Origin of the sequence: Propionibacterium acidifaciens DSM 21887, from assembly GCF_000426605.1 — a bacterium.
Taxonomy (GTDB): Bacteria; Actinomycetota; Actinomycetes; order Propionibacteriales; family Propionibacteriaceae; genus Propionibacterium; species Propionibacterium acidifaciens.
The window spans coordinates 1-56300 of the sequence record NZ_AUFR01000017.1 but is presented as its reverse complement, the minus strand read 5'-3'; the positions used below and the strand labels follow the sequence as shown (position 1 = coordinate 56300).

Below are 56300 nucleotides of genomic sequence, written 5' to 3'. Positions count from 1 at the left end.
GCGACAGACAACAGCGCCCCCTCGTAAACCCCATCAAGCACTGGGCAACAGCGAGCAGAGATCTGCAGAGCCTGGTCATCCACCCTTCCGAGGAATTTCTGTTTTGGAATCAAGTCCACGCCGCGTGAAAACTTCCGTTTCCCAATCTCTGAAGCACCGAAAAAATTACCTTCGATCAATCTGTCCCGACAAAGCGCCCGACAAAATTCGCGCTCAATCGTGGCCCATGCCCCGGCGTCCCACACAAAGGACCCCTCCAACCCAGACAGAACCAATGACTCGGCATCTTGATCCAAAATTCGAGCTAAAGCATCAACAAAATTCCTCGGAGAGCGAACTCCGCCCAGTCGAGCAAACGAACGTCTTGCCAGATCAAAGGCGGAAACGTCAACGAAACAGCAATTCGCCTGGACTCGATATCTAGTAGCAGATGTTCCAAACCTGAACGACACCACTTCAGCTTTTGTTCTTCTGCGCTCAATTGAGATGGAGATGTTCACCTCATCGTCAAGTTTTCTCGAAAGCCCCTTGCGAATATCGTTGGAAAATTTTATAATCTGGTTAGAAATCTTGGCGCATTCACTTTCTTTCGCACTGGGAAGAGGCCACACGACAAGCCCTTTCGGGCTACTGGGTACCGCCCTGTTCACCTCAATTGCATGCGGTTCCAAATCATCCCAAAAATTCAACGACACGAAATCATTGAAATAGTCTGCATGGTTTTTGTAGCATCCCTCGAGGGAATCGATCCTGACGTCGTCCGTCATATAGAGCGTAGTTTTACTAATTTCATTGATGACCGAGATGGTCCGGTATCGGTTCTTGGAACGAGGTGTCTCAAATCGATGACTCATCAGTTCTCTGCCCCCGGTTCAGCCAACTTGAGAGTGCTTCCTGAGAGAGCCGTCATAGGAGCCCCGTAGCCGACACGAACAGCCTGCCCCATCTTGCCGCAGTCTGCTGCGTAAACCGAACTTTCAGAACCAATATGAACAAGCTTTCTCAAGATATTCTCAAGTCTCCCTGTAATCATGATGAACCCATTGAAGCCGATTCGCTCCCCATTCATCATATGAAATCCAGAACCAATGATCTTGAATTCACCCGTTCCGGGTATCACACTTCCTTGAAGTGCATGCTCCAATGAAAACCAATGGCCATCCAGATCGAGAGTATCAGAATCAGAAGGCGAAACCGGAAGGACCTGAGTCACCCTCATCCTGGGAACAGGCTTTTCAAAACAAGTTGAAGCTCTAGCAAAACCATCTGACGAAGAATTCTCGTTCATCGTGTACTCTATTGATATAAGCCGCCGAACATGACCTTGTTCGACCAAGGAGACCGGAGACATCGTACAAGCCAAATCGTCGACTTCAGCAAGACCGATAAGGTGTTCATTGCCACGGACGTCATCAATCACGTTTATGCGCTCATCCATGCCAATCAAATTTTCTCCAGGATAGAGGCCGCGGACATCAGCTTCAAGCATATGGCCAAGCGTTTCATGAAAGAAGAAACCCGCAGACCGAGGAGGAAGCAAAACCCCTCTCAAGTGAGAACATGTGCATCGCGATCCCGTCAGCACAGGCAAGCAAGCGCTTTCTTCCACATACGAGTACAGCCTCTCGAACATTCGATGCAGAGAGTCCCACAAGTTCAAGATGATCGGCGCTTCAGCCAAGTATGAACCCCACAACCGCGAGGTTAAAGAAATTTTTATTGAATTACAGCTCCTCTCATCCTTGCCATTTTCCCAAAAAATCCGTTCCATACGATCTTTCACAACTATACTCAGTTTAAAATCACCAAATCTGGATAGGCGATTCTGAAATTTCATGCACAAGTCAGAGAACGCCTCACGATTCACGCGATCCAATCGCAATAGACAGTCTTTCTCTAATATTTCACCGGCCGGATTAATCTGAACTCTTCCACGGAGATTCCTCCACGAGTACGATCCACTGATCGCATTCCGCCAGCATGAGACATTCCCGCGCACAAACACGATGGAATCTTCGCGGATCTCTCGGGTGATCACCTTGCCCCCTCATGAAAACTTGTCAGAAAGATTGTTGCTGAATCTCCCCCGGAGGACTAGAATGCCGACGCTCCACAGAATCAGAGCAACCGCAGCCGAAACCAGGCAGTAACGACCGAACCACTGGAAGGGGCTCACAAAATATATGATCGGTAGGTTGACCCCCATGGGAAGCAACATGCCCAGTGGGCTGGCCTGGATGTCGGCATCAGAACTCGCATTGAGCAGAAACACCAAGGCCATTGATACTGCGACCGCCAGTATCACGAACAAGAACACCCTGAGAAAGAGTTGAAGCTCAACGGGAATTCTTGAGACGAAAAAGATATAACCGAGGGTTCCTATCGTGGTACAAATCACGGAGACGATCAAAGGTACAACGATTTTAGTCAATGAGTACAGAGCAGGACTTCCTCCGCTCAAGATCGTGTAAGCAAGGACACCGCTTCGCTTGTCCTTCGCGATTGAATCAGAGTACACATCCATGAAGGATATGATTCCGATCAGGCTGAGAAGAACAAGACGTACAAAGTCCGAGCCAAAGATCATAGAGCTCGAGCCAGACTCAGAGATCCGCATGAGCAAGATGAGGACTGCTATCCCAATCAGGTTCCAGAAAACTCTTCTAGGACTGTTGACGATGGTATGAATGTCGCGATACCAGTAAGCCTTAATCATGATGGATCCTGAGAACCTGTACCTTCTGTCATGTGCAGGTAACGTCCTGTGAATTCTTCAAGGGAAACCGGGCCACGAACAAGATCATCATCCACAATGTCACCGTTCTGCAACGTCACCACGCGCGATGCCACTCTTCGAGCGAATTCTAAATCATGTGTGACAAAAAGGCATGTTCTTCCTTCGGCCTGCATTTCATTCAACAGGGAGATCACAGCCTCTCTGGTAGCCGGGTCTATCGAATTGGTCGGTTCATCGAGAAGGATCAGGCGAGGTTCCAGACATAATCCGGCAACCAGCTGTGCCCGCATCTCAAGCCCTGCAGACAAAGCGAAGATTCGTTTGCTCGCATGCTCAACAAAATTCAGACGGTTCATCCAATAATTTTTCCGATCGTCAAAACCGTCAATTTTGAACAACCTCTTCCTGAACTCGAGATTCTCGTGAAGAGATGCTTGCCTGTCTAAGCCAAATTTGTCGGACAGCAAAAAAATCTCTCGATAGGAGGCAATGTCACGAACATTGATCCGGACTCCTCCACGCGAAGGTTTCAACACTCCATAAAGAAGTTTCAACAATGTTGTCTTCCCAGCTCCGTTGTGTCCCAATACCCCGACGCACTCCCCCTTGTTCACCGTCCAAGAAAAATTATTGAACACATTCGCTGCCTTCCTGGAGTAAGAAAAGGTGAGGTCATTGACCGTGATGACTGGCATTTTTGCTCCAAAGGGTGAGCTCTGGCCTTTCAGAGAGCCAGGGGCAATGTGAAACTCGTGCCGAATTGACGAGTCCTTCGGCATAGCATCCTGAGCAGCGATCCTTGAACGTGCACTCCGAGCATTCGACAGAGTTCGGCGGTTCAGTTCCACGGAAAATCCGGTTACCCTCCAGCAGGATTTCCTTCCAGCCCTGCGTCCGCAAGTTCCCGATGAAACGCTGCAACATGGGGCAAGGTTTCACATCAAGATCTGGGTTGATACAAATAATCTTTGTTCCAGCCCCACAAGTAGGACCATCGACACCACCGGAAAACTGCTCCTCCAAGTTTCCGATTCGGAAGTGATCAGTCTGCAGCTCCTTCTTCAGCTCAGCAATGAGGCAGTGCACGGCATTGAAGTCCCACCTACCCTCATTACTGATGGAAAGAGCGCGGCCTTGCATGGACACCGCTCCGAGCCTGAATCGGTGCACTCCGATCTCACGCATGACAATCGCGAGATCCTTTATCTCCTGTTCAGACTGATCCAGCAAAGAAACGGCAACCGCCACGGGGACTTTCTGAGCCACCGAATAAGAAATTGTAGAAACCGCTTTGGAAAATGAATTCCCGTTCCCTCTGATCCGATTGTGGCTCTCCCTCAGCCCATCAACACTCACCTGCAGCGAGCCCTTCGCCCCACCGATCCTTCTTATGCATTTCCGCGTGGCTTCTGTATCAATCATTCCACTCGTAGTGATGGTCACGGCAACACGGTTTTCAACGAAGAACTCGACAAGCTCAAGAACATCAGGGTGAACAAACGGTTCTCCACCGGTCAACTGAACACCTCGTATCCCTACCCGGTCAACCAGATCAGCGGCCAGCACGAACAACTCCTCTGACTTCATGGAAGAACCGTGACCCGCAGAGAGGAAGCAATGTCGGCAACTCAGCGGGCAACGATATGTGAGCTCCAGAATCGCATATTCTGGAGTCATCATTTCACGAGACCCCAAGACCCGAGGCATGGCATACTCCGGCTCAACCAGCAAATCAAGCGCACCGATACTCATCAACCTGTCGATGAAAGACCGAACGAACCCGCCAACCCTGTTCGGATCATCATGGTAGACCTGCAGAAGTTCATCTATTATGTCACGGACCGTTCTTGAGCCATCACAGCGACTAATTATCTCCCACGCCTCATCATTCATCCCTGCATAAACATATCCTCCCTTGTCGGGTACCGCCAACAAGGAGACATCCGGCTGCCGCTTTATCCAAGCGGCAGCCGGAATCCTCGCGTAGCGAGTGTCATCCATCATCGAGTCTCAGCCGAGGCCGACAGCCCACCAGCCACACAGGGCAGGCAGCGCCTCGACACCACCCGCCTCATAGGCGGCCACTGCGATCTCGATTTCGATGGCGCACACGGCCAAATCACTCTTGAACAACTTGGGCTCATTCATCTTCATCATCCTTTCCTGATGTTCAGCACCCCGAATCGACCGTCGAAACGGAGGCCATGCGGCACCCCCACGTCCACAACCGTGTGGCATCCGCCCATGCGACAACCTCTCCATGCTCAATAGATCGCCGCATGTCCAAGGTATCCTGCTCAATCGGCCTGTCAAGGGATCCAGTCGCTTCCTCCCGGGCACCAGACCCTGAGTCCCGCGCTCGGTCCACCCCCAGAACGGGCAGGGCAGACCGTACCTTCTTCGGCTCATCCCTGCGGGAACCTCACGAACGTTCTCAGAAATCGATCCGCGTATCCGGTCAGGGATTGGGATAATTGTCACTGACCCGACCCTGAGAACATCTCCGCGGCCAGGGCGGACCGAGGTGATGAGCCGGGTCGCCGCAGGAACCGAGGATCCCGCCCCTCCACCGCCCGTGGAAAGATGCTGTCATGAGCAGTCAGACGATCCGCAAGCAGGACGATTGCCCCGGCGCGACCCGGCTCGAGGCGCAGGGCCTGGCCTGGCTGGCCGAGGCGATGCCCGACGGCGGCGCCCACGTCGTCCCGGCGACGATCGGCGAGGGCTGGATCGAGGAGCCCCGCCTCGCCCCGACGCGGGTGAGCGCCGCCGCCGCGGAGGCCTTCGGACGCGCCCTCGCCGTCACGCACGCCGCCGGCGCCCCGGCCTTCGGCGTCGCCCCGCCCGGCTGGGACGGCCGCACCCGGATGGGCCGCTCGGACGTGCGGATCCGGCCCTGCGAGCCCGAGCCGGAGGGTGCGTCGCCGCGCCGGTGGGGCGAGTTCTTCGCCGACGACCGCCTCGCCCCCTATCTGCGGCCCTGCCGCGACAGCGGAGCGCTGACCGCCGGCGGCGTCGCCGTCCTCGAGCGGGTCTGCGAGCGACTGCGCGACGGCGACTTCGACGCCGCCCAGCCTGAGCTCGTGACCCGGGCGGCCCGCGAGCGCGGCGACCGGGTAGCGGTCGCCCGCACCCACGGGGACCTGTGGACCGGCAATGTCCTGTGGACGCCCCGCGGGCAGACCCTCGCCTGGGCGCCGGGGCGGGCAGGCCTGGGGCCGGCCGCGGGCGGCGCCGCCGGCCCGGGCCCGCGGCACGGCGACATCGTGGGCGTCCTCATCGACCCGCTCGCCCACGGGGCGCACGCCGAGACCGATCTGGCCGCCCTCGGCGTGTTCGGGCAGCCGTACCTGGAGCGGATCATCGCCGGCTACGACGAGGCCTCGCCGCTGGCCGACGGCTGGCGCGAGCGGGTGGGCCTGCACCGGCTCCACATGCTCGTCATCCATGCCTTCCTCTTCGGCGGGCCCTACGGCGCCGAGACGGTGTCCGTGGCGCGGCACTACGCCTGACGCACGAACGGGGCGCCCCGGTGGACGACGGGGCCGAGCACCCCCCGGTCGGTGGGCCCGCCCGGTGGCCGGGACGACCCGGCGAGGCCCCTCGTCGGGAGCGGCATGGAACGGCCCGCCCCGTGGGCGGGGTCGATCTCGGGCCGGCCGCCCGGGCTCGGCCCCGCTGCCGGGTTCGCGGTACGACTCGTCCTGCGGCGCACGGGCCGCCCCGGGACAGGAGACGACGACCCGACGGCCCGGCCCAACCGCCGGAGCTGAACGCCGCATAGCCATCAGCGCCCAGCAGGCGAGCGGCCGGCTCGGAGCAGCTGATGCCGACATGGAGGCTTGTTCACAGCACGGCAGGACGAAAACCTGACCGGGGGAAACGCTTCTGCGAGCGACTCCTGCGAACACGCCTCGCAACGGGCACCCTCGGACTGGGAACTCGTGGTCGGGGAGACGACGGCCCGGCGGTCCGGCTCAGTCGCCGGAGCTGAACGCCGCGTTGCCATCAGCGCCCAGCAGGTGGGCTGCGGGCTCGGAATAGCTGGTGCCGACGCAGTGGACGCCCTCGAAATGGAAGCTCGTGATCGAGGCGAGCGAGCAGGTGCGGGTGCCGGGCAGGTGCGCCGGCCGTTTGCCCTCGAGCGCGCGACGGGCGATCCAGATCGGCGACTGGTGCGAGACGACGAGCGCCTGTCCGCCGGGGCCCGCCGCCAGGGCGGCGTCGGCGAGGGCCGCCGTCATGCGCCGTGCGATGTCGGCGAAGGGCTCCCCCCAGCTCGGCCGCAGCGGGTTGAGCATCATCGGCCAGTTGCGGGGCCGCCACAGGGCGGCGTGGTGCCTGCCGAAGACCTGCCCGACGAAACGGTTCCCGGCCTCGGTGAGGCGCTCGTCGGTGACGACCTCGAGCCCGGGCCGGGTGGCGGCGAAGGGCTCGATGGTCTCGACCGCCCGCTGGAGGGGGCTCGTGCGCAGATGGGTGAGCGGCACGTCGACGAAGGCCTCGGCGACGGCCCTCGCCATGGCCAGGCCGTTGGCCGACAGCCGGAACCCGGGCAGCCGTTCGTACAGGATGCCGTCGGGGTTGTGCACCTCGCCGTGCCGCATCGCGTGGACGATGGTCCGCTCACCCATGGTGCTCCTCCGATCCGCTCGGCCGCCCCGGGGCGGCGTGGTCCGACGGCCCGTCCTCCCTCAGCGGGCGCTGCGCCGCCGACGGCGCAGCGAGGGCCGTATGACCGGCTTGCCCGCGGCCCGCAGCCCCTCGGCGCGCTCGACGGCGAAGGCCGCCAGGGCGTCGGCGAGCTGCACCTGCCCGGGGTGGGCGGCGACGGCGTCGACGCGAATGCCGTGCTCGCCGCAGGTGTCCGCGGTGGCCGGGCCGATGACGCCGATGACGGACAGGGTGTGCGGCTTCCCGGCGATGCCGACGAGATTGCGCACCGTGGTGCTGGAGGTGAAGGCGACGGCGTCGAAGCGCCCCGTCTTGATCGCCTCGCGCACCGGCGCGGGCGGCGGGGCGGCGCGCACCGTGCGGTAGGCGATGACGTCGTCGACGTCCCAGCCGAGCTCGGTCAGACCGGCCGACAGTGGCTCCGTGGCGATGTCGGCGCGCGGGATGAAGACCTTGTTGATGGGGTCGAGCACGTCGTCGAAGGCCGGGAAGGCCGCGGCGAGCCCGGCGACGGTGGTCACATCGGTCGGGTGCAGGTCGGGGACGATGCCGCGCCGGGTGAGCGCCTCGGCGGTGTCCTGCCCGACAACGGCGATGCGCAGGCCCGACAGGGCGCGCGAGTCGAGGCCGTACTGGGCGATCTTCTCGAAGACGGCGTTGACGGCGTGCCTGCTGGTGAAGATGATCCACTCGTAGCGCCCGTCGACCAGGCCGCGCAGGGCCTTGTCGAGCTGGGCCGGATTGCGGGGCGGCTCGACGGCGATGGTCGGCACCTCCTCGGCGGTGGCGCCGTAGGAGGCCAGGCGCTCGATGAGCTCGGTGCAGTCCTGGCAGGTCCGGGGCACGAGCACCCTCCAGCCGAACAGCGGCTGGGTCTCGAACCAGTCCAGACCGGGAGCCCGGTCGGCGAGCTCGTCGCCGATGAACAGGAAGACCGGCTGCTCGCCGCCCTCATCCGGCTCCTCGAGCCCCGTGAAGTCGCCGACGACCCCGGCGCGGGTCTCCTGGTGGAAGGTGCCGCCGGCCAGGGTCAGGAGCGTCTTCTCGTGCAGGTCCTTGCCGGCGGCGAGCGCGGACCGGGCGACGACGGGCACCTGCCGCAGCTGGCATCGCACGGCGAGCGCGCCGAGCGTGGGCAGCACGACGTCCTCGTCACCTGGGTCGACGAGGACGAGGCGGGCCGGGCGGTTGCCCAGCTGCACGCCGGCGAAGTCGGCCGCCGCGACGAGCGCGGGGACGCCGGGCAGGATCTCGATGGCGTGGCCGCCCCGGGAGCAGGCGCCGGCCTCGGCGGCGATGCCGCCCTCGAACAGCGGGTCGCCCTCGACGAGGCGCACCACGGTGCGGCCCCGGGACGCGTACCTCATCTCGAGCTCGGCGGGGTTCTCGGCGTCGAGGGCCACCCTGCACCCGGGCCGGACGGCGATGGCGGCGCCGAGCAGGGCCTCGTGCAGGAGCGTGCTGGTGATCAGCACGTCGGCGCGCTCGATGGCGCGCAGGCAGGACAGGGTCAGCTGATGGATCGCGTTCGGCAGGGCGCCCGCGAAGATGACGCGCCCGGCCACGCCGGGGCGCTCGACCTCGTCGGCGCCGGTGCTGTCGTGATTCATTGGCTGGCTCATCACGGGCCTCCCCCTGACGCCCCTGCGAACGCACTGCGACGCGGACGATCGAGGAACGTGCCGCGGGCGCTGTCGCGCGAGGACGCAGGAGCGGCCCGGTGCAGTGGGGGTCGGAGAACTTACTTGCCGGCGCGACGACGCTGGATGCGCGTCTTCTTGAGAAGCTTGCGGTGCTTCTTCTTCGCCATGCGCTTGCGACGCTTCTTGATGACCGAACCCACTGTGGACCTTCCGTAGTCTTCGGGTCGAGACCCGATGTCTTCCCACCGGGGGCGGCGACCTGACGACCGAGCCCCCGACGGCAACGGCATGAGTGTACCCGTACCCGAGCCGTCGACGAAAATCCTCGGGCCCTGTGGATGCCACTCGTGGCGGGACTCGACCCGGGACCTGCGATGGCCCCGGGGCCCTGCCCGGAAGCGGGCGCGGACACCGCGCAGCGGGCCCGGCGCGGCGCCGGTGTCCTTCCACCTGCCCGCGCGGCGCGGTGGGCGGGCCTGGTCGGTGGACTGGCGGACTTCCCGGGCCGGGGCTCACAGCTGGCAGACCCAGGCGTCTGCAGAGGTCCTGATCGACGTCACGACCGAGAGCGCCTTCGACAGCGTCCGGCCCGCAGGTCCCAGCGATGCCGAGAGCAGCCCCATTTGCCTCACCATCGCCTGCATCTCGTCCAGGGAGCCGGTGTCGAGCCCCGTCGTGATGCCGATGAGCTCCTGCTTCACCTGGTCGGCCAGATCCTTCTGGCCCGGCTCATGAAAGGATGAGACTGCCTTGGGGAGGTCATCGCTGGTCCGCCTCCAGGCCCGGCCCGGCTCGTCCGCAGCCGCATCGAGTTCCGCGCGGGGCCCTTCGCAGTTGCGGGAAACCAGGACAAGAGCCTTCGCGGTGGGAGTGCTCCCCGATGGGATCCGGTTCATCTGCCGCGCGAGCGCGGTACCGAAATCGTTCATCGCCGCAGTGAGCCGGTTGGCCTGGGCGACCAGATCCGTCAGGTGCTCGTCCTGCAGCCCGTCCACGATCTTGACCAGGCCATCATCGTCGTTGCCCGCTGGGCCACGCGGCTCGGTTCCCGGGGCGTTCTGCTCGAGATCGATGATGCGGTCCGTCAGGGCCTCGGCCACCGCCCTTGCCGCCTTCTTGAACCCGAGCATGTCGACCACCAGGTCCTCAGGGGGTTGTTCGGGCCACTGGCGGCTGTCCATCGACTCATGGATCTCCTGGCACACCGGGTTGTCGACGATGTCAGGGGCCTCCCACCGCGGGTCCTTCACCAGCAGGGTGAGCAGCCCGTCGTACTCGCGGGCCGCGCCTCTCGCGGCGAAGAAGGTGAAGTCCTCCTGGCAGGCCGGCGATCTGACGCAGCCGGGTGTCACCATGGCGAGCAGGAACGTCGTGCGCGCCACCTGCTCCTGCAGGGCCTTCCTCCAGTCGGCGCCCCAGCCCAGCACGTCGCGGTCGATGACGAGTTCGATCGGGCGCCCCGGATTGAACTCAGTCGCCTGCCCGACCTGATGAGCGAACCCGGTGATGACGCCGTCCAGGACTTCATCATCGGCGTGCACGTAGCTGAGGAAGATCGTCTCCGCGGCATCCCGTTCAGCCGTCTGCATTCCAGTCGCCCCGTCGTTGATCATGGCCGTACCTCCCGTGCGCTGAATCAGCGTTCGTGCCATCGGCGGTACGCCCTGGGCCGGATCGTCCGCGGCCACGATGCGGCGTAGCTCGTCCTGCGAACGCAGCGCTGCCAGCGGGAGCGCCCATGCGGTCTCGTCGATCTGGTGACAGCGGCTGCCCGTGCACACGATGAATCCGCGGTGCAGGCCTTCACGCCCGTGATCCGCCATGGCGCGCGGTCCCCTCGGATCGGCGGATGAGACCGACGTGGCCGGCTTCACCTCGACACCGACCCGGCGGCCCCGGCCATCGACCAGGACGATGTCGACCTCTCGCCGGGTCCTGTCGTCGCGCCGGTAGAAGACGTCCACGTGCTGACGCGCCCAGCCGCGTGCCGCGTTGATCTGGGTGAAGACCCAGGTCTCCAACGTCTGGCCGAGCAGTTCCGGGCTGGTTTCAACGCCGTGCCCCGCGCGTTCCAGCGTCTCGCAGACCATGGACGAGTCGGCACCGTGCACCTTCGGCGCGGCGCGGCCGGCCCTGGAGACCCCTGCTCCGATGTTGGGCAGCTCGGTGATCATGAACCTGCGTTCGAGAATGCGCAGGTAGCGGCTGATCGTCTGGCGATCCACGCCGAGTTCCCGCGCCAGCCGGGTGCGGTTGAGCCGACGGGGATGCGCAGCACCGAGTCGAGGACGCGCAGGGCGATGCCGGGGTCGAGACGTTCGCCCGGCAGCACCTGTTCACCGAGGATCGACGGATTGTCAGACGCCACCCTGGCATTGAGGGCGCTGCGCGTGAGTCGCACGGCGGGCAGGCAGTGGGAGGGGATGCCCCCGGTACGGAGCATGATGCACAGGTCGGCGCGTTCGTCCGCGCCAACGCTCGCATCACAGAACTCGGCGTCGAACAGCACGTCGACGATCGACGGCACTGCTCGATCCGGATGAGCGTTGAGCTCCATCGCGGCGAACGGATCCAACCGGATCCGTACCGACCTCCCGGTGAGCGGATCGGAGCCCGCCATCGTGCCGCGCCCGCCGCTGGCAGAACCCGTGAGAAGAAGATGATGCCCCTGCGGCAACTCGTCGACGAGGCCCTTCGCCGCGAGACCCACCCCGGGAACGAGCTGTGCCTCGTCGATCACGGCTGGGAGTTCGAGCGTCCGGATCCACCGATCGGGATCGGCCTCGGCGCTCCTGCGCACATCGGGCTCGGTGAGCGACCGACAGCTCGCATGGATACCCTCACCGGCCAGATGTCTGGCGAGACTCGACTTGCCCACCGCCCGACGCCCCTCGAGGATCGCCACCTGCTGGGAGGCTCGCGTGACGAAGACCTGTTCCACGGCACGGTGACGACAGGAGTACTCCGACATGGAATTCTCTTGCGCCGGGTGCAGGAATTCTCCTGCACCCGGCGCAAGAGAATTCTGGACGGGCTCCTCGGCGCCGACTTCTCCGAGCCGAGGCTCAGCCGAGCTCGCCGGCGCGACGCACGCAGGCGTCGACCGCGTCGGCGACGGCGGCGCGCACGGCCCGCCGGTCGAGGACGCGCAGCCCTGCGGCCGTGGTGCCGCCCGGCGAGGTGACGGCCTCGCGGGCCAGCGAGGGGTGCTGGCCGGTGCGTTCGAGCACGAGGGCCGAGCCCTTGACCGTCTGGACGACGAGCTCGGTGGCCAGCGGCCGCGGAAGGCCCTGGGCGACGGCCGCCTCGACGAGGGACTCGATGCCGTGGAACACCCAGGCGGGTCCGGAGCCGGAGATCGCCGCCAGCGCGTTCTGCTGCGACTCGGGGATGACGACGGCCCTGCCGACGGCGCCCATGAGCGCAGCGGCGACGTCGAGGTCGTCCCCGGTGGCCTCGGCCCCGGCGCTGATGCCCGCCATGCCCTCGCCGACCGCCGACGGCGTGTTCGGCATGACGCGCACGACCCGCGCGCCGGGCACGAGGTGGGCCTCGAGGGCGGCGGTGGACAGGCCGGCGCACAGGCTGATGACGAGTGTCCCGTCGCCGATCTGCTCGCGGACGCCCTCGAGGAGCTCGGCGGCGGCGCGGGGCTTGACGCCGAGGACCACGGCGTCGGCCCATGCCGCGGCCTCGGCGTTGGAGTCGAAGGCCCGCACGCCGAGCCGGGCGGCCAGCTCCTCGCGGGTGCGCGGCGTGGCGCTCGTCACGCCGATCAGCCCGGGCTCATGGCCGGCGGCGACGAGCCCGGCGGCGATGATGCCGCCCATGGTCCCGGCGCCCAGGAAGCCCAGGCGCAGCCCGGCGGCGGGCGCCGACCGGGCCGGATGCGCCTCGGTCATCGTCAGGACCTGTTCGCCACGACGAGCTCGGCGATCTGGATGGCGTTGAGCGCGGCGCCCTTGCGCAGGTTGTCGTTGGCGATGAACAGGACGAGGCCGTGCGGACCCGGGACCGACTGGTCCATGCGGATGCGCCCGACCAGGCTCGGGTCGATGCCGGCGGCGTCGCGCGGGGTCGGGACGTCCACGAGGCGGACGCCGGGGGCCCTCCCGAGCAGCTCGCGGGCGCCCTCGACGCTCACCTCGCCGGAGAACTCGGCGTTCACTGACAGACCGTGGCTGGTGAAGGTGGGAATGCGCACGCAGGTGCCGGACACGGCCAGCCCGGGAATGTGGAGGATCTTGCGGGACTCGTTGCGGAGCTTCTGCTCCTCGTCGGTCTCGAGCGAGCCGTCGTCGACGAGGTTGCCGGCGAAGGGCACCGAGTTGAAGGCGATCGGGGCGACGTAGGGGCCCAGGTCGTCGGGGCGGGCGATGGCGTCGCCGTGGAAGGTGAGCTCGTGGATGTCGCCCTCGCAGGCCGCGCGGGTCTGCTCCTCGAGGGCGCGCACGCCGGCCAGGCCCGAGCCGGAGGTGGCCTGGTAGGTGGACACGACGAGGCGGGCGAGGCCCCAGGCGTCGTGGAGGGGCTTGAGGATCGGCATGGCCGCCATCGTCGTGCAGTTCGGGTTGGCGATGATGCCCTTGGGCGGGTCCACCGCGTCGCCGGGGTTGACCTCGGAGACGACGAGCGGGACGTCGGGGTCCATGCGCCAGCAGGACGAGTTGTCGACGACGGTGGCGCCGGCGGCGGCGACCTTCGGCGCGTACTCCCTCGAGGCGCTCTTGCCGGCCGAGAAGATGGCCACGTCGAGACCGTCGAAGCCGGCCGTCGCCATGTCCTCGACGGTGATCTCCTGCCCCTTCCAGGGCAGCGTGCGCCCCGCGCTGCGCGCCGACGCGAAGTAGCGCATCCGCGTGACGGGGAAGTTCCGCTCGTCGAGCAGCGTGCGCATGACGCCGCCGACCTGACCTGTTGCTCCGAATACACCAACTCGCATGGCCCCAGCCTAACCGCGCGCACCGGCGACCGCGCCGGGGTCTCGTCCTCGTCGGCGCCGCCGGGACCGGCGGGCGGGGATCACAGCCAGCCGACGACGCCGTGCAGGAGGGCGTAGCCGACGAAGCTGAACACGTCGAGCAGGGTGTGCGCGACGATGAGCGGCCACAGGCGCCTCGCCCTGGTCCAGTACAGGCAGCAGGCGGCGCCCATGACGGCGTTGCCCAGGAGGCCGCCGAAGCCCTGGTAGAGGTGGTAGGAGCCGCGGAGCAGGGCACTGACGGCCACCGCCGCGCCCGGGCGCCAGCCGCACTGGCGCCAGCGGGTGAGCAGATAGGCGACCATGACGGTCTCCTCGAGCAGGCCGTTCGCGAAGGCCGCCAGGACGTACACGGGGATGGTCCACACGTGCTCGGCCAGGTTGCCGGCGGCGACGTCCGTGTTGATGCCGAGCCGGCGGGCGAAGAGGTAGAAGGCCAGGCCGGGGATGCCGATGGCCGCCGTCAGGGCCACGCCGGCGCCGACGTCCCGGCCGGGGCGCGTCCGGTCCAGGCCGATCGCCCGCCACGGATCGTGCCCCGGGCGCCGGACGGCGGTGAGCAGGTACAGGACGATGACCACCGGCGCCGCGAGGAAGAGGTAGTCGGCGAGCTTGTAGCACAGGTCGAGCCAGGGGCGGTCCGGCGTCGTCGAGCCGTTGATCGTCGTCGTCTGCTCACCCAGGGCCGGGCCCAGGGTCAGCTTGTCGAGGATCGACAGCACCGCGTAGACGGCCGACCGGCCCAGGCACACGGCCAGCACGCCGAGGGTCTCCAGCCCCAGACGGGCGCGGCGCCGGGCCGCCGCCGCGCCGCTGGCGACGGGCCCTCCGGCGCCCGTCGGAGACTCCCCCGGCCCGGGGTCCGTCCGTCCGCCGCTCATCGGCGCCCCAGCAGGCTGCGCGCGTAGAGCGCCCCGTCGGACGGGTGGTCGGCCACGCGCCGGAGGAAGCGGGCGTACCCGTCGGGGCCGAAGGGGATTCCGGTGCGCATCGTCCGGCCGATGTCGGCCAGACGGCGCTGCTCCCATGGGCGCACCCCGTGGAGCATCTGGAACTCGTGGTCGCCGGGCCCGCGGTGGTTCCGCCGGGCCAGGTCGAGGGCGATCTCGACGAGCCGCGGGTCGTGCGTGGCGACCATCGGGTAGGCGTCGGAGGCCATGAGCACCGTGAGGCAGCGCACGTACGACAGGTCGACGGCGTGGCGGCTCGTGAACGCATCGCGGCCCTCGCCCCGGTCGCCCTTGCACAGCCGCAGCCGGACGCCGTCGACGGCGAGGGCGCGGCAGTCGGACTCGGTACGGCGCAGCCCGGCCAGCAGGGTGACGCCGGTGCGCGGGAAGTCCTCGCGCAGCCGCCCGGCCAGCGCGAGCGTCTCCTCGACGACGTCCTCGCGGCCCTCGCGACCGGCGTCCATGCGGAGGGTGACGTCGGCCCCGGCGCGCTCGGCCGCCGTACAGATGCGCGCGAGCCGGGCGCGCAGGAGCCCCTCGTCCCCGCCCGGGGCGCCGAGGGCGGACGGGGCGACGTCGAGGTCGGCGCCTGCGGCCAGCCCGGCCCCGGCGAGCGCGTCGAGACAGTCGAGGTAGGAACGCTCGTTGGCGGCCGCCGTCGCCTCGTCCGCGGCGTCGGCGAGCAGATGGTCAACACCGGCCGACAGGCCCTTGCGACGCAGATCGGCGAGCACGCCGACGAGCTCGTCGAGGGTCTCGCCGGCGACATACCGGCCGATCAGCTCGCGGGCGGCGGGCGCCTCGGCGAGCAGGCGGTGGAAGCGGTCGAGGCGCGACAGCCGCATGAGCATCCGCCTCATCGTCGCTCCGCTCGTCGTGGGGTGCCGCGGCACCGTCGGGGTCAAGGGGCCCCGCCGGGCGCCGGGGCCGTTTCAAGGGTAGTGGACCCCCGCGGGCCGGATCGACCGGCCGGCGTCTGACCCGCAGAAGGTGCGGGCCGAAGTGGACCCCCGCGGGCCGGATCGACCGGCCGGGGCGCCCCTCCGAGCTCCGAACGGGCGGGGGCCGCCCTTGATGTGGTCGGCAGGCCGGGCCCTCGCCGATCCCCTCCGAGCGGGCGGGGGCCGCCCGGGGCGCCGCTCCGGGCGGCTCGTGCGGCTCGGGGCCGCGGCCGTCTCGTCCCCGGCCCCGCCGCGGGGGGCGGAGGGATCGGTTCCGGAGCGCAATGATGTCCCCGGCCCCGCCGCGGGCGAGGCGGAGCGATGGCGATGCCTGCATCCCGCATGATCCGTCCCCCGGCCCCGCCCGCGGTCGAGGCGGAATGCTCGCGGTCGTCGGTGCTTTCCAGGGGCGCCTCGGCCCCGCCCCGGGGAGGTGGGGGACTGTCTCCACGGTCTGCTGCGGCGTGCCAGCCGCGTGGTCCCGCCCGGGCGGAGAACTGTCGGTGCCGGTCCCTACGGTGGGGGCATGGCCAGGAAGCAGGACGCGTACCGGTGCGGCGAGTGCGGGTGGACGAGCCCCGTGTGGGTCGGGCGCTGCGGGCAGTGCCAGACCTGGGGCAGCGTCGCCGAGCGCGACGCGCCCCGGCCCGGGTCCGTCGCCGCGCACCGGCCGGCCGCGCAGGCGGTGCCCATCGCGCAGGTCTCGGCGCAGGCCGCCGACCGGCGGCTGACCGGCATCGGCGAGCTCGACCGCGTCCTGGGCGGCGGCCTCGTGCCCGGGGTCGTCGTCCTGCTGGCCGGCGAGCCGGGCGTCGGCAAGTCGACACTGCTGCTCGAGGTGGCGGCGCAGTGGGCGCGCGGCGGCAACCGCACGCTCTACATCACCGGCGAGGAGTCGGCCTCGCAGGTGCGGCTGCGCGCCGAGCGCACCGGGGCCCTGGCCGACGAGCTCTACCTGGCCGCCGAGAACGACCTCGGCACCGTGCTCGGCCACATCGAGCAGACGGCGCCGACGCTCATGGTGCTCGACTCCATCCAGACCGTCGGCGCCTCCCAGGCCGACGGCATCATGGGCGGCTCGGCCCAGGTGCGCGAGGTGACAGCGGCCCTCGTGCGGGTCGCGAAGACCCGCGGCATGGCGGTCGTCATCGTCGGCCACGTGACGAAGGACGGCGCGATCGCCGGCCCCCGCACGCTCGAGCACCTCGTCGACGTCGTCCTCAACTTCGAGGGCGACCGCCACTCGGGCTTCCGGATGGTGCGGGCGGTGAAGAACCGGTACGGCCCCTCCGACGAGGTGGGCTGCTTCGAGATGGCCGAGCACGGCATCGTCGAGGTGCCCGACCCCTCGGGACTGTTCACCACCCGCCACGACGAGCCGGTGCCGGGCACCTGCGTCACGGTGACGATGGAGGGGCGCCGCCCGCTGCTCGCCGAGGTGCAGGGCCTCGCCGCGGCGGTGCGCCGTGAGGGCCCGGTGCGCCGGGTCACCAACGGCGTCGAGTTCTCGCGCGTCTCGATGGTGCTCGCCGTGCTCCAGTCCAAGGCGCGGCTGCGCCTGTTCGACCGCGACGTCTACGTCAGCACCGTCGGCGGGGCCCGCATCACCGATCCGAGCGCCGACCTGGCGGTGGCGATCGCCGTCGCCTCGGCCCTCGTCGACCGCAACTTCCCGCACAAGGTGCTGGCCCTGGGCGAGGTCGGCCTGGCCGGCGACCTGCGCCGCGTGCCGGGCCTGGAGCGCCGCCTGGTCGAGGCGGCGCGCCTCGGCTTCGAGCTGGCCGTCGTCCCGGCGGGCAGCCGCGACCGCGGGGCGCGGCTCCCGGGCCGTCTGGAGGTCGTCGAGGTCTCGAGCGTCGCCCAGGCCCTCGGCGTGCTCGATCTGCGCAGGCCGGGCCGGGCCGGGGACGACGAGCGGTGAGACCGCCCGACCGGCGCCGGGGCGCCGACCGCCGTCAGCGGGCGACGCACCAGTGCCGCCCGGCGGGCGCCGGGGGCCCGCTTCAGCGGTGGATCAGCTCAGCGTGAGCTGCGAGGTCGCGGAGGCCCCGCCGGCCACGCCGACGGTGACGGCGTAGGTGCCGGCCGCGACCGCCTCGCCGGTGTCCGCGCAGGCCCCGTCCACATGGGTGCCGGGCCAGGTGACGGTCAGCGGCACCGGGTCGGCGTCCATGATCGCGACCTGCCCGCTCGGGGCCGCGTCGGTGCAGGCCTCGGTGCTCCAGTACTCGTCCGTCCCGGAGTTCACGGTGACGGACAGGGCGTGGTCGTCCAGACTGAGCGAGCACGGGGCGCCGGCGCCGGCGCCGAGCTCCACGGTCAGATCGACCGCCTGACCGGCCGCGACGCCGTCCGGGGCGGTGATGCCGAGGGTCAGCTCGTCGAGGACGCACCGGCCCTCGTCCCCGGAACCGCCCGCGCCGGACGTCCGCACCACTGCGGTCGCCGTGGGGCCGGCAGCGGCGGCGCCCCCGGCGCCGTGGCGGATGCGCCCCGTGACGAGGCTGATCACCGCGATGATCGCGATGACGACGAACATGATCACGGCGCGTCGACGCCAGTACACGGCCTCGCCCTCGGGCCCCTGCGGGTGCAGGAGTGTGTTCATGCCCCTCATGCTACGGGCGGAGAGCATCCGCCCCGGGCGCGGCGCGCCTAGTCGCTGCGCATGAATCAGGGCCGAGCCGCGCTCCGGCGCCGTCCGTGGCCGGGCCCGGCCACGGGGCGCGGACGGGACGGCTCAGCGGTGCTGCCCGGCACCCGGTCGAGTGGGGCAGCCCTGCCCGGGCTGTCTGCCGAGCGGGTCTCTGGGATCAGCCCCGGACGCGGAGGCGGCCGCAAGCTCATTGTGAAATCCTCTCATGGTGAACGGGCCAACCCCGAGCGCGGGGGGCGGCCCCTCCGACCTGGCTGCTGGACCATCCGTGACGCCGGGGCCGGCCCCGGATCGTCGCCGCGGGCCCGGACGCCGCACCGGCCCCAGCGCGCAGGAGGAGCGGAACGTGTTGGAGCGGCGCCCCTCGGCGCACGGCGCGCCGGACGGGGAGCGGCACGCGCGGGCGCGCATAGGCTTGTCGGCATGTCCGCCGCACGTCCCGCGCCCGCCGGGCCCGGCCCGGACGAGCGCGCTCGGGTCGTCGCGGCCGTCAACGACTGGTTCGCCGACGCCGCGCGGCCGCTGCCCTGGCGGGAGCCGTCGACGAGCCCCTGGGGCGTCCTCGTGAGCGAGGTCATGGCCCAGCAGACCCCGGTGGCCCGGGTCGTCGAGCCCTGGCGCGCCTGGTTGCGCCGCTGGCCCGGGCCGGCGGATCTGGCCGCCTCCCCGGCGCGCGAGGCGGTCGCCGCGTGGGGACGGCTCGGCTACCCTCGGCGCGCCCTGCGCCTGCACGGGGCGGCCACCGCCATCGTCGAGCACCACGGCGGGCGGGTGCCGGCGGGACTCGACGAGCTGCGCGCGCTGCCCGGCATCGGCGAGTACACGGCGGCCGCCGTCGCGAGCTTCGCCTTCGGCGCCCGCGCCGTCGTCCTCGACACGAACGTGCGGCGCGTCCTGACCCGGCTCGACCGGGGCCGGCAGTACCCGGCGAACTCGACGACCGCCGCCGAACGGCGCATGGCCGCCCGGTGGCTGCCCGACGACGCCGCGACGGCCTCCCGCTGGGCCGCGTCCTCCATGGAGCTCGGGGCGCTCGTCTGCACGGCGACGGCCCCCGGCTGCGCGGGCTGCCCCGTGGCGGGCCACTGCCGCTGGTCGGCGACCGGCCGCCCCGCCCACGAGGGCCCGCCCCGGCGCCGGCAGGCCTACGCCGGCACCGACCGGCAGGCCCGCGGGCGGCTGCTGGAGCAGTTGCGCAGCCACGAGGCCGGCGTCGAGGTCGAGGCACTGCTCGGCCACTGGGACGCCGACGAGGCCCAGGCCCGCCGGGCCCTGGCCGGGCTGCTCGCCGACGGACTCGCCCACCGCAGCGGGGATCTCATCACCCTGTGAGGCGGGCCAGCGCGCACCCGACGTCGGGCCTGCGACCGGGTCGTTCCGGGCGGGGGCCCGCGCACGCGCGCACCCGGGTCCGCGCGTCCGGACGGGCCGGATCGGGCCCCTCCCGTGCGCGCACGCGCGCCCGTTCGACGCCTGCTGATAAACCCGCAGATCATCCGCCCCTCCCGTGCGCGCACGCGCGCCCGGGTCCTGTGAGCCGGCCGATGCGCTCGGCACGGAGGCGGGCGCGCGACGAACCGCTCGGGCCCTCGGCCGGGACGCGCGCCCGGGGACGCGCCCTATACTCGGGTACCGAACACGGGAGTCCGGTGCACCGGGCTGAGAGGAGGGCGACGAGCCCTCGACCGTCGAACCTGATCCGGGTCATGCCGGCGCAGGGAGGCCTCTTGCGGAGCGCTTCCGCACCGTGCCCGCCGGGACCGCACGAGCGGCCCGCAGAGGAAGGGGCACACATGTCATCCACACCATCCACGTCGTCCTCGTCGTCAGCATCGTCGGCGGGCCAGGCGCGACCGGCCGAGGACCGTCCCGATGTCGACGAGACCCGCCCGGCCGAGACGGGCCGCCACGGCTGGCGCGTCGTCGACATCGTCGTCGCGGCGGTCCTCGCCGTCGCGGTCGGTCTGATCTTCTGGCTCTGGAACACCGCCGGCTACGCCTGGGGCCAGGCGCTCGGCGCCCTCACGCCGGGCCTGTCCGGCCTCGCCAACGGCATCTGGCTGCTCGGCGGCCCGCTGGGCGGCCAGGTCATCCGCAAGCCCGGCGCCGCCGTCTTCGTCGAGCTCGTCGCGGCCCTCGTCTCGACGGCCATCGGCAACCAGTGGGGCATCACGACGCTCACCTCCGGCCTGTTCCAGGGCCTCGGCGCGGGCCTCGTCTTCGCGCTCGCGCGCTACCGCGTCTGGTCGCTGCCCGTCACGATGCTGGCAGGCGCCGGCGCGGGCCTCGGCGCCTGGTTCAACGAGCTGTTCATCGGCACCACCCCGAACATCACGCTCGGTCCGGCCTACAACGCGATCTACCTGGTGACGAACGTTCTCAGCGGGGCCGTCCTGGCCGGCCTCCTCGCCTGGCTCATCACCCGCGCGCTGGCCCGCACCGGCGCGCTGAGCCGTTTCGCCTCGGGCCGTACGGCCTGAGATGGGCCGGGCGGTCGAGGCCGGCGACTGGGGCTGGCGCTGGGCCGGCCGCAGCGCCTGGGCGGCCCGCGGGCTCTCGTTCGCCCTCGACGAGGGCGAACGGGTGCTGCTCCTGGGCCCCTCCGGCGCGGGCAAGTCGACGCTGCTCGCGGCCCTGGCCGGCGTCCTGGGCGGGGCGGACGAGGGCGAGGAGTGCGGCTCCCTGCTCGTGGCCGGCCGCCACCCCACCCGCATGCGCGGCGCCGTCGGCCTTGTCATGCAGGACCCCGACTCCCAGGTCATCTGCCAGCGCATCGGCGATGACGTGGCCTTCGGATGCGAGAACCTCGGCATGACCCGGGCGGACATCTGGCCGGCGGTCCGCGCCGCGCTCGAGGCGGTCGACCTGCGCCTGCCGCTCGACCGGTCCACCGGGGCGCTGTCGGGCGGCCAGAAGCAGCGCCTGGCGATCGCCGGGGCCCTGGCCATGCAGTCGGCCGGCCCCGACGGCCCGCGCCTCCTGTGCCTGGACGAGCCGACCGCCAACCTCGACCCGGCCGGTGTGGCGCAGGTGCGCGGTGCCGTCGAGGCGGCGGTGGCCGACCGGCGCACCGGCCTCGTCGTCGTCGAGCACCGCGTCGAGGTCTGGTCGGGGCTCGTCGACCGCGTCATCGCCCTGGCCCCGGACGGCGGCATCCTGGCCGACGGGACGCCCGACGAGGTCTTCGCAGCCCGCCGCCGGGAGCTGACCGACGCCGGGGCATGGGTCCCGGGCGCGGAGCCGGACGTGCGGCCCCGTCGGACGGCGCCGCCGGACGGGGCCGCCGCTCCGATCCTGGCCGGCCGCGGACTCGCGATCGGCCACCGCGCCGATCGGCCCGTCCTGACCGGGCTGGAGGTGGCCGTCCCGGCCGGCCGCTCGACGGCCGTCGTGGGCCCGAACGGGGCGGGCAAGACGACGCTGGTCCTCACCCTGGCCGGCCTGCTCGCGCCGCTCGGCGGGCGGGTCGAGGCGGCAGAGTCGCTGCGCCCCGGCCACGGCGGCCTGCTGCCCCGCGCCCTGCGCCGCCGCTTCGATCCGGCGGACCCGGCCACCTGGGCCAGCCGCGACCTGCTGACCCGCATCGGGGTCGTCTTCCAGGACCCGGAGCACCAGTTCGTCGCGGCGAGCGTGCGCGCCGAGCTCGGCGTCGGGCTGCGCGCCCTGGGCCGGGGCGCCGCGAGGGTCCGCGACGAGGTCGACGCGCTGCTGGAGCGCCTGCACCTGGACGGGGTCGCCGACGCCAACCCGTTCACGCTCTCGGGCGGCGAGAAGCGCCGCCTGTCGGTGGGCACCGTGCTCGCCACCGGCCCGGCGCTCATCGTCCTGGACGAGCCGACCTTCGGACAGGACCGCAGCACCTGGACCGACCTCGTGCGCCTGGTCCAGTCGATCCTGGACGAGGGCCGCACGATCGTCTCCGTCACCCACGACGAGGCCTATCTGCGGGTGCTCGGCGAGAACCTGCTGCCCCTGGGTCCGGCCGGGGAGGAATCATGAGCGCGACCGCCGCGACGCGCCGGAGCGGCGCCGGCCGAGGAGCGATCGAACGGCTCAACCCGGTCACGCGGCTGCTGCTGGCCGTCCTGGCCTGCCTGCCGGTGCTCGTGAGCCTCGACTGGCTCAGCGCCACCGTCATGCTGGTCGGCCTGCTCGTCGTCCTGCGGGCCGCCGGCGCGCGCCCTGCGGCGATGCTCGTCCGGCTGGCCCCCGTCGCCGTCGCCGCGGCGCTGGCGGCGGTGACGATGGCCCTCTACGGCAAGCCGGGCGGGCGGGTCTACTGGCAGTGGTGGCTCGTCGAGGTGACCCGGCGCTCGGTGACGATGGCCGGGGCGGTGGTCCTGCGGGTCCTCGTCCTGGGGCTGTCGGCCGTCGTGCTGCTCGGCGGCCTCGACCTCACGGCCATGGCCGACGGGCTGGCGCAGGTGCTGCGGCTGCCCGCCCGCTTCGTCCTGGGGGCGCTGGCCGGGATGCGGATGCTGAGCCTGTTCGTCGAGGACTGGCGCACGCTGGGCCGGGCCCGCCGCGCCCGCGGCCTGGGCGACACCGGGCGGCTGCGGCGGTGGACGACGATGGCCTTCGCGCTGCTCGTCCTGGCGATCCGCAGGGGCACGAAGCTCGCCACCGCCATGGAGGCCCGCGGCTTCGACGCCCAGCACGCCCGCCAGCGCACCTGGGCCCGCCCCTCCCGGCTGGGGGCGCCGGACGTCATCGGTCTCACCGCCGCGGCGGCGCTGGACGCCCTGGCCCTCGTCGTCTCGATCCTGGCGGGCACCTTCGCCCCGGTGACCTCCTGACGCGGCCGCCCGCGGGCGCCGGCGCAGCGGGTCCGCGCCGCGCGGGGCCGGCCGGTTCAGGCGGAGGCCCGCCGGGGGCCTGGCACCCGGCGCAGCCGGTCGAGGCGCCCCATGACGTCCACGAGTTCGTCCACGGGCACCTGGCCCGGCGCGGAGGACCTGCCGCCGAGGGAGCCGAAGCCGGCCGCCGAGCCGAAGTCCTGGCCCATCACCCGGCTGACCAGGCCCAGCGGGCCCATCGCCATCGAGATGATCGGCCGGTCGAGTTCGGCGTGGGCGAGCGCCGTGGCCTCGAGGAGACGGGCCGTGTCGGCGGGCGTGCGCGCCGTGACGGCGAGCTTGCAGACGTCGGCGCCGAGCTCGGCCTGGGAGCGCAGCACCGCCACCATCGTGCCGGTGTCGGGGGTGAGGCTCACCTCGTGGTTGGACCCGACGACGAGCCGGCCCGCCGCGTGCACGGCGCCGATGAGTTCGTCCGCGCCGGGACGGGCGCACTCGACGTCCACGAGACCGACCCCCTCGGCCTCGGCCAGCGCGCCCACGAGACGGCCGTACTCGACGAAGCAGCTGTCGAAGCCGCCGCCCTCGACCACCGTGCGCACGGTCGCGAGCAGAGGGCGGTCGGCGTGGGCGGACACCTGGGGGGCGAGCCGCACGGCACGGGCCGGCGCGGGGTCGTCCAGCAGGTCGACGCGCCACTCGACGACGTCGGCCCGGCTCGCGGCGGCCTCGTCGGCCTCGGCGAGCAGCTGCGTGTCATCGACGCCGGTGAGCGGGACGATGATGGCGGCGCGCGGCCCGCCCAGTTCGACGGTTCCCAGTTCGATCGCGGGCATGGCCCTCAGGCTACCGCCGCGCGGCCCGCACGGTGCGGGGCCGAGGACGGCGGCGCGTCGCGCGGCACGGGGACCCGCACGGGAGGGGGCCGGCGCGCATCGCGCGCCGGCCCCTCGTGTCGTCGGATCGCCCCGATCACTCCTGAGCGGGGCCGCCGCCGGCCAGCTGGGCCAGCTCGGCGTCGGCGACGGCCGCCTTGGGCGTGCCGCCGAAGGTGAAGGGCTCGGAGCTCTTCTCGTCGGCGCCCTCGACCACGTCGACCAGGACGATCTCGCCGGGCTTCAGCTCGCCGTAGAGGATCCGCTCGCTGATCGGGTCCTCGATGTCGCGCTGGATGGCCCTGCGCAGCGGACGGGCGCCGAGCACCGGGTCGAAGCCGCGCCGGCCGATGAGCCGCTTGGCGGCGTCGGTGAGCTCGATGCTCATGTCGCGCTCGGCCAGGCGCTGCTCGATCTGGCCGACCATGAGGTCGACGATCCGCAGGATGTCCTCCTGGGTGAGCTGGTGGAAGACGACGATCTCGTCCACGCGGTTGAGGAATTCGGGACGGAAATGCGTCTTGAGCTCCTCGGACACCTTCGCCTTCATCGAGTCGTAGCTGCTCTCGGTGTCACCGACCCGGCTGAAACCGAGGTTGACGCCGCGGCTGATGTCGCGCGAGCCGAGGTTCGTCGTCATGACGATCACGGTGTTCTTGAAATCGACCACCCGACCCTGCGCATCGGTCAGCCGACCCTCGTCGAGGATCTGGAGCAGCGAGTTGAAGATGTCCGGATGGGCCTTCTCGATCTCGTCGAACAGGATGACGCTGAACGGCTTGCGACGCACCTTCTCGGTGAGCTGGCCGCCCTCCTCGTACCCGACGTATCCGGGCGGGGAGCCGAACATCCGGCTCGCCGTGTGCTTCTCGGAGTACTCGGACATGTCGAGGGTGATGAGGGCGTTCTCGTCGCCGAACAGGAATTCGGCCAGCGCCTTGGTCAGCTCCGTCTTGCCGACGCCCGAGGGGCCGGCGAAGATGAACGAGCCGGAGGGGCGGTTCGGGTCCTTCAGCCCGGCGCGCGTGCGGCGGATCGACCGCGAGATCGCCTTCACCGCCTCGTCCTGGCCGACGTAGCGCTTGTGCAGCTCGTCCTCCATGTGGATGAGGCGCTGCGACTCGGCCTCGGTCAGACGCGAGACGGGCACCCCGGTGGAGTCGGAGAGGACCTCGGCGATCTGCTCCTCGCCGATGATGGCGGGCACGTCCGAGGCGCCCTCCTTCCAGGAGGCCTCCTTCTCGGCCCGGGCCGCCAGGATCTTGCGCTCGTCGTCGCGCAGCCTCGCCGCGGTCTCGAAGTCCTGGTGGTCGATGGCCGACTCCTTCTCGGCCCGCACGCCGGCGAGCCGCTCGTCGAACTCGTGCAGGTCCGGCGGAGCGGTCATGCGTGCGATGCGCATCCGGGCGCCGGCCTCGTCGATGAGATCGATGGCCTTGTCGGGCAGGAAGCGGTCCTGAACATAGCGGTCGGCGAGGGTGGCCGCCGCGGTGAGCGCCTCGTCGGTGATGGTCACCCTGTGGTGCTCCTCGTAGCGGTCGCGCAGGCCCTTGAGGATCTCGATGGTCAGCGGGATCGAGGGCTCGTCCACCTGGATGGGCTGGAAACGACGCTCCAGGGCCGCGTCCTTCTCGACGTGCTTGCGGTACTCGTCGAGCGTCGTGGCGCCGATGGTCTGCAGCTCGCCGCGGGCCAGCATGGGCTTGAGGATCGAGGCGGCGTCGATCGCGCCCTCGGCCGCACCGGCCCCGACGAGGGTGTGGATCTCGTCGATGAAGAGCATGATGTCGCCGCGGGTCTTGATCTCCTTGAGCACCTTCTTGAGGCGCTCCTCGAAGTCGCCGCGATAGCGCGAGCCCGCGACCAGCGCGCCGAGGTCGAGCGAGTAGATCTGGTGGTCCCGCAGGGTCTCGGGCACGTCGCCGCGCACGATGGCCTGGGCGAGGCCCTCGACGACGGCGGTCTTGCCGACGCCGGGCTCGCCGATGAGCACCGGGTTGTTCTTCGTCCGGCGGCTCAGCACCGTCATGACCCGCTCGATCTCCTTCTGGCGGCCGATGACCGGATCGAGTCTGCCCTCGCGGGCGGCCTGGGTGAGATTGCGGCCGAACTGGTCGAGCGTGTTGCTCGACGAGCCGGAGCTCGGGGCCTCGGGCGCACCGGCGGTGGCCGGCTGGGCGCCGTTCTCCTCCTGGTAGCCGCTCAGCAGGGCCAGCACGGTGGTGCGGACGCGGTTGAGATCGGCGCCGAGCTTGATGAGAACCTGGGCCGCGATGCCCTCGCCCTCGCGGATCAGACCCAGGAGGATGTGCTCAGTGCCGATGTACGAGTGGTTCATCTGGAGCGCCTCGCGCAGCGAGAGCTCGAGGACCTTCTTCGCACGCGGGGTGAAGGGGATGTGGCCGGTGGGCGGATTCTGACCGTGGCCGATGATCTCCTCGACCTGCTCCCGCACGGCCTCGAGCGAGATGCCCATCTGCTCCAGCGCCTTCGCGGCGACCCCCTCGCCCTCGTGGATCAGACCCAGGAGGATGTGCTCGGTGCCGATGTAGTTGTGGTTCAGCATCTTCGCTTCGTCTTGGGCAAGCACGATGACGCGGCGTGCCCGGTCGGTAAAGCGCTCAAACATTGGTCTCCTTCAGCGGACCCTCCGGGAGTCCTCCACGAGCGCTCGGCCCCGATCCCCGAGTGGCCTGAGTCCGGTGCGCTCAACTCTCATGATACAAACCCGTGCTCAAGGCCCAATCATCCCGCTGTTCGCCCCCGGCGCAAGGCCCGGCCCCGCGAGAAGGGATGACGCCGGGCACCGCTCCGAGGCGATGACGAGCCGGTCCGGGAGGCGGGCGGCGCCGGCGCCTCCACGGAGCAGGCAGCGCGCCTCCTCGGAAGCGGGAACGACGCGTGCGCGCCCGTCCGGGCGGCGGGACGGGCCCGCGCAGTGCCCACGGCGCGGGCCCCGCGATCCCGTGGGGCATCACGGCCCCGTGGGACGAGGAGCCGCACGCGGCCCCGATCCGACGCCGTCACGGCGCGAGGGCGGGCCCTCGGCGCCGAGAGGCAAGAAGGACGGAGGGCCCCTTCCGTGACGACGCGGCGGGGCCGTCGGGGGACGGCAATGGGGCGAGGAGACCGGCTCCTCGCCCCATTCGCCGCATCACGGCCGTCGCGCCGCGGCACGACGGCGGAGGAATCGGAATCAGTGCTTCGCGGCCTCGTAGGCCTGGCGGACCTCATTGGGGATGCGCCCGCGCGGGGGGACCTGGTGACCATTGGCCTGGGCCCACTCGCGGATCTTGGCGGCATCGCTCCCGCCGCTGCGGCGGCGACCGGTGGTGCGACGACCGCTCACCCGGCGAGCATTGCCGACCCAGTAGGCGAGCTGATCGCGCAGCTTCGCGGCATTCTCGTCGGACAGGTCGATTTCGTAGGTGACGCCGTCGAGGGCGAAATTCACCGTCTCGCTGGCCTCGCCGCCGTCGACGTCATCGGTGAGGACCACCTGAACCTTGCGCGCCATTGTTCTCCTCCTCGTGGTGGCACCGCCCTGGTGCGATGCCGGTTGGTGTCTGCATGGACAGGAGCAATATAACCAGAGGAATGCGCCGAGGACAAAGAAATCGGCGAGGGCGGGCCCGAATTCGTGCAATTCGGGCGGCCGCGGCCCTTTGCCGGGTCAGGGGATGATGGGGTCATTCGCCGCGGCGGGGGTGGATCGGCGGATCGGTGCGCACCACACCGGAGGCGTCCATGCCGTCCAGCAGATCGAGAATTCTCCCCTGCGGGAGCACCGCCCGCGGTTCCAGCTCCGCCCAGGGAACGAGGACGAAGGCGCGTTCGTGCGCGCGCGGATGCGGCAGCCGCAGACGCCGCGTGGCGCTCGTGAGGCCCTCGACGACGACGAGGTCGATGTCGAGGGTGCGGGGGCCGTGGGGCACGCGCGGATCGCGCCGACGCCCGTGGGCGGCCTCGACGGCGTTGGCGCGCTCGAGCAGCGCGAGCGGCTCCAGTACGGTGTCGGCCGTGACGACGATGTTGAGGAAGTCGTCCTGACCGACGACACCGACCGGCTCCGTGAGGTACACGGATGAGACGCGGACGTGCGCGATGCCCGGCGTGGCGGCGAGGTCGTCGACGCCGGCACGCAGCGCGGCACGGCGATCCCCCAGGTTCGAGCCCATGCTGAGCACGACGTGCCGGCCCGCACCGGGATCGTCGGACGCCCCATTCGCGCCGGCGCCCGGCCGGGCGGCCCCGTTCATGCGGGCGTCCCGTCGGGCGTCGTGCCCGTCCCGGCGCCGTCGCCTGCGCGTCGGACGACGGTCGCCGAGACGTCCCGGAAGGGCAGGCCGATGGGCGCCTCGGGCTTGTGGACGCGCACGGCCGATGCGCGCACTCCGGGAAGGACCAGGCAGGCGTCGGCGATCCGGGCGGCGAGGGTCTCGACGAGGTCGACGTGGCCGCCGCCGACCGTCCGGACGATGACGCGGGCGACCTCAGCGTAGTCGACGGTGCGTGAGAGCTCGTCGCGCTCGGGTTCGTCGACGACCAGCTCCGCATCGACGATGAAGGGCTGCTCCTCGGCGTGCTCGACGGGCAGGACGCCGTGGCGGGCCATGATCCGCAGCCCGGTCAGCGCGATCCTCGCCCGGCCCGGCACCGCGTCTCCGCCCGGCCCGGCGCCCAGCGGCGACCCGTCCGCAGACATCGGGAACGGCCCGTCGCTCATGAGGCCCCGCGCAGGTGCTCGATGACGGTGATCGTGTCGACCTGGGAGCGCACCTCGTGGGTGCGCACCGCCCAGATCCCGCGCACGCAGCACCATGCCGAGACGGCGGCGGTCGCGGCGTCCCGCTCGGCGGTCGGGCGGCCGTTGAGCAGGCTGCCGAGGAAGCGCTTGCGGCTGGCACCGATGAGCACCCGGTGGCCCAGCCCGGTGAACGCGTCGAGGTGGGCGAGGATCCGCCAGTCGTGCTCGGCGTTCTTGGCGAAGCCCAGGCCCGGGTCGGCGATGACCCGCTCGGGCGCGATGCCGGCGTCCACGGCGGCCCGGCAGCGGGCCTCGAGCTCTGCGCGGACCTCGGCGACGACGTCGTCGTACTCGGCGGCCCTGTTCATCTCCGATCCGAAGCCCCGCCAGTGCTGGCAGATGTAGTCGACGCCGAGCTCGGCGACGGCGCCGAGCATCCCCGTGTCGGCCAGACCGCCCGAGACGTCGTTGACGATCGACGCGCCGGCCCGCACGGCGGCCCGGGCCACCGACGAGCGCATCGTGTCGACACTCAACGCGACACCGGTCGCCGCCGCCGGGATGCGGAGCCCCTCGATGACCGGCATGACGCGCGTCATCTCCTCCTCCTCGCTGACCCGCTCGGCGCCCGGACGCGTCGACTCGCCGCCCACGTCGAGAATCTTGGCGCCCTGGGCTATGAGGTCGAGACCGTGCCCGACGGCCGCCGACGTGCCCAACCACATGCCCCCGTCGCTGAACGAATCAGGAGTGACGTTGATGATGCCCATCACCAAGGTATGACCCATGGGGGTGAGTGTACGGAGTTCCGGGGCCCACGGGCCGGAATCCCACGCCCCGGGCGGAATCCGGCGACGAGTACGCCCTCCCCCGCGCGTCCGGCGACGGTCGGGCCCGGGGTCGGGCGGGCCGCCGTCGCGTAGCGGGGACCCGATCAGAGGGCATCCAGACCAAACCACCGACAGAACCCGGACGACACCGAACAGGACACCAGCCCGAAGGACCACGAGCCGGATCCCACACGACCCTCCCCCGACGCCGACCTCCGGACCGGGGCCCGCACTGGCCTCCGAGAGCCGGACCGGTGTGCCGGGCGGGCGGCCTCGGAGGGCCGACCGGCCCGGACCAGGCCGGGACCGATCGGCGGAACGGCGTCAGGAGTTGATGAGGCTCATGGCCTCGGCCCGCGTGGCGGGATCGCGCAGCTGGCCCCGCACGGCGGAGGTCACGGTGCGGGCACCGGGCTTGCGCACGCCGCGCATCGTCATGCACAGGTGCTCGCAGTCGACGACGACGAGGGCGCCGCGGGCCTGCAGGGTGTGCACGAGGGCGTCGGCGACCTGGCCGGTGAGGCGCTCCTGCACCTGGGGGCGGCGGGCGTACAGCTCGACGAGCCGGGCGATCTTCGACAGGCCGGTGACACGGCCGTTCCGGGGCGGGATGTAGCAGACGTGGGCGACGCCGTGGAAGGGCATGAGGTGGTGCTCGCAGGTGCTGTAGACCTCGATGTCGCGCACGAGCACCATCTCCTCGTGGCTGATGTCGAAGGTGCGGGCCAGCACCTCGTCGGGGTCGCGGCCGATGCCGCTGAAGACCTCGGCGTAGGCGCGGGCGACGCGGGCCGGGGTGTCGCGCAGGCCGTCGCGGTCGGGGTCCTCGCCCATGCCGATGAGCAGCTCGCGGACGGCCGCCTCGATGCGGGCGCCGTCGAAGCCCGGGGCGGGCCGGGCGCCCGGTCCCAGACAGGGCGTGTTGTCGATCTCGCGGGACGGCTTCTCGGTCACTGGATCACCTGGTCGGGGGTCGATTCGGCGGGCATCAGCGGTAGACGTGGGGCGCGAGCGTCGCGAGGTCGCGCAGGTTCCGGTAGCGGCCCGCGTAGTCGAGCCCGTAGCCGACGACGAACTCGTCGGGCAGGTCGAAGCCGACGTAGTCGGCCTCGACCGGGGCGTTGAGGGCCTCCGGCTTGCGGAACATCGTCGCCACCCGCACGCTCGCCGCGCCGCGGGTGGCGATGTTGTGCACCAGGTAGCTGAGCGTGAGGCCGGTGTCGATGATGTCCTCGACGATGAGCACGTCGCGACCGGCGACGTCGACGGTGAGGTCCTTGAGGATGCGCACGACGCCGGAGCTGCGGGTGCCGGAGCCGTAGGAGCTGACGGCCATCCAGTCGACCTCGACATGGCAGTGCATGGCGCGGCACAGATCGGACATGACGATCATCGCGCCGTTGAGCACGCCCACGAGGACCGGCCTGCGACCCGCGTAGTCGGCATCGATGAGGGCGGCGAGCTCCGCGACCCTCGCATCGATCTGGTCGGCGGTGCGGAGCACGTGCTCCAGGTCTGCGCTGATGTCGGCTGCATCCACGCCGACAAGGTTAGTGCAGCAGGATCGGCGCACGGGATCAGTGCCACGCGCGCGGCGGGGCCCACCGGACCGTCGGGCGGGACGCGGCCGCCAGGTCTCAGTGGCCACGCGCGCGGCGGGGCCCGAGCCCGGCCGGCATCGACGCCGTGCGCCACGCGGATCAGCGCCGCGCTTCCGGGAGCCGACCCGCTCGTTCCGACGACCCACGGGTGCTTCGGCGCCGCGAGCGCGCGGCAAGAGCGGATCCGCGGCTCGGGATCCTTCTCCTCGGACCGTGATCAGTGCCGCGGGCGGGCGGCCCGCAGCGTGCCACCGGCGCGGACGACCCGCACGCCGCCGGGCAGGTCGACGCCCCGCTGGCCGTGCCAGTCCTCGACGAGGGCGAGCACCGCCCCCGTGTGGGCGGCGCTCGGCTCGACGACGCCGGCGCCGACCAGCCATGACCGGACGATGCGCCCGCGCAGGGCCGGCGGCTGGGCGGCGAGGGCGCCGGCGTCCAGGCCGCCGTCCCCGACGAGGCCGGGCGCGGCGCGGGCGGCGAGCCCGTCGAGCAGGTCGGCGTCGGCGGCGGCGAGGGAGGCGGTGCGGGCCAGGGCCCGGGCGATGCCGGGGCCGAGGCGGGCCTCGAGCAGCGGCATGATCTCGCGGCGCACCCGCACGCGGGCGTAGGCGGCGTCGTCGTTCTGGGGGTCGTGCCACGGCTCCAGGCCCCAGTCGGCGCAGGCCGCCGCCGTGTCGGCCCGGCGCAGACCCAGCAGCGGCCGCACGAGGACCGGGGCGGTGCCGCTGCGGGCGGGCATCCCGGCGAGCGAGCGGATGCCAGAGCCCCGGGCCAGGCCGAGCAGGACGGTCTCGGCCTGGTCGTCGAGGGTGTGGCCGAGCAGGACGAGGCCGGGCGCGGCCCCTGACGGCCCGGGGCCGCGCAGGGCCGCGTACCGGGCGCGCCGGGCGGCCGCCTCGGGCCCCGGGCCGGCGCCGCGGTCCACGTCGACGGCCGTGACGCGGGCCGCCAGGCCCAGCGCGTCCAGCTGCTCGGCGACGCGCCCGGCGACGCGCCCGGAGCCCGGCTGGAGCCGGTGGTCGACGACGAGGGCCTCCGCCATGAGGGCGGGCTCGCGGCGGGCGTGCCAGGCCAGCGCGGCGGCCAGGGCGAGGGAGTCGGGGCCGCCGGAGCAGGCGGCCCGCACCCGCAGGGCGCCGTCGAGGGCCTCGGCGACGACGGGCGCGAGGGCCCTCGTCACGGCGAGGGCCCTCGGTCCGAGGGCGCGGGTGCTCATGGGCTCAGGCCGCGCATCGGCAGCCGGCCAGGGCGGCGGCGAGCCGGTCGAGGAAGGGGCGGGCCTCGGTGCCGGAGCCGTTGATGACGATGGTGAACACGGCGATCGAACCGTCGGCGGTCGGCGTGTAGCCGGTCAGGGTGCTCGCCACGTCGAGGGTGCCGGTCTTGGCGCGCACCAGGCCGGCCCCGGCGGACGACGAGGAGTCCAGGTAGCGGGTCTCGAGGCTGCCCGTCGCCGCGGCGACGGGCATGCCGGCCAGGCCGGCCCGCATGTCGTCCGAGCCGGCGGCCACGACGACGATCCGGCTGAGTGTGTCGGAGGTGAGGCGGTTGTTCCCGGACAGGCCGGAGCCGTCGTGCAGGGAGTCGGCGTCCGACCAGACGCCGAGTGCGCGCATCCGCTGCTCGAGTGCGGTCACTCCCCCGGCGAAGTCGGCCGGCAGGCCCTGAGCGATCGCCAGGTGGCGCAGCAGGTTCTCGGCGATCGCGTTGTCCGAGTGCCGCAGGCAGAGCTGGACGATCTGGGACAGCGGCAGCGACTCGACCTGGGCGACGGTGCTCGCCGAGCCGTCGGCGGTGCGGGCCGTCGGTTCGCCGTCGACGGTGATGCCGGCCGCGGTGAGCTGCTCGGCGAAGGTGCGGGCCGCCGCGGCGCCCGGGTCGCCGGAGTCGTCGCCCTGGTCGATCGTCAGGGCGGAGACGTCGTTGACGTACTCCATGTCCCCCTCGGACCAGTCCGGATGACGGGTGGGGCCGGTGAACAGCGACTCGTCGTAGCCGAGGGAGATCGAGGTGACGCCCTGCGCCGACAGGGCACGGGCGGTCCGTTCGGCCAGCTCCTGCGAGGTCGCCGGGCGGGGGCCCTCGCCGTGGTAGGCCGACTCGGTGCTCGCCAGCAGGGGGTCGCCGCCGCCGACGAGCGTGTAGCCGCCGTCGGGCTCGGCCACCACGCTGGTGGTCCAGCGGGTGTCGGAGCCGACGGCGTCGAGCAGGCTCGTCGTCGTCATGAGCTTGAGGTTCGAGGCCGGGATGATGGCCTGCCCGCCGTTCTGGTCGAAGACCTCGTCGCCGCTCGTCGGGTCGCGGACCGAGACGGCCCACGAGGGGTCGAGGCCCGCGTCGGACAGGGCCCCCGAGACGGCGCCGGGGGACAGTTCCGGGTACGGCCCGGGTCCGAGCGCCGGGTCGACGACGCCGACGCCCTCGTCCTCTGCCGCGTACAGGCCGGACGGGGCCGTGGAGGCCCCGCCGTCGACGAGCAGACCCGCCGCGCGCGCCCCGAATCGTCCCCCCGCGCCGACGGCGGCGAGCGCGACGACGACGCCGAGCACCGCCCTCCGTCGTCCCGACTGTCTTCTCGTGGAATTCACTCTGCCGCCCCCGAACGGGTAGTGTCTGGCCCAGGTTCCCCAATCATAAGGACGCAACGCTGTGACCGATGATTTTCGAATTGCCACGGGCCTGCCCCAGTACGGCTTGACCTTCGACATGACCGTCGAGATCCCCCGCGGCACGAAGAACAAGTACGAGATGGACCACAACACGGGTCGCATCCGCCTCGACCGGACCCTGTTCACCTCGACGCAGTACCCGTACGACTACGGCTTCATCGAGGGCACGCTCGGCGAGGACGGTGACCCGCTCGATGCGATGGTCATCGTGCCCGAGCCCACCTTCCCCGGATGCCTCATCGAGTGCCGGGCGATCGCCATGTTCCAGATGCAGGACGAGATGGGCGGTGACGACAAGGTCCTGTGCATCGCCACGGCGGACCGTCGGCGCGACTACATGGACGACCTGGACGACGTGCCCCAGATGGTGATGCTGGAGATCGAGCACTTCTTCACCGTCTACAAGGACCTCGAGCCGGGCAAATCGGTCGAGGGCGCGTCGTGGGCGGGCCGTGAGGAGGCCGAGGCGGAGATCCGCGCCTCGTACGCCCGCGCCAAGGGCACCCCGTACGAGCACCACAAGGTGGACCTGCAGTGAGCGGTCCCGCTGGGGCGGCGTAGCGGAGAACGGCGGCACCGGGGCCGGACGGCGATCCGTCCGGCCCCTCGTCATGCCCCGCGCCGTCATGCCCCGCGCCGTACGGCGGTCCGTCCTCCGGCCGGCACGGCCCGGTGCAACGGCCCACGATCCCGGTCCGCGGGCGCCGACGCATGGTCGGGACCGCTGCAGGCGCGGCCGCCGCCCGGGGCCGGAAGAGGACTCCTCCGCGTGCGTCGGCGGAACCTCCGGGGCCGGGGAGCACGACCCCGGGAGGGGATCCGCCACGGCCCCCGCCGGGCCCTGCCCTAACCGGCGACGAGCAGGCCGAGCCAGGCCGCCGCCACGGCGCCGAGGGCGTTGAGGCAGAGGGCCGCCAGCGCCGGCCGCGGCCGGTCGCCCCTCAGCAGGAGCACGATCTCGACGCTGGCGGTGCTGAAGGTGGTGAACCCGCCGCAGAAGCCCGTGCCCGCCACGGGGGCCAGCCGGCCGTCGGCGCCGGAGACGACCAGCCCGGCGACCAGGCCCAGGAGGAACGAGCCGACGAGGTTGATCGTGACCGTGCCCACCGGCACCGCGGTGCGGACGCGGGACTTGAGGAAGGCGTCGACGACGAACCGGGCGACGGCGCCGAGACCCCCGGCCAGGCCCATGAGGAGCACGAGTCCGGGGCTCATCGGCCGCCTCGTTCCCCGCGCGCCGCGCGTCCGCCACGAGCAGGACGCTCCGCGCTGCCCCCGCCGGCACCGCGAGCGGTACGGCCCGGATCAGCAGCACGCGCGGCACGACCTCGACCGGCAGGACCCTGACCGGCGGCACGGCCCCCGATGGCGGCGTCCCCGACAGCGCCCGGGGCCGTGGCGGCGCCGCGCTGCGCGCGGGAGCCTCGACCGGCGAGGAGGACGCCGGCCAGGGCGAGGAGCAGACCGCCCGCCACGGTGACGCACGGGTAGAGGAGCGCGAGCAGGCGGTTCCCGCCATCGGCGAGCATCACGACCTCGACGGCGAAGGTCGAGTAGGTGGTGAGGGCCCCGCAGAAGCCGGTGCCGAGACCGAGCCGCAGCGCACGGCGAAGACCCTCGTCCCGGTGGTGCGAGAGGGCCTCGAGAAGGAGCCCGAGGACGAAGGCGCCCACCAGGTTCACGACGAGGGTCGCGAGCGGCCAGCCGCCGCGCTCGCCGACCAGCCGCCGGAGGCCCCAGCGGCAGAGCGTGCCGAGGAAGCCGCCCGCGCCGACGAGCGCGAGAACGGACGGCCGGGAGTACGGGGGCCGCGGCGCGACGGCGAACCCCGGCCCGTCGCCGGCGCCCCGTGATGCGGCCATGTGCCTCGTCTCCGTGGTGCGTCACGGCCCCGGCCGTGATACGTGAAGGGGCGCCCGACCGCACCCGGACGGCGGGGTCCTCGTCGTGGGAGGATGGGGCGCGTGAGCGATTACGTCATGCTCGTCGCCCCGTCCGCGAACCGAGTCTACGCCGAGGCCGCCCCCGCGCTCGCGGTGGCCGAGCTGGCCGTCACGACCGGCATCGAGGGCGCCCACCGCATCCGGATCGCCGGCGTCGACTACGTGGGCCTCGGCACGGACCGGCTCGACCCGGCGCAGCTGGCGCGCCAGTCCAGCGCGCTCGCCCTGTTCGAGCTCGCCGACGGGCTGCTGCGCCCGGTGGAGCTGCCGCGGGCGCGGATCATGGACGACGACCTCCTCACGATCACCAAGTACGCGGGCAAGACGAACGAGATGTTCACCCGCCTGCTCCTCCATGTCACCTGCGCCCAGGTGCGCACCGGTGGCGAACGGGCGGCCCTGCCGGGCGGGGGCGTCCAGCTGGACGTCCTCGACCCGATGGCCGGACGCGGCACGACGCTCCAGGCCGCATGGGAGACGGGCCACAACGGCTTCGGCGTCGAGCTCGACGAGAGGGCCGTCGAGCAGCTGGCCGCGTTCATGCGGACCTATCTGCGCCGCAAGCGCCTCAAGCACTCCGCCGAGGTCCGCCCGGTGCGCCGCCAGGGCCGCGTCATCGGTCATCGCTTCGACGCGAGCACCGCCCCGGCGGTCGCAACGAGCGGGCACCCCGCCGTCGAGGGCGCCCCCGCGCTGACGATGGGCGTCCTGACCGGAGACACCCGCGACGCGGCGGCCCTGTTCGGCCGGCGCCGCTTCGACGCCATCGTCACCGACGCGCCGTACGGCATCGTCCACGGCGCCCGCCGGAGGGGCCGGGACGCCGCGGCGGGGGACGGCGACGGCAGGGCCGAGCGCTCCCCCGCGGCGCTCCTGGCCGAGGCGGTCCCCGTGTGGGCGGGGCAGCTGCGCGGCGGCGGCGCGCTCGGCATCGCGTGGAACACCCTCGGGCTCGACCGGGACGGGCTCGCCGCGATCTGCGCCGGGGCCGGTCTCGAGGTCTGCACCGGCCCCGGATGGGACGACTTCGCCCATCGGGTCGACTCGTCGATCCGGCGGGACCTCCTCGTCGCCCGCAGGCCCCGCTCCTCCTGAACCCCGCCCGCCCGGGCGGCTCGCCCCCCATGCGGCCGGCGGGCCGGCCGGGCCGGTGCGCCGGTCCCCGCGGCCGCCGTCCGTCCTCGCGAGAACCGCGGGACGGGGAGCCGGGCGGCCATAGACTCGCCCCATGATGCGACGTCTCTACCTCATGCGCCACGCCCAGGCGGAGTCCTTCAGCCCGCACGGCGACAAGGACCGCAGGCTCAGCACCCGCGGGCGCCTCCAGGCGCGCGAGGTCGGCGAGCGGCTGGCCGGGGCGCGCATCGAGCGGGCGCTCGTCTCGGACGCCGAACGCACCCGCGAGACATTCGCCGAGCTGCGCCTGCCCGACGTGGACGGCGTCCCGGTGCATGTCGAGTTCCGGGCCGAGCTCTACGACGCCGGCACCCGCACCATGCTGGCCCGCATCGCCGAGACCCCCGACGAGGTGCGGACCCTCCTCGTCCTCGGCCACGCCCCGACGATCCCCGCGCTGGCCGGGGAGTTCACCCGGGCCTTCGACCGCGCCGGGGCGGCCCCGGCGCACGGCTCCTTCCCCACCGCGGCGATCGGCGCCTTCGACGTCGAGGTGCCGTGGGGCGAGCTGGCGGACTTCGACCCGTACGACTACGCCGACCCGGGCCCCGACGAGGCGCCCGAGCCGCACTGCCCGGTCCGCCCGTCGACCGACTGACCGGCGGGCGCCGGCCCTAGGATGGTCCCGGCTCCGGCACCGGGTGCGTCGCGCCCCGTCGGGCGCGCACGGGGCACGGAACACGAGGCACGTAAGGAGACTCCGATGACCGGCAGACGCTCGTCCTCGGGACGCCTCCGCGGAACGGGCCGGCGCATCACCGCGTCCTCCGGCTACCGCGGGGCGCTCGGCAGCGCCCGGCACGTCTGGCACGCGCCGCTGCCCCTCGTCGTCGTGCCCATGGCGCTCGTCCTCCTCGCCGTCATCGTCTTCGGCGCCAGCCGTTCGGCGAACGGGCGCCCGGCCCCCGTGGAGGTGACCACCAGCGGGACGCCGACGCCCTCGCCGAGCCGCACGCCCCCGCCCCCGCCGGGCCCCGTCGAACCCGTCGCCGACGTGAACCTGGCCGTGCTGCGCTCCCAGGTCGAGGGGATCGAGTCGCGCTACGGCGTGCGGGTCGGCCTGGCCGTCGCCGGCGTCGCGCCCGTCGGGCAGCGCCTCACGGCCACCTGGACGGCCGGCTCGCTCACGAGCGGCCCGACGTGGGGCACGCTCGACGTGCCGATCGCCCTGGCCGTCCTCGACCTCGACCGGATGCCGAGCAATCTGACCTATCTGCTCACCAAGTCGATCAGCGAGTCGTCGCTGTCCTCCGACGAGGCGCTCTACACCTTCCTCGGCGGCGCCGACGATGCGGCGCAGGCCGTCGACAAGGTCTTCCAGGAGTTCGGGGACCCGGTGACGACCGTCGCCACGAGCACCGACCGGCAGGGCGTCCCGCCCTTCACCCAGACGGACTGGACGGTCGCCAGCCAGTCCGAGTTCGCCGGGCAGCTGTGGTGCTCCAGCGGCGACTGGTACGTCACCAGCCGCATGCGGCACGTCGACGACGAGCACTCCTACGGCTTCGGCGGCGTCGTCGGCAGCTACATCAAGACCTCCGAGGGCACGACCGCGGACGACTCGGTCGTCGCACGGCAGATGGCGATCATCCCCACCTCGACCGGGGAGCGGGTCGGCGTGAGCCTCGTCGTCACCGCCCCGCCCGACCGGACGGGCGCCGCCCGCGAGGCCGCGGACGCGGTGGCCGGGCAGGTCTACTTCACCGCCCGCGGTTTCGAGGCCGGGCACTGCTGACCCGGGCCGATCCGTCGACGCCGACCGCCCGGGGCCGGGCACCGTCTGAAACGCGGCCGTAACGGGGCGGCGGAAGTCAACACGGGGTTGCGCGGACGTCACCGGAGCAGCAGGAGCATCCGGGAGAGTTCGGGGCATGACAGCTCTGGAGATCAACACGGGTGACACCGCGCGGGTGCTCATGAGGGCCGCGCTGGTCCTCCTCATGACGCCGGCCCCGGCCTTCTTCCACGGAGGCATGGTCCGGGCCGAGGGCGTCCTCACCATGATGATGTCGATCGTCACGATGGGCATCGTCAGCGTCGCATGGGTGCTGTCCGGCTTCTCGGAGGCCTTCGGCGACTCTCCTGGCACGGCCTGGTCGGCGACCCCGCCCAGCTGGGCCGCCAGGCGGTCGGGGCGCTCGCCGTGATGATCCACTCGTTCGTCGCGAGCCTGCTCATCGCCCTCATCGCCAAGCGGGCGATCGGCCTGCGGGTCTCCGGCCAGGCCGAGGTGCGCATCGAGATCCTCGCCGCCGACCGCGAGGCGGAGCCGATCATCGCGACGATCTGCGAGGCGGCCCGCACCGGCACCGTCGGCGACGGCAAGGTGCGGAGCTGCCCCGTCGAGGATGTCGTGCGGATCCGCACCGGCGAGCGGGGCGTGGGCGCCGTCTGAGCCGCGGCCCCGAGCCGCTGCCGAGGAGCGTCTCAGCGCTCCTCGGCGCCGTTCCGTGTCGGCGCCCCCGCTGCGCCGTCCGGCCGGACGAACCGACCGCGGACCGCCCCGATGAGGGCGAGTCAGCGGGCGGTCCCGTTGAGCCTCAGAACGACCTCCTGAGCGGTCTCGGCGCCCGAGCGGACGGCGCCCTCCATGTAGCCGTTGAACTTGCCGGCGTACTCGGCGCCGGCGAAGTGGATGCGTCCGCACGGCTTGCCGAGCTCGGCGCCGGTGACGCTCCACACCCCCGGTGCGAAGTGCGCGCCGTGGCTGCCCCTGGTGAACTCCTCGGCGCCCCAGTCGATGTCGGTGTACTCGACCGGACGGGCCGCTTGCGGGCCGAAGACGTCGACGAGAGTGTCCTTGAAGATGCGTTGGCGCATCGACCGTGAGAACTTGGTGAGCATCGAGGCCTCGCCGCCCTCGAAGAAGCCCATGAGCACTCCGCGCCCGTCCGGGGAGTCGGTGCAGTCGAAGGTGACGCGCACCGCGCCGTCGTCGGCGCTCATCTGGCCCGACAGACCCTTGTCGCGCCACCACGGATGGTCGTAGACGACGTAGCACTTGATGACATTGCCGGCGCCGATCCTGCGCACCGCGTCCTCGCGCCAGCCGGCCAGCGGCGGGGTGACGCGGATCCGGAGGGCCAGCCACGGCGGCAGCGCCACGATCGCAGTGCGGGCCTCGAGGGCCTCGCCGAGGCTCGGGTGGACGACGACGCGGTCGTCGTCCTGCTCGATGGCGTCGACGACGAAGCGGTACCTGAGCCGGTCCCCCAGCTCGGACGCCATGCGCTCGGGCAGTTGGGCGAGGCCGCCCAGGACGCGGGCCTGGCCGATGTCGCCGTTGGCGGCGATGAGGTTCTCCATGTCGACGCCCTCGCGCACCTTGCCGAGCGCCTTGCGCAGCGAGATCCTGTCGAGCGGGCTCTCGAAGACGGCCTTCATGGCGGCGCGGATGTCACGGCGACCGGTGGGCGTGCGCAGATTGGAGACGATCCAGCGGTCGATGGACTGGTCGAGCCAGGCGGCGTTCGCCTCGACCCACATGTCGTCCTGGCCGGCGCGCTCGGCGAGCCGGCGCAGCCGCATGAGGCCCTGCCCGAGGTCGGCCACGGCGAACGGGGTGCGGGCGTCCTCGTCGCTGTCGGACTGGGCGACGTCGCGGATCTCGCCGTGCTGGACGAGGGTGAGCATCCCGGGGTTGGCCCCGATGAGCTCGAGGCCGGCGTTCTTGACGAGTTCGAGCATGCGGTCGTGGCTGGGGGCGATCCACTGACCGCCCAGGTCGATGACCTCGCCGCCGGAGAGGGTGGTGGAGACGACGCGACCGCCGGCGCGGCCCCTCGCCTCGACGAGCGCGACGTCGTAGCCGCGCCGGATGAGCTCTCTCGCCGCGGACAGGCCGGCGAAACCGGCACCGACGACCACGCAATCAAGCACTTTGCCCCTCCTGGACTCCCCGGTGGACGAAAAGGACATGCTGTGCCCGCGACTTTACTCATGGCCCCCTGCCCGGACGCAGTCGGGGTCGTACGGCCTCGCCGGGGCCGGAACGGTTGAGCCGCGACGGCGGTTCGGCCGTCCGGCGCCCGTCATGCCGGCGGTTCGGCGTCCTCCGCCTCGCGAATCTCCTCGGGGGCGCCCGGTTCGGGCCCTGCGGGGGCGAGCGCCAGGGAGCGCTCGCCCCCGACGATCGTGTCGTCGTGACGGGCGCGCCCCCGCACGAAGAGCCAGGCGATACCCAGGCCGATGAACCAGGCCGGTGTGACGGCCAGGGCCGTCAGGGTGTCGTGCTGGCGGGTGAGCACGTAGAGCGTGAAGGCGAAGAAGGCCAGCACGAGCCAGCTCGTGAAGCGCCCGAGCGGCATCCGGTACACCGACGCGGCGTGGGCCTGCGGGAACCGGTGGCGGTAGACGAGGTAGCTCACGAGGATGAGGCCCCAGATGAAGATGAAGAGCACGGCCGAGACGGTCGTCACGAGCGTGAAGGCCTCCATGATCGACTGCGAGAGGGTCAGCAGCAGCGAGGAGCCGACGAGGACGACGGTGACGAACAGGCCCCAGGCGGGCACGCCGTTGCGGGTGAGGCGACCGAAGCCGTCCGAGGCCATGCCCTTGTGGGCCAGGCCGTAGAGCATGCGGGAGGTCGAATACAGGCCGGAGTTCGCGCCGGAGGCGGCGGCGGTGATGACGACGAAGTTCATCACGGCCGCCGCGGCGCCGAAACCGACCAGCCCGAACATCGTGACGAACGGGGACTGGCCCGGGTCGAGGCTGTTCCACGGGGTGACGCACATGATGGCGGTGAGCGCGGCGACGTAGAAGACGAGCACCCGCACGGGCACCGCGTTGATGGCCTTCGGCAGATTCCTCACCGGGTCGTGCGTCTCGGCGGCGGCGGTGCCGACGAGTTCGATGCCGACGTAGGCGAAGACGGCGATCTGGAAACCGGCGAGGAAGCCGTTCGCGCCGGTCGGGAGGAAGCCGCCGTGCGTCCACAGGTTCGTGAGTCCGGCGCGGGCTCCGCCGGGCTCGGTGAAGCGCACGACGAGCAGCACGGCGCCCAGCACGATGAGCACGATGATGGCGATCACCTTGATGAGCGCGAACCAGAACTCCAGCTCGCCGAAGAGCCGCACGGTGAGCAGGTTCAGCAGGAACAGGACGACGAGGGTGCCGACGGCCAGGACGAGGGACCAGTTCTTCGACGGCACCCAGAACCGCCAGTAGTTCGACACGGCCACGATGTCGGCCATGCCCGTCACCACCCAGCACAGCCAGTACGTCCAGCCGGAGAAGAAGGCCGCCCAGGGGCCGAGCAGATCGGCCGCGAAGTCCTGGAAGGACTTGTACTGCAGGTTGTGGAGCAGCAGCTCCCCCATGGCGCGCATGACGAAGAACAGCATGACGCCGATGAGCGAGTAGACGAGGACGATGCTCGGTCCGGCGACGCTGATCGTCTTGCCCGAGCCCATGAACAGGCCGGTGCCGATGGCTCCGCCGATCGCGATGAGCTGGATGTGACGGTTGGAGAGGCTGCGCTGCAGATGCTCCCCGTCGTTGTCGACCGAGGCGTTCCCCGTGACCATTCGAGTCCCTTTCCCGTGACCGCGGCGCCCTGCGGGACCGGGCGCGCAACGGCCCGCAATCTACTCGCGGCACCGGGGCGCCGGGCCGCGGGTCCCAGCACCCAGACGGGCCGATGCGCGGCGCCAGGTCGGCGCCGAGGGGCACGAGCGACGCCCGCAGGTCGGCGCCGGGGGCGGGAGGAGTGCCGGCAGGCGCAGGGCGGGAACGGACCGAGGGGCGAGGGGCGGGGACCGTCCTTGCGCCCGGGCCCCGCCGCGGGAGGCGGCCGGGTCCCGCGAGGACGGCGCCGGGCCGAGGCGGGCTCAGCGCCCGTCCGCGCCGATCCGCACGCGCCGCTCGCCGGACAGGGCGTGGGCGACTTTGCGCCGGAAGCGCTCCGCCATCGGGGGCAGCGCGGAGGCGGGGAACCAGCCGACCGCGGTGGACTCCTCGTCGCCGACGTGGGCCCGGCCGCCGACCGGATGGGCCAGCAGGCAGGTGTCGAAGAACTGGCACCGGTCGCCGTTGCCGTAGGTCTGGGGCGCGAGGGTCTCGACCCAGGTGACGCGGTCTATCTCGATCCGCACGCCGGTCTCCTCCAGGGCCTCGCGGACGGCCGCGGTGTCGACGTCCTCGCCCGGGTCGGCGATGCCGGTCACGGGGGTCCACTGGCCGTTGTCGGAGCGGCGCACCAGCAGCAGCTCGCGCCCGTCCGGGCCTTCGCGGACGATGACGGCGCTGACGCCGGGCAGGACGAGCAGTTCGTGCCCGACGCTCTCGCGCAGTCGCAGGACGTACTCCGGTGTGGCCATGGGGATCCTCCGCTGGATGGTGTGCCCGCTCTCCTCCCTCATCGTGGCACAAGGTCGTGGCCGTCGGTGCCGGGCGCACCAGGGCGCTCACTGCGCCGGCAGCGGCCTCCCTCGAAGGACCCCATGAAGAACCGCCTCACCATCGCCGCCGGAACCGTCCTCGCCCCGACCGGGTGCTCCTCTGCCGCGCAGCCCTCGAAGAACTCGTCGGCGTCCGCGAGCGCCTCGACCGACGAGCAGGAGTTCGACGCCTTCCTCGACGGCATCACCCGGGTCGGCTGATCCCGCCCGGCTCCGGCGGCACGGGTCCGGCCCGCGTGGGTGACGGTCGCGCATCGACGCCGGGGCGCCGTCCGAAGAGGACCCCCGGCCGACGCCGCCGGAGGGACACGGGCAGGCGGGGCCGGGACGGGCCTCGGACCGGCCGGCCGGCAGCCCCTCGGCCCCGCGCCCGAGGAGGACGAGCAGCGTCATGACACGCCCCCCGGGCAGGGGCGGTCATGACCAGACCGAACCGGCGCGCGAGGCGGCGCTGTTCGCGCGGATGCCCTGCACGACGCAGACGAGCAGGTGCACCACCGTCAGAAGGGCCCAGAAGAGGATGTCGAGCATGACGCCCGAGTTGAGCGCGGCGGCGTCGCCGGGAGACTCCGCCATCGTCGTGAGACCGACCGCATAGAAGAGCACGAGGAGCGCGGCCGAGATGCTCGCAACGGCGATGCCCCAGTACATCGCCTGCGACGCGAACCGCCCCGGCGTCCCGCCCGGACGCCGCTGGTTGGAGCCGACGACGATCATGACGATGCCCGTGATGAGGAGGTTGAAGAACGGGAACCCGATCAGCGCGATGAGCCCGAGGAACCACGACAGCGCGCCGGTCGGCGCCTGGACGATGCACGCCCCGGGTTGGTACGAGGTGTACGGGACGGGCCGGTAGGGAGCCGGCTGGTACGGGTACTGCTGGGGGACGGGCGCGGGGAGCTGCTGGCCGGGCACCGGCTGCGGCGGCGCGTACGGGAACGGGGGCACCGGCTGCTGGTACGGGTACTGCTGGAAAGCGGGCTGCTGAACGGGCTGCTCCGCGGAGGACGCGGCCTGGGCGGGCGACTGCTGCCCGACGAACGGCAGGGGCTGTTCCTGCGGCTCGCGGATCGGGACCCGTGCGGACTGCCCGGTCAGGTACGCCCCCTGCTGCGGAGCGGGCTGCGGCGGCGGGAACGGCGCGGTCTCGGCAGGGGGCTGCTCCGACGGCCCGGCCTCGGGCTGCGACGGTTCCTGCCGAGCGGACATCCCTCCGGGCTCCGACTCGTCCCCCGACAGGAAATCAGGACCGACGATGGGTTGTTCGGCGCCGCCGGCGGACGACTCCTCGCTCATGAATGCCCCCTGCCCCCTCGTGCAGCCCTGTCCCGGGCGCCCCGTCCGGCCCGTTCGTGCGGCGCCGGCTCGCGGATCCTCTCCGGCAAGACTACGGCATCCCGCCCGATCCCGTCCCCCGGAGGAGGCCGACCGCCGGAGCGGCTGCTGCTCCCCGGGCACGCCCGGGCCGCACGGGGCCCGCCCGCACGGAACCGCACGACGCACCCGGCCGACTCCCCGCCGGCCGGCCCGTCGTGCAGGGCTGCGAACGCCGGGGCCCACCAGCGGTCGGAGCCGTCGCCGCGCGGCGCCCGGGGACGATGGTGCCCGCCCCGGCCCGCACCCGCTGTGCGGAGATCGACACCGAACGGACGATCACCGCGCAGTGAACGGCTGCCGGGCGGTGTTACAGTACGGACGTCGACGCGCCGGGGACGACCGCACCCGAGGCGCACCCGCTCGAGGTCAGGAGAGCGCGATGGGCGCGAAGGACGTCATGCGCAAGGGAGCGAGGGGCGCGAGCGCCCTCCTCGCGAGCAAGGCCGTCGAGAGGCTCGTCACCCCGGAGAACACCCAGCGGGTCGTCGACGCCGTCAGGGACGCCCACCTCGGCAGGAGGGCGAAGCAGGCCGCCGCGAGGATGACGCCGCCGAAGCGGCCCAGCCGCTCGGAGCAGCTTCGGCGCACGCTCGACCAGATCGAGCGGATCGTCCGCGAGGACACCACCGGCAGCTTCACCGACGAGCAGACCGGACAGTGGCTGCGCACGGCGGGCTCACTGCGCAACTCGCTCGACATGACGCAGGTGCGCCGGGGCAAGGACCGCCGGACGAGGACCCAGGACCTCGAGGCCCGCGTCAACGCCCTCTACGAGGAGGTCTTCCAGGCGGCGATGCCGCAGGACTGAGCGCCCGGCGGTGACCGGGCGTCCCGCAACGGACGCCTGCAACGACCGCGAGCGGCCCGCGACCGCTCGACGCGACCCCCGCGCGCACTCACTGTGCGGAGCTCGACATCAGACGGATGATCTCCGCACGGTGAACAGTCCCGGACCGCCGGACGCGGCGGGCGGACGGGGACGGCGAGCGCAGGAGGACGAATGCGGAAGGCGCCGTCCGGCCCTTGGGCCGGAACGGCGCCTTCCGCCAGCAGGACCGGGAGTCAGCGGTCAGACGGCCTTCGCGGCCGCGTCGTCCGCCGGCTCCGGCACGTAGGTCGGGCGCAGCCTCGCCCAGGTCAGGAAGACGGCGCCGACGACGAGCAGGGCGATGCCGCCCCACAGGTTGGCGTTGACGCCGCCGGTCTTGTCGAGGGCCTTGTCGGCGAAGCAGCCCATCAGGGTGATGATGATGCCGTAGAGGCCCATGAGGCCCCCGATGACGTTGCGGACGTCGAACAGGCCTGCGCTGTGGCGGTGCGTCTGTGCGGATTCACTCATTGTCCGAACCCTCCTCAGAAGGCGATGTTGAGAACGATGACCAGGACCAGGGCGGTGATCGCCAGCGGCACCGGGCGCTTGAGCAGCGGCAGCGACGCCTCCTCCGGGTCCTTGAAGTGCGACCTCGGCGTCTCGGAGTAGACGAAGCCGACGAGCTCGGAGACCGGCTTCGGCTTCGTGCACAGCGAGACGATGACGCTCACCAGGACGTCCACGACGAAGCCCGTCGAGGCCGCCACGAAGGCCGTCCCCTGGCCGGGCAGCGTGATGACACCGACCTGGCTGAGCGCCCAGACGAAGATCGCCGAGAAGGTGCCCGCCAGCAGACCGCTCCAGCCGGCCGCCGGCGTCATCCGCTTCCAGAACATGCCCACGATGAAGGTCGCGAACAGCGGGGCGTTGAAGAAGCCGAACAGCGTCTGCAGGTAGTCCATGATGTTCGAGAACTGGCCGGCGATGAGGGCGGTGAAGATGGCGATGACGGTCGCGGCGAGGGTCGCGATGCGGCCGACCTTGACGTAGTAGGCGTCGTCGCGGTTCTTGACGGCATAGGCCTGCCACAGGTCGACGGAGACCACGGTGTTGAACGCGGAGATGTTGGCCGCCATGCCGGCCATGAACGCGGCGAGCAGACCGGTGATGGCCAGGCCGAGCAGACCGTTCGGCAGCAGATCGCGCATGAGCAGGATGATCGAGTCGTTGTACTTGACGACGGTGCCGGAGGCGCCGCCGGCGACGTCGACGCCCATCTTCGTCCGCATGATCTCGGGCACGAGGACGGCGGCGAGCATGCCGGGCAGGATCGTGATGAACGGCACGAGCATCTTCGGGAAGGAGCCGACGATCGGCGTCTTGCGGGCGGCCGTCATCGACTCGGAGGCCATGGCGCGCTGGACCTCGACGAAGTTCGTCGTCCAGTAGCCGAAGGAGAGCACGAAGCCGAGGCCGAAGACGATGCCGATGACCGACAGGACGGGGCTGTTGAAGCCGGACAGCGCCTGGCCGGGCCAGGAGTGCAGCTGCTGGGAGGCGGTGGCGACGTCGGCGCCCTGCGCGGCGGCGGTGTCGGCGAACTCGGTGATCCTGGCCTTCAGCCCGCTCCAGCCGCCGACGCGGTGCAGACCGATGAGGGTCAGCGGCAGCAGCGAGGCGACGATGACGAAGAACTGGAGCACCTCGTTGTAGATCGCCGCGGACAGGCCGCCGAAGCTGATGTAGGCGAAGACGATGACGGCCGCGACGACCAGCGCGACCCACAGCGGCCAGCCGAGCAGGGCGTGGACGATGGAGCCGAGCAGGTACAGGTTGATGCCGGCGATGAGCAGCTGGGCCATGGCGAACGACAGGGCGTTCACCAAGTGGGCGCCGACGCCGAAGCGCTTGCGCATGAACTCCGGCACGGAGCGCACCTTGGAGCCGTAGTAGAAGGGCATCATGACGACGCCCAGGAAGAGCATGGCCGGCACCGCGCCGATCCAGAAGTAGTGCACCGTCGGGATGCCGATCTCGGCGCCGTTGGCCGACATGCCCATGATCTCGACGGCCCCCAGGTTGGCCGAGACGAACGCCAGGCCGGTCACCCAGGCCGGCAGCGAGCGCCCCGACAGGAAGAAGCCGATGGTGTCGGACGCCTGTCGGCGGGCCGCCAGTCCGATGCCGAGGACGGCGGCGAAGTAGATCGCGATGATCAGGTAGTCCACGAGGTTCGCGTGGATGATGGTGCTCATCGTCCTTGATGTCCTCTCTCGCGGGTGACACGGGACCGGCCTCCGTGGCGGGCCCCGAATGTTTACGTCACCATTCGTGTTCCATCTCAGTCTGCGCGAAATGACGGATCATTGTCAACCCGAGGAGCCACTTGCGTACAACAGGTGTTTACGTCACCATATTGACGTGCGGGCCAGAGCGGTCCCGCATGAAGGAGACGAACGATGACGTACGAGATCTCTTCCTGGCCCGAGGCCGTCGGGGCCGCCCGGGCCGCGGAGCTGTTCACCACCGCCTTCGGGGCGGAGCCCACCGGCGTGTGGGCCTCGCCGGGGCGCGTCAACCTCATCGGCGAGCACCTCGACTACAACGGGGGCTCGTCCGTGCCGATCGCCCTGCCGCACGCCACCTACGTGGCGCTGAGCCCGCGCGAGGACGGCAGGGTGCGCATCACCTCGGACGGCGCCGAACCGGGGCTGTGGACCGGCGCCCTGGCCGACGTCATGCCCGGCGGCGGGCAACCGACCTGGGTGAGCTACGCCCTCGGCGCCGCCTGGGTGCTGTCCCGGGCCGGGCACGCGCTGACCGGCGTCGACGCGGCGATCGTCTCGTGCGTGCCGACGAGCGCCGGGCTCTCCTCGTCCGCGGCCATCGAGTGCGCGGTCGGGCTGGCCCTCGTCGAGGTCCTCGGCCTGCCGGTCGGGCGCCGTGAGCTCGTGGGCGTCTGCCAGCGGGCCGAGAACGAGGTCGTCGGGGCCCCCACCGGCTCGATGGACCAGTCGGCCTCGCTGCTGGCGGACGCCGGGCGCGCCCTGGTGCTCAACACGCTCGACGGATCCACCGAGCTCGTCCCCTTCGACCTGTCGGACCGGGGTCTCTGCCTGCTCGTCATCGACACCCGCGCCAAGCACGCCCTCGTCGACGGCCAGTACGCGGCCCGCCGCGCCGCCTGCGAGCGGGTCGCCGCCCGCGAGGGCGTGGATCTGCTCGGACGGATCGCCGACCCGCACGCCCTGCTGGAGCGCCTCGACGACCCCGTGGAGCTCAAGCGGGTGCGTCACGTCGTCACCGAGATCGAGCGGGTCGACGCCTTCGTCGCGCTGCTGCGCGCCGGGGACTACGACCGGATCGGCCCCCTCATGGACGCCTCGCACGCGTCGCTGCGCGACGACTACGAGGTCAGCTGCCCCGAGCTCGACGGCGCCGTCGACACCGCCCGCGCCGCCGGGGCGCTCGGCGCGAGGATGACCGGCGGCGGCTTCGGCGGCTCGGCCATCGCGCTCGTGCCCGCCGGGCTCGTCGGCCGGGTGGAGCGGGCCGTCGAGGAGGCCTACGCCGAGCACGGCTGGGGCCCGCCGCGGTTCATCCCGGCGGTCGCCGCCGAGGCCGGACGGAGGGTGCGGTGATGAGCGCCACGGGTCTGGAGCGCGCCACCGCGCGGATGAGGGACGCCGGCATGCCGCAGCTGGCGATCGACGTCTTCGCCGACTACTACCACCAGCTCGAGCAGGGGCGCACGGGGCTCATCCCCGAGGAGTCCATCACGCCGATCACACAGGTCGACGACCTCGCCGACGCACGGTTCGGGGCCGAGGAGCAGGCGCAGGCGCTGCGCCGCACCGTCTTCGTCAAGCTCAACGGCGGCCTGGGCACCTCGATGGGCATGGACCGGGCCAAGTCGCTGCTGCCGGTGCGCGAGGGGCTGTGCTTCCTCGACATCATCGTCCGTCAGCTGCAGGCCGTGCGCGCGGCGACCGGGGTGCAGGCCCCGCTCATCCTCATGAACTCGTTCCGCACCAGGGACGACAGCCTCGCGCTGCTGGCCGGCCATCCGCCGCTGAACCCCGACGGCATCCCGTCCGACTTCTGCCAGCACCGCGAGCCGAAGCTTCTCGTCGAGACGCTGGAGCCGGTCGACTGGCCGTCCGACCCCGGGCTCGAGTGGTGCCCGCCGGGCCACGGCGACATCTACGTGGCCCTCCAGACCACGGGCATCCTCGACGAGCTCATCGCCCGCGGCTACCGCTACATGAACACCTCGAACGCCGACAACCTGGGGGCCGCCCCCGACGGGCGACTGGCGGCCTGGTTCGCCGCCTCGGGCGCGCCGTACTCCCCCGAGGTCTGCCTGCGCACCCCGGCCGACCGCAAGGGCGGCCACCTGGCCGTCCGGCGCAGCGACGGACGGATGATCCTGCGCGACACGGCGCAGACCCCCGACGAGGACATGCGCTGGTTCACCGACGAGCACCGGCACCGCTTCTTCCACACGAACAACCTGTGGTTCGACCTGGTGGCGCTGCGCGACGCGCTGGCCGTCCGCGGCGGCCCGCCGGGGCTGCCGCTCATCCGCAACCGCAAGCACGTCGACCCCTCGGACCCCTCGTCGCCCGAGGTCTTCCAGATCGAGTCGGCCCTCGGGGCGATCGTCGAGCTCTTCGACGGGGCCCGCCCGGTGCTCGTGCCGCGCGAGCGCTTCCTTCCGGTCAAGACCACCGACGACCTCGCGCTGCTGCGCTCGGACGTCTACGAGCTGGACGCCGACAGCCGCCTCCGCCGCACCACCGGGGGCATCCCGCTGGTGCGCCTCGACCCGGAGCACTACAAGCGGATCGCCGACTTCGAGGCCCGCTTCCCGGCCGGGGTGCCGTCCCTGCGGGAGGCCTCGAGCCTCACGGTGCAGGGCGACTGGACCTTCGGCTCGGGCGTCGTCGTCCACGGCGACGCGGTGCTGGGGCCGACCGAGCGGCCGATGCGCGTCGAGGACGGGGCACGGCTGTGAACGGCGGGCGGGGCACGGGCGCCGGGACATCCGGCGACGAGCTGGCCCTGACGCGGGAGGGCCAGAGCATCGTCGTCACGGCGTCCGGAGGGGCGCTGCGCAGCTACCGGGTGGGCGGGCGCGACGTCGTCGTCCCCTTCGCCCCGGGGGCGCCCACGCCGGGCATGCACGGCGCCGTCCTGGCCCCGTGGCCGAACCGGCTGGACGGCGGGCGCTACGTCTTCGACGGCGTGGAGCACCGGGTACCGGTCAACGAGCCGGGGCGCGACAACGCGAACCACGGCTTCACGCACGAGCTGCGCTGGCGACTGGCCTCGGACGGGGCGTCCGTCACCGCGTCGGTGCTGCTCGACGGGCTGCCCGGCTACCCGTTCACGATCCGCCTGGAGGTCCGCTACGCGCTCGGCCCGGACGGCCTGACGATCACGGCGACCGCGACGAACAGGGGCGGAACGGACGCGCCGTTCGGGATCGGCTTCCACCCCTGGCTGTCGCCGGGCGCCGAGCGCGTCGACGACTGCCTGCTGAGCGTCGATGCGGCCGCCTGGGTCGAGACCGACGACAGGCTGCTGCCGGCGGGCGTCCGGCCGGTTCCGCCGGAGCTGGACTACTCCACGCGCCCCCGGCCCGTCGGCGCGGCACGACTGGACGACGGCTTCGCCGAGGCCGTCCGCGGACAGGACGGCCGCTCCTGGGTGCGGCTCGCCTCGCCGGACGGCCTCACCGCCGCCGCCTGGTCCCGGGCCCCGCTGGACTTCTGGCAGATCTGCACCGGCGACTTCCCCGACCTGGGGCCGTTGGAGCGGGCCGGTGTCGCCGCCGAACCCATGTCGTGCCCGGCGAACGCGCTGGCAAGCGGTGATCATCTGATGAGACTCCACCCGGGGCGAAGTCGGACCGTATCCTGGGGACTGTGTCTGAACGAAGTCAGGTGAGTCGGCGCCCCCGGGCGTCCATGCAGGATGTTGCGCGCCTGGCGGGGGTGTCCGCGCAGACGGTCTCGCGCGTCGCGCGCGAGGAGGGCACGGTCAGGCCCGAGACGACCAGGAGGGTCCGCGAGGCGATGCGCCAGCTCGGTTACGCGCCGAACCGGGCGGCCCAGGCGCTGCGCAGCGGCGCCTTCAACACCGTCGGCGTCATCGGGCACAAGCTGGCCAGGACCGGGGAGGCCCACATCATCGACGCCGTGACGACGGCGTTGCGGGACGAGGGCTTCGGCATCCTGCTCGTCGACGCGCCCTCGAACAGCGCGGTCGACTTCACCCGGGCGCTCAACTCCCTGTCGCAGGCGGTCGACGGGGTCGTCGTGCTGCGCCTGGAGACGCCGAGCGCCACGCCGGTGCAGCTGCCCGACGGCATCCCCCTCGTCGTGGGCGACTTCCGCTACACGGACCGGCACACGGCCGTCGGTACCGACCAGACGAACGGCGCCCGCGACGCGGTGCACCATCTGCTCGGCCTCGGCCACGAGACGGTGCACCACATCGCCGGCCCATCGTCCTCGGTGCAGGCCCGCGCCCGCGAGCAGGCGTGGATCGCGACCCTGTGGGAGGAGGGCCGGGCCGTGCCCCCGCTCGTGCGCGGCGACTGGTCGCCGCGGTCCGGCTACGAGGCGGGGCGTCGGCTGCTCGAGGACCCGGACGTGACGGCCGTCTTCTGCGCCAACGACGAGATGGCGCTCGGCTTCATCCGGGCCTGCCACGAGGAGGGGCGGAGCATCCCCGAGGACATCTCGGTGGTCGGCTTCGACGACATCATGGCCGAGTGGATGTGGCCGCCGCTCACGACGGTCGCGCAGGACTTCGCGACGATCGGCACCGAGCTCGTGGCGGCCCTGCTGCCCCAGCTGCGAGGCGAGCCCGACGAGCCCCGCGGCATCCTCGTGCCGGCTCCTCTCGTGGTGCGGGGCAGCACGACGACGCCGCACCGGCGCTGAGGGCGAGCGCCGACGGAGGGGCCCGGCGCGCGCACGGGCCGGGAGGCACGAGTGGGAGGGCCGCTCGGCGGCCCTCCCACTGCGCGCTGGAGTCAACTGCCCACTGCGCGCTGGAGCCAACTGCGGGAATCGAACCCGCGACCTACGCTTTACGAGAGCGTCGCTCTACCGACTGAGCTAAGTTGGCGCGCCGTCCCGTCGGACGGCGGGTTCACTATACCGGGTGGATCGGTCCGGGGGCGAATCCCCGGCCGGACGGGTCCCGCCGGCGCGGCGCCGTGGATGCGACGACCGGGCCCCGGCGGATGGTTCAGTCCGTGCAGACCAGACCGTCCTGGGGCACCGCGCCGTCGGCGAGGAAGCCGGTCACGGCGCCGTCGAGGCAACCGCTGCCCTCCCCGTAGGCCCCGTGGCCCTGCGCCTGCCGGCTCACGAGCACCGTCGTCGGCATCTGCTCGCGCATCCACTGCGCGTACTCGTGCGGGGTCGCCGAATCGCCCGTGTTCGAGACGATGAGGATCGTCGGCGCGTCCGCGGCCGTGATCCTGATCTGCGCCGCCGGCTCGGCCGCCCAGGTCGGGCAACTCAACCCGACCCCCATCGCCCGGCCCAGCACCGGCGCGGCGGCATGGTCGTCGTCCCGCCAGTCCTCGATCGCCGCCTCGACGCCCCGGTCCGTCGCGTCAGCGCAGCCGATCGCCGGGAACGAGTAGGCCAGCTGCTCGTACCCCCCGTCACCGCGCCCGTTCATCGTGTCGGCGGCCCTCAGCAGATTGTCCCCGTCCCCCGAACGGGCCCGCCCGATCGCCTCGGCGAGATCCGGGTAGGAGCTCGTGTCCTGGTAGAGGAACATCAGGATGCCGTTCACCGCCAGGGTCTGGGTCAGCATCCGGCCGCCCACCGCCAGCGGCCGCCCGTCCAGCCCGTCGAGGAGCGACGAGACCGCCCCGAGCACCTCCTCCCGGTCCTCGCCGAGACCGCACGACGAACCGGCGCACCAGTCCGCGAACGCGTCGAGGGCCTGTTCGAAGCCATCGGCCTGACTCACGCTGTCCCGGTCCGTCACGTTGACCGCCGAATCGAGCACCATCCGCCCGACGTGATCCGGGTACAGTTCCGCGTAGACCGCACCCAGCCACGTGCCGTAGCTGACCCCGTACCAGTTGAGCCTGCGCTGGCCGAGCAGGACACGGACAAGATCCATGTCGTAGGCGTTCTCGATGGAGCTGATGTGGTCGAGCAGCGCGCCCGAGTGCTCGCGGCACTGCGCCGCGAAGTCCTTGTTCACCGCGACGAGCGCATCCGTCTCGGCCTGGTCGTCGGGCGACCAGTCCGCGTCCTCCAGGGCGTCCGTCTGCTCCAGGTCGCCGCAGACCACCGGCGTCGAGTCCCCCGAGCCCCGCGGATCGACGCCCACGATGGTGTAGTCCTCGAGCCCGGTCGTGTCGATGGAGCCGACGAAGTCCTGGGCGCTGCCGCCCGGCCCGCCCGGGTTCACGAAGAGGGTCTCGTCCGAGTTCCCGTTCTCGGCCGGGCGCATCCGCATCGCCAGGGTGATCGCCCGCCCGTCCGGGTCGTTCCAGTCGAGCGGGACGATGACTCTCGCGCACCGGTAGCCGAAGCCCTCCCCACCGGAATCGCACCGGCCCCAGTCCACCTGCTGGTTCAGGTACCGCTGCAGCCCCTGACCGGCGGGCGCATCCGTGAACCCCGGCACCTCCGGCCCCGCGACGTCCAGCTTCTGGCGATCGGGCGCATCCCCAAGATCGTCCCACGTCGCCGACGGGACCGGCACGGTGAGCACCTCGTCCGCCGCCGAGGGGCTCCAAGCCGTCGACGTGGAGGGGATCAGTGTGGAGGGGAGGTCGGGTCCGCATCCGGTGAGTGCCACGGCGCAGACCACGGCGAGCAGAAGGGCCAGGCGGCCGGGACGGGGATCATCCATCACTGATTCCTCCTCGAGGTCACGGCGGCGGACCGGGCCCCATGGCGCCGGTGCACCTCGCAGCGGGCCGGGGCGGCGCAGGCGGGCACGCCGGAGCCGTGGGCGGACCCGCCGCGCCGCACGGCGGTGTCCGCCTCGACAACGCCCTCGACGGGACGGAGGCCCCCGTTCCCGGGCACGGGCCTGCCGTCACCGCCGACGGGAGGATGGCGCTGCCCGAACGGCTCGGAACACACGGCCGGGGTCCTCGTCATGACCAGCACGATACAGCGGGCGCCCGGGAGTCGGGCCGGGTGAGCGACACCGGCCCCGAACGCGACGGCCCCGCCCGGCGGTTCGCCGGACGGGACCGTTCGTCGGAGAGGGATGGGATCAGCCCTGGAGCCTGGCCTTCCTCCTGGCCCGCGAGCGGCGCAGCCCGGCGTCGACGGACCAGCCGCCGGCGCCGACGAACAGGAGGCACAGGCCGATGCCGGCCAGCAGGAACTCCAAGTCGCCGGAGAAGCCGGCCCGGCCCGCGACGAACGGGTTGAAGTGGCCCCAGCGGAAGAGCACGAGGGTGGCCACGGCCAGCGCGGCGAGCAGGACGGCGGCGATGCGGGTGCCCAGGCCGAAGAGGATCATCGCGGCGAGGACGAGGGCGAGGATGCCGACGCCCATCGCAACCATGTCGGCCTGCGGGACGCCGATGCTCTGGAGGGCGTCGGTGACCGGGCCGGTCTCGGTGACGATCTGGAAGCCGAGGACTCCGACGACGGCGGCCGCGACGATGCGCAGGAGAACGAGGCCCAATGAGCCGGCGAACCTGTCGGTCGTGCGCTTGGCGGGCGCCGCGGCGGCGGGGGCCTCGGCAGCAGCAGGGGCCTCGGCGGCAGCGACGGTGCCGAGACGGCGGTCGCGCTCGGCCTTCTGACGGGCGCGGGCGGCGGCTTCGGCCTGCTGGGCACGGACCTCGGCCTCGCGAGCGGCGCGCTCGTAGGCGGCCTGGGTCTCGGCGTCCTTGCCGGAGGCGTCCTCACCCGGGGCGATGATCCTCGTCCCGTCGGCCTTCGTCCCGTCGAGGCCGTCGTCGGGCCCGGCTGCGGCGTCCTCGGCGGCGTCATCGTCGACCGCACCGAGAAGAGCGGTCCGCTCGGGGTCGTCCTCCGCAACAGGGGCCCCGGGCCCGCCGCCGACGGCCGAGTCCTCCAGGGGGGACGTCCCGACGACACGGGTGTCCTCGTCGAACTCGGCGAGCGCGGCCGTCTCGTCGTCGAGCTGCTCGTCGGGCTCCTCCACGGCCGCCCGCTCGGCGACGACGGGCTCGCCGCCGAGGGGCTCGGGGTCAACGGATGCGCCCGCCCGGGACGGGACGCCGGAAGTCTGCACGGGCTGGTCGGCGGGCGTGCTCACACTGTCGTACAGGCCCTCGTTCTGGTCGCTCACAGGCTGGTCCTCTCCGCTGCTCGGTGCGCTGCGCCCGTCAGGGCGCTGGACATACACACGTCATTGTCGTGGAGCCGTCGCGGGACGAGCCGCTTCAACACGCCCGGCGGGGGCGGATCGGGTCGCCCGGCCCGGGGCGGCGGGCGCGTCGCCCCGCTCAGCGGGCCGC

General features: G+C 71.5%; 55 protein-coding genes and 1 tRNA gene (1 of these 56 running past the window's edge). 18 read left to right on the top strand and 38 right to left on the bottom strand.

Going from position 1 to position 56300, the window contains the following annotated elements:
- The 6 genes from K336_RS18575 to K336_RS18565 form a co-directional block, all read right to left on the bottom strand.
- Positions 1–767 carry the 5' portion of a hypothetical protein gene (locus K336_RS18575; RefSeq protein WP_155945032.1) on the bottom strand. 331 nt of this gene lie to the left of the window's left edge, so 767 of the gene's 1098 nt are visible here — the first part of the coding sequence; the start codon lies at positions 765–767; its stop codon lies beyond the left edge, outside the window.
- Positions 768–853: 86 nt separating this feature from the next.
- Positions 854–1633, bottom strand: coding sequence for a metallopeptidase TldD-related protein (locus K336_RS18570; protein ID WP_267879356.1), 780 nt, complete (start codon positions 1631–1633; stop codon positions 854–856).
- A 414-nt stretch (positions 1634–2047) separates the two neighbouring features.
- Positions 2048–2716: a hypothetical protein gene (locus tag K336_RS0107510; protein ID WP_028706692.1), complete on the bottom strand. Its 669-nt coding sequence runs from the start codon at positions 2714–2716 to the stop codon at positions 2048–2050.
- Positions 2713–3432, bottom strand: a complete 720-nt coding sequence (locus tag K336_RS17705) for an ABC transporter ATP-binding protein (protein ID WP_162142581.1) — start codon at positions 3430–3432, stop codon at positions 2713–2715. Before K336_RS17705 ends, K336_RS0107510 begins: the two co-directional genes overlap by 4 nt.
- On the bottom strand, positions 3410–4741 hold the full coding sequence (locus tag K336_RS17700; RefSeq protein ID WP_021798068.1) for a radical SAM protein: 1332 nt from the start codon (positions 4739–4741) through the stop codon (positions 3410–3412). The genes K336_RS17705 and K336_RS17700 overlap by 23 nt, the downstream gene beginning before the upstream one ends.
- A 6-nt stretch (positions 4742–4747) precedes the next feature.
- Entirely contained in the window at positions 4748–4885 is a 138-nt protein-coding gene (locus K336_RS18565) for a hypothetical protein (RefSeq protein WP_155945030.1), read from the bottom strand.
- Positions 4886–5328: 443 nt separating this feature from the next.
- On the opposite strand from K336_RS18565, the gene K336_RS0107500 reads away from it, so the two are divergent.
- Positions 5329–6249 carry a fructosamine kinase family protein gene (locus tag K336_RS0107500; protein WP_028706691.1) on the top strand — a complete coding sequence of 307 codons (921 nt, stop codon included), beginning with the start codon at positions 5329–5331 and terminating at the stop codon, positions 6247–6249.
- 465 nt (positions 6250–6714) lie between these two features.
- On the opposite strand, the gene K336_RS0107495 is transcribed toward K336_RS0107500, so the two are convergent.
- From K336_RS0107495 to K336_RS0107455, 9 genes are all read right to left on the bottom strand, one after another.
- Positions 6715–7371 carry a histidine phosphatase family protein gene (locus K336_RS0107495; RefSeq protein WP_028706690.1) on the bottom strand — a complete coding sequence of 219 codons (657 nt, stop codon included), beginning with the start codon at positions 7369–7371 and terminating at the stop codon, positions 6715–6717.
- 60 nt (positions 7372–7431) lie between these two features.
- Positions 7432–9021: a uroporphyrinogen-III synthase gene (locus K336_RS0107490; RefSeq protein ID WP_021798390.1), complete on the bottom strand. Its 1590-nt coding sequence runs from the start codon at positions 9019–9021 to the stop codon at positions 7432–7434.
- Between the two features lie 131 nt (positions 9022–9152).
- Positions 9153–9254 carry a 30S ribosomal protein bS22 gene (locus K336_RS17695; protein WP_002550589.1) on the bottom strand — a complete coding sequence of 34 codons (102 nt, stop codon included), beginning with the start codon at positions 9252–9254 and terminating at the stop codon, positions 9153–9155.
- A 312-nt stretch (positions 9255–9566) separates the two neighbouring features.
- Positions 9567–11279: a DUF4143 domain-containing protein gene (locus K336_RS0107480; RefSeq protein ID WP_162142580.1), complete on the bottom strand. Its 1713-nt coding sequence runs from the start codon at positions 11277–11279 to the stop codon at positions 9567–9569.
- Positions 11225–12025 (bottom strand): AAA family ATPase, encoded by an 801-nt coding sequence (locus K336_RS0107475; RefSeq protein ID WP_028706687.1) that lies wholly within the window; start codon positions 12023–12025, stop codon positions 11225–11227. Before K336_RS0107475 ends, K336_RS0107480 begins: the two co-directional genes overlap by 55 nt.
- A 94-nt stretch (positions 12026–12119) precedes the next feature.
- Positions 12120–12956: a pyrroline-5-carboxylate reductase gene (gene proC, locus K336_RS0107470; RefSeq protein WP_051245514.1), complete on the bottom strand. Its 837-nt coding sequence runs from the start codon at positions 12954–12956 to the stop codon at positions 12120–12122.
- Positions 12957–12958: 2 nt separating this feature from the next.
- Positions 12959–13996, bottom strand: coding sequence for an aspartate-semialdehyde dehydrogenase (locus tag K336_RS0107465; protein ID WP_028706685.1), 1038 nt, complete (start codon positions 13994–13996; stop codon positions 12959–12961).
- 80 nt (positions 13997–14076) lie between these two features.
- Complete coding sequence (locus K336_RS0107460) at positions 14077–14916, bottom strand: CPBP family intramembrane glutamic endopeptidase (RefSeq protein ID WP_021798393.1); 840 nt, start codon at positions 14914–14916, stop codon at positions 14077–14079.
- Positions 14913–15845: a proline dehydrogenase family protein gene (locus K336_RS0107455; protein ID WP_028706683.1), complete on the bottom strand. Its 933-nt coding sequence runs from the start codon at positions 15843–15845 to the stop codon at positions 14913–14915. Before K336_RS0107455 ends, K336_RS0107460 begins: the two co-directional genes overlap by 4 nt.
- Before the next feature lie 607 nt (positions 15846–16452).
- On the opposite strand from K336_RS0107455, the gene radA reads away from it, so the two are divergent.
- Positions 16453–17847, top strand: coding sequence for a DNA repair protein RadA (gene radA, locus K336_RS0107450; RefSeq protein ID WP_028706682.1), 1395 nt, complete (start codon positions 16453–16455; stop codon positions 17845–17847).
- A 93-nt stretch (positions 17848–17940) separates the two neighbouring features.
- Here the strand turns inward: radA and K336_RS0107445 are convergent, their stop codons facing one another.
- The gene (locus K336_RS0107445; RefSeq protein WP_028706681.1) at positions 17941–18534 is read right to left on the bottom strand and encodes a hypothetical protein; all 594 of its coding nucleotides are present in this window, start codon (positions 18532–18534) and stop codon (positions 17941–17943) included.
- A 471-nt stretch (positions 18535–19005) separates the two neighbouring features.
- On the opposite strand from K336_RS0107445, the gene K336_RS15260 reads away from it, so the two are divergent.
- From K336_RS15260 to K336_RS0107425, 4 genes are all read left to right on the top strand, one after another.
- Positions 19006–19914, top strand: a complete 909-nt coding sequence (locus tag K336_RS15260) for an HhH-GPD family protein (RefSeq protein ID WP_043150541.1) — start codon at positions 19006–19008, stop codon at positions 19912–19914.
- A 461-nt stretch (positions 19915–20375) separates the two neighbouring features.
- Positions 20376–21062 (top strand): ECF transporter S component, encoded by a 687-nt coding sequence (locus K336_RS0107435; RefSeq protein ID WP_028706680.1) that lies wholly within the window; start codon positions 20376–20378, stop codon positions 21060–21062.
- Between the two features lies 1 nt (position 21063).
- Positions 21064–22581, top strand: a complete 1518-nt coding sequence (locus tag K336_RS15255) for an ABC transporter ATP-binding protein (RefSeq protein WP_043150539.1) — start codon at positions 21064–21066, stop codon at positions 22579–22581.
- Entirely contained in the window at positions 22578–23378 is an 801-nt protein-coding gene (locus tag K336_RS0107425; RefSeq protein WP_028706679.1) for an energy-coupling factor transporter transmembrane component T family protein, read from the top strand. The genes K336_RS15255 and K336_RS0107425 overlap by 4 nt, the downstream gene beginning before the upstream one ends.
- A gap of 56 nt (positions 23379–23434) precedes the next feature.
- On the opposite strand, the gene aroD is transcribed toward K336_RS0107425, so the two are convergent.
- From aroD to dacB, 10 genes are all read right to left on the bottom strand, one after another.
- Positions 23435–24214 carry a type I 3-dehydroquinate dehydratase gene (gene aroD, locus K336_RS15250; protein ID WP_051245512.1) on the bottom strand — a complete coding sequence of 260 codons (780 nt, stop codon included), beginning with the start codon at positions 24212–24214 and terminating at the stop codon, positions 23435–23437.
- 136 nt (positions 24215–24350) lie between these two features.
- Positions 24351–26882, bottom strand: coding sequence for an ATP-dependent Clp protease ATP-binding subunit (locus K336_RS0107415; protein ID WP_028706678.1), 2532 nt, complete (start codon positions 26880–26882; stop codon positions 24351–24353).
- A gap of 567 nt (positions 26883–27449) precedes the next feature.
- Positions 27450–27770, bottom strand: a complete 321-nt coding sequence (locus K336_RS0107410) for a histone-like nucleoid-structuring protein Lsr2 (protein ID WP_021796748.1) — start codon at positions 27768–27770, stop codon at positions 27450–27452.
- Positions 27771–27942: 172 nt separating this feature from the next.
- Positions 27943–28512 carry a 2-amino-4-hydroxy-6-hydroxymethyldihydropteridine diphosphokinase gene (gene folK / locus K336_RS15245; protein WP_021796750.1) on the bottom strand — a complete coding sequence of 190 codons (570 nt, stop codon included), beginning with the start codon at positions 28510–28512 and terminating at the stop codon, positions 27943–27945.
- On the bottom strand, positions 28509–28979 hold the full coding sequence (gene folB, locus K336_RS15240) for a dihydroneopterin aldolase (protein ID WP_226906017.1): 471 nt from the start codon (positions 28977–28979) through the stop codon (positions 28509–28511). Before folB ends, folK begins: the two co-directional genes overlap by 4 nt.
- Positions 28976–29788: a dihydropteroate synthase gene (gene folP / locus K336_RS0107395; protein WP_028706677.1), complete on the bottom strand. Its 813-nt coding sequence runs from the start codon at positions 29786–29788 to the stop codon at positions 28976–28978. Before folP ends, folB begins: the two co-directional genes overlap by 4 nt.
- Before the next feature lie 366 nt (positions 29789–30154).
- Positions 30155–30760 (bottom strand): GTP cyclohydrolase I FolE, encoded by a 606-nt coding sequence (gene folE / locus K336_RS0107390; protein WP_051245516.1) that lies wholly within the window; start codon positions 30758–30760, stop codon positions 30155–30157.
- 58 nt (positions 30761–30818) lie between these two features.
- The gene (gene hpt / locus K336_RS0107385; RefSeq protein WP_021796752.1) at positions 30819–31370 is read right to left on the bottom strand and encodes a hypoxanthine phosphoribosyltransferase; all 552 of its coding nucleotides are present in this window, start codon (positions 31368–31370) and stop codon (positions 30819–30821) included.
- Positions 31371–31648: 278 nt separating this feature from the next.
- On the bottom strand, positions 31649–32647 hold the full coding sequence (tilS, locus tag K336_RS0107380) for a tRNA lysidine(34) synthetase TilS (RefSeq protein ID WP_028706676.1): 999 nt from the start codon (positions 32645–32647) through the stop codon (positions 31649–31651).
- A 4-nt stretch (positions 32648–32651) separates the two neighbouring features.
- Positions 32652–34019, bottom strand: a complete 1368-nt coding sequence (gene dacB / locus K336_RS15235; protein ID WP_162142579.1) for a D-alanyl-D-alanine carboxypeptidase/D-alanyl-D-alanine endopeptidase — start codon at positions 34017–34019, stop codon at positions 32652–32654.
- A gap of 61 nt (positions 34020–34080) precedes the next feature.
- On the opposite strand from dacB, the gene K336_RS0107370 reads away from it, so the two are divergent.
- Positions 34081–34638 carry an inorganic diphosphatase gene (locus tag K336_RS0107370; protein ID WP_021798865.1) on the top strand — a complete coding sequence of 186 codons (558 nt, stop codon included), beginning with the start codon at positions 34081–34083 and terminating at the stop codon, positions 34636–34638.
- A gap of 308 nt (positions 34639–34946) precedes the next feature.
- Here K336_RS0107370 and K336_RS0107365 read toward each other — a convergent pair whose 3' ends face one another.
- Positions 34947–35315: a fluoride efflux transporter FluC gene (locus K336_RS0107365; RefSeq protein WP_021798868.1), complete on the bottom strand. Its 369-nt coding sequence runs from the start codon at positions 35313–35315 to the stop codon at positions 34947–34949.
- Positions 35312–35962 carry a fluoride efflux transporter FluC gene (locus K336_RS15230; protein WP_155945029.1) on the bottom strand — a complete coding sequence of 217 codons (651 nt, stop codon included), beginning with the start codon at positions 35960–35962 and terminating at the stop codon, positions 35312–35314. The genes K336_RS0107365 and K336_RS15230 overlap by 4 nt, the downstream gene beginning before the upstream one ends.
- Positions 35963–36064: 102 nt before the next feature.
- On the opposite strand from K336_RS15230, the gene K336_RS0107355 reads away from it, so the two are divergent.
- From K336_RS0107355 to K336_RS15220, 5 genes are all read left to right on the top strand, one after another.
- Positions 36065–37138: a TRM11 family methyltransferase gene (locus tag K336_RS0107355; protein ID WP_028706674.1), complete on the top strand. Its 1074-nt coding sequence runs from the start codon at positions 36065–36067 to the stop codon at positions 37136–37138.
- A gap of 133 nt (positions 37139–37271) precedes the next feature.
- Positions 37272–37817: a SixA phosphatase family protein gene (locus K336_RS17005; protein ID WP_081660675.1), complete on the top strand. Its 546-nt coding sequence runs from the start codon at positions 37272–37274 to the stop codon at positions 37815–37817.
- 105 nt (positions 37818–37922) lie between these two features.
- Positions 37923–38954 carry a hypothetical protein gene (locus tag K336_RS0107345; RefSeq protein WP_028706673.1) on the top strand — a complete coding sequence of 344 codons (1032 nt, stop codon included), beginning with the start codon at positions 37923–37925 and terminating at the stop codon, positions 38952–38954.
- Positions 38955–39090: 136 nt separating this feature from the next.
- A complete protein-coding gene (locus K336_RS0107340; protein WP_028706672.1) occupies positions 39091–39366 on the top strand; it encodes an ammonium transporter in 276 nt (91 codons plus the stop codon).
- The gene (locus K336_RS15220) at positions 39366–39614 is read left to right on the top strand and encodes a P-II family nitrogen regulator (protein WP_081660674.1); all 249 of its coding nucleotides are present in this window, start codon (positions 39366–39368) and stop codon (positions 39612–39614) included. The genes K336_RS0107340 and K336_RS15220 overlap by 1 nt, the downstream gene beginning before the upstream one ends.
- 122 nt (positions 39615–39736) lie before the next feature.
- Here K336_RS15220 and K336_RS0107330 read toward each other — a convergent pair whose 3' ends face one another.
- The 3 genes from K336_RS0107330 to K336_RS0107320 all read right to left on the bottom strand — a co-directional run bounded on the left by K336_RS0107330 (position 39737) and on the right by K336_RS0107320 (position 43539).
- Positions 39737–41098, bottom strand: coding sequence for a flavin monoamine oxidase family protein (locus K336_RS0107330; protein ID WP_028706670.1), 1362 nt, complete (start codon positions 41096–41098; stop codon positions 39737–39739).
- A gap of 152 nt (positions 41099–41250) precedes the next feature.
- The gene (locus K336_RS15215) at positions 41251–42747 is read right to left on the bottom strand and encodes an amino acid permease (RefSeq protein WP_081660672.1); all 1497 of its coding nucleotides are present in this window, start codon (positions 42745–42747) and stop codon (positions 41251–41253) included.
- 303 nt (positions 42748–43050) lie between these two features.
- Entirely contained in the window at positions 43051–43539 is a 489-nt protein-coding gene (locus K336_RS0107320; protein WP_028706669.1) for an NUDIX hydrolase, read from the bottom strand.
- Positions 43540–43662: 123 nt separating this feature from the next.
- Here K336_RS0107320 and K336_RS18560 point away from each other — a divergent pair, with 123 nt between their 5' ends.
- Entirely contained in the window at positions 43663–43821 is a 159-nt protein-coding gene (locus K336_RS18560; protein ID WP_155945028.1) for a hypothetical protein, read from the top strand.
- A 216-nt stretch (positions 43822–44037) separates the two neighbouring features.
- Here the strand turns inward: K336_RS18560 and K336_RS0107310 are convergent, their stop codons facing one another.
- Entirely contained in the window at positions 44038–44916 is an 879-nt protein-coding gene (locus K336_RS0107310) for a hypothetical protein (RefSeq protein ID WP_021796176.1), read from the bottom strand.
- 460 nt (positions 44917–45376) lie between these two features.
- On the opposite strand from K336_RS0107310, the gene K336_RS0107305 reads away from it, so the two are divergent.
- Positions 45377–45805, top strand: coding sequence for a hypothetical protein (locus tag K336_RS0107305; protein ID WP_028706668.1), 429 nt, complete (start codon positions 45377–45379; stop codon positions 45803–45805).
- A gap of 261 nt (positions 45806–46066) precedes the next feature.
- On the opposite strand, the gene K336_RS0107300 is transcribed toward K336_RS0107305, so the two are convergent.
- Both K336_RS0107300 and K336_RS0107295 read right to left on the bottom strand, forming a co-directional pair.
- Complete coding sequence (locus K336_RS0107300; protein ID WP_021796173.1) at positions 46067–46336, bottom strand: hypothetical protein; 270 nt, start codon at positions 46334–46336, stop codon at positions 46067–46069.
- A 14-nt stretch (positions 46337–46350) separates the two neighbouring features.
- The gene (locus K336_RS0107295) at positions 46351–48063 is read right to left on the bottom strand and encodes a sodium:solute symporter family protein (RefSeq protein ID WP_028706667.1); all 1713 of its coding nucleotides are present in this window, start codon (positions 48061–48063) and stop codon (positions 46351–46353) included.
- Positions 48064–48267: 204 nt separating this feature from the next.
- Here K336_RS0107295 and galK point away from each other — a divergent pair, with 204 nt between their 5' ends.
- From galK to K336_RS0107275, 4 genes are read left to right on the top strand one after another with little or no spacing between them, the layout of a single operon-like run.
- Positions 48268–49449 carry a galactokinase gene (gene galK, locus K336_RS0107290; RefSeq protein WP_028706666.1) on the top strand — a complete coding sequence of 394 codons (1182 nt, stop codon included), beginning with the start codon at positions 48268–48270 and terminating at the stop codon, positions 49447–49449.
- Positions 49449–50825, top strand: coding sequence for a UTP--glucose-1-phosphate uridylyltransferase (locus K336_RS0107285; RefSeq protein ID WP_028706665.1), 1377 nt, complete (start codon positions 49449–49451; stop codon positions 50823–50825). The genes galK and K336_RS0107285 overlap by 1 nt, the downstream gene beginning before the upstream one ends.
- Positions 50822–51760, top strand: a complete 939-nt coding sequence (locus K336_RS15210; protein ID WP_043150535.1) for an aldose 1-epimerase family protein — start codon at positions 50822–50824, stop codon at positions 51758–51760. Before K336_RS0107285 ends, K336_RS15210 begins: the two co-directional genes overlap by 4 nt.
- On the top strand, positions 51739–52761 hold the full coding sequence (locus K336_RS0107275) for a LacI family DNA-binding transcriptional regulator (RefSeq protein ID WP_028706664.1): 1023 nt from the start codon (positions 51739–51741) through the stop codon (positions 52759–52761). The genes K336_RS15210 and K336_RS0107275 overlap by 22 nt, the downstream gene beginning before the upstream one ends.
- A 111-nt stretch (positions 52762–52872) precedes the next feature.
- Here K336_RS0107275 and K336_RS0107270 read toward each other — a convergent pair.
- The 4 genes from K336_RS0107270 to K336_RS17000 form a co-directional block, all read right to left on the bottom strand.
- A tRNA-Thr gene (locus K336_RS0107270) sits at positions 52873–52948 on the bottom strand.
- Between the two features lie 123 nt (positions 52949–53071).
- Positions 53072–54706 (bottom strand): alpha/beta hydrolase, encoded by a 1635-nt coding sequence (locus K336_RS0107265; protein ID WP_051245507.1) that lies wholly within the window; start codon positions 54704–54706, stop codon positions 53072–53074.
- A complete protein-coding gene (locus tag K336_RS18985; protein WP_123826177.1) occupies positions 54706–54960 on the bottom strand; it encodes a hypothetical protein in 255 nt (84 codons plus the stop codon). Before K336_RS18985 ends, K336_RS0107265 begins: the two co-directional genes overlap by 1 nt.
- A 118-nt stretch (positions 54961–55078) precedes the next feature.
- Positions 55079–56131, bottom strand: coding sequence for a DoxX family protein (locus tag K336_RS17000; protein WP_021796790.1), 1053 nt, complete (start codon positions 56129–56131; stop codon positions 55079–55081).
- Positions 56132–56300 lie beyond the last annotated feature (169 nt).

Bases quoted from the DNA above. Each gene is read 5' to 3' on its own strand.
- K336_RS0107300 (WP_021796173.1), bottom strand. From the start codon at position 46,336: ATGAGTGAATCCGCACAGACGCACCGCCACAGCGCAGGCCTGTTCGAC.
- K336_RS15220 (WP_081660674.1), top strand. From the start codon at position 39,366: ATGATCCACTCGTTCGTCGCGAGCCTGCTCATCGCCCTCATCGCCAAG.
- K336_RS0107340 (WP_028706672.1), top strand. From the start codon at position 39,091: ATGACAGCTCTGGAGATCAACACGGGTGACACCGCGCGGGTGCTCATG.
- K336_RS0107475 (WP_028706687.1), bottom strand. From the start codon at position 12,025: ATGTCGGAGTACTCCTGTCGTCACCGTGCCGTGGAACAGGTCTTCGTC.
- K336_RS15260 (WP_043150541.1), top strand. From the start codon at position 19,006: ATGTCCGCCGCACGTCCCGCGCCCGCCGGGCCCGGCCCGGACGAGCGC.
- folK (WP_021796750.1), bottom strand. From the start codon at position 28,512: ATGAACGGGGCCGCCCGGCCGGGCGCCGGCGCGAATGGGGCGTCCGAC.
- folB (WP_226906017.1), bottom strand. From the start codon at position 28,979: ATGAGCGACGGGCCGTTCCCGATGTCTGCGGACGGGTCGCCGCTGGGC.
- K336_RS15215 (WP_081660672.1), bottom strand. From the start codon at position 42,747: ATGGTCACGGGGAACGCCTCGGTCGACAACGACGGGGAGCATCTGCAG.
- K336_RS18560 (WP_155945028.1), top strand. From the start codon at position 43,663: ATGAAGAACCGCCTCACCATCGCCGCCGGAACCGTCCTCGCCCCGACC.
- tilS (WP_028706676.1), bottom strand. From the start codon at position 32,647: ATGAGCACCCGCGCCCTCGGACCGAGGGCCCTCGCCGTGACGAGGGCC.
- K336_RS0107425 (WP_028706679.1), top strand. From the start codon at position 22,578: ATGAGCGCGACCGCCGCGACGCGCCGGAGCGGCGCCGGCCGAGGAGCG.
- K336_RS0107365 (WP_021798868.1), bottom strand. From the start codon at position 35,315: ATGAGCCCCGGACTCGTGCTCCTCATGGGCCTGGCCGGGGGTCTCGGC.
- proC (WP_051245514.1), bottom strand. From the start codon at position 12,956: ATGACCGAGGCGCATCCGGCCCGGTCGGCGCCCGCCGCCGGGCTGCGC.
- K336_RS0107285 (WP_028706665.1), top strand. From the start codon at position 49,449: ATGAGCGCCACGGGTCTGGAGCGCGCCACCGCGCGGATGAGGGACGCC.
- K336_RS0107305 (WP_028706668.1), top strand. From the start codon at position 45,377: ATGGGCGCGAAGGACGTCATGCGCAAGGGAGCGAGGGGCGCGAGCGCC.
- galK (WP_028706666.1), top strand. From the start codon at position 48,268: ATGACGTACGAGATCTCTTCCTGGCCCGAGGCCGTCGGGGCCGCCCGG.
- K336_RS15255 (WP_043150539.1), top strand. From the start codon at position 21,064: ATGGGCCGGGCGGTCGAGGCCGGCGACTGGGGCTGGCGCTGGGCCGGC.
- K336_RS17005 (WP_081660675.1), top strand. From the start codon at position 37,272: ATGATGCGACGTCTCTACCTCATGCGCCACGCCCAGGCGGAGTCCTTC.
- K336_RS17705 (WP_162142581.1), bottom strand. From the start codon at position 3,432: ATGCCAGTCATCACGGTCAATGACCTCACCTTTTCTTACTCCAGGAAG.
- K336_RS0107455 (WP_028706683.1), bottom strand. From the start codon at position 15,845: ATGAGGCGGATGCTCATGCGGCTGTCGCGCCTCGACCGCTTCCACCGC.
- K336_RS0107490 (WP_021798390.1), bottom strand. From the start codon at position 9,021: ATGAATCACGACAGCACCGGCGCCGACGAGGTCGAGCGCCCCGGCGTG.
- K336_RS0107510 (WP_028706692.1), bottom strand. From the start codon at position 2,716: ATGATTAAGGCTTACTGGTATCGCGACATTCATACCATCGTCAACAGT.
- radA (WP_028706682.1), top strand. From the start codon at position 16,453: ATGGCCAGGAAGCAGGACGCGTACCGGTGCGGCGAGTGCGGGTGGACG.
- K336_RS0107460 (WP_021798393.1), bottom strand. From the start codon at position 14,916: ATGAGCGGCGGACGGACGGACCCCGGGCCGGGGGAGTCTCCGACGGGC.
- aroD (WP_051245512.1), bottom strand. From the start codon at position 24,214: ATGCCCGCGATCGAACTGGGAACCGTCGAACTGGGCGGGCCGCGCGCC.
- K336_RS0107345 (WP_028706673.1), top strand. From the start codon at position 37,923: ATGACCGGCAGACGCTCGTCCTCGGGACGCCTCCGCGGAACGGGCCGG.
- K336_RS17700 (WP_021798068.1), bottom strand. From the start codon at position 4,741: ATGATGGATGACACTCGCTACGCGAGGATTCCGGCTGCCGCTTGGATA.
- K336_RS0107265 (WP_051245507.1), bottom strand. From the start codon at position 54,706: ATGGATGATCCCCGTCCCGGCCGCCTGGCCCTTCTGCTCGCCGTGGTC.
- K336_RS0107320 (WP_028706669.1), bottom strand. From the start codon at position 43,539: ATGGCCACACCGGAGTACGTCCTGCGACTGCGCGAGAGCGTCGGGCAC.
- folP (WP_028706677.1), bottom strand. From the start codon at position 29,788: ATGGGTCATACCTTGGTGATGGGCATCATCAACGTCACTCCTGATTCG.
- K336_RS18570 (WP_267879356.1), bottom strand. From the start codon at position 1,633: ATGTTCGAGAGGCTGTACTCGTATGTGGAAGAAAGCGCTTGCTTGCCT.
- K336_RS0107495 (WP_028706690.1), bottom strand. From the start codon at position 7,371: ATGGGTGAGCGGACCATCGTCCACGCGATGCGGCACGGCGAGGTGCAC.
- K336_RS0107415 (WP_028706678.1), bottom strand. From the start codon at position 26,882: ATGTTTGAGCGCTTTACCGACCGGGCACGCCGCGTCATCGTGCTTGCC.
- K336_RS18565 (WP_155945030.1), bottom strand. From the start codon at position 4,885: ATGAATGAGCCCAAGTTGTTCAAGAGTGATTTGGCCGTGTGCGCCATC.
- K336_RS0107465 (WP_028706685.1), bottom strand. From the start codon at position 13,996: ATGCGAGTTGGTGTATTCGGAGCAACAGGTCAGGTCGGCGGCGTCATG.
- K336_RS18985 (WP_123826177.1), bottom strand. From the start codon at position 54,960: ATGACGAGGACCCCGGCCGTGTGTTCCGAGCCGTTCGGGCAGCGCCAT.
- K336_RS0107435 (WP_028706680.1), top strand. From the start codon at position 20,376: ATGTCATCCACACCATCCACGTCGTCCTCGTCGTCAGCATCGTCGGCG.
- K336_RS0107310 (WP_021796176.1), bottom strand. From the start codon at position 44,916: ATGAGCGAGGAGTCGTCCGCCGGCGGCGCCGAACAACCCATCGTCGGT.
- K336_RS0107445 (WP_028706681.1), bottom strand. From the start codon at position 18,534: ATGAACACACTCCTGCACCCGCAGGGGCCCGAGGGCGAGGCCGTGTAC.
- K336_RS0107410 (WP_021796748.1), bottom strand. From the start codon at position 27,770: ATGGCGCGCAAGGTTCAGGTGGTCCTCACCGATGACGTCGACGGCGGC.
- K336_RS0107295 (WP_028706667.1), bottom strand. From the start codon at position 48,063: ATGAGCACCATCATCCACGCGAACCTCGTGGACTACCTGATCATCGCG.
- K336_RS15230 (WP_155945029.1), bottom strand. From the start codon at position 35,962: ATGGCCGCATCACGGGGCGCCGGCGACGGGCCGGGGTTCGCCGTCGCG.
- K336_RS0107500 (WP_028706691.1), top strand. From the start codon at position 5,329: ATGAGCAGTCAGACGATCCGCAAGCAGGACGATTGCCCCGGCGCGACC.